Below are 54,450 nucleotides of genomic sequence, written 5' to 3'. Positions count from 1 at the left end.
CCATCTTGAAGCGTGGATCGGCAATGCGGGCCTGTTGCTTGCCGTCGTTGGTCAGCAGCAGCAGGCCCTCGCTGTCGGCATCCAGTCGCCCGGCCACGTATACGCCGGGCAGGTCGATGTAGTCCTTCAGGCCCTGCCATTTGCCCTCGGCCGTGAACTGGCTGAGCACGCCGTAGGGTTTGTTGAAGCGGATCAGGCGGGCGGTCATCGATGACGGGGTGGGAGCGGTGAGGGTGGATCGGGGCGCGCAGGGCTGCCGAGCATAGCTGCAGCGAGGGAGGAAAGAACCAGTGCGGCGCTGAGTGAACAGGATGGCGTCTGACACCTGCTTCATCCTCCGGCCTGGCCGGGGGGCGGAGCTTGACAGGTAAAATAGGCCTCCAGCGCTACGCTAGCTTGCGCTGGCAGCTATTTAATCCATAGCTGATTCATCTGGGCAAGTGTTGCCTGACCCTCTCATCCAGGCCTCAAGGAGACACCGCCATGACCACCATTGAACTCGACATTGCCCAGACCATCGGCATCGCTGCCGTGCTGCTGGTGGTGGGCGATTTCATCAAAAACCGCGTCGGCTTGCTCTCGCGTTACTTCATTCCCGGGCCCATCATCGGCGGGCTGGTGTTTTCGCTGATTGCGCTGGTGGGCCACCAGACGGGCCTGTTCACCTTTCAGTTCTACGACAACATGCGCGCCTTTTTGCTGCTGGTGTTTTTCACCACCATCGGCTTTTCGGCCAGCTTCGAGCTGCTCAAGAAAGGCGGTGTCGGCGTAGCGCTGTTTCTGGCCGCCGCCGTGGGCCTGGTGGTGCTGCAGAACCTGCTGGGCGCCGGGCTGGCTGCTGCGCTGGGCGTGCATCCGCTCATCGGCGTGGCGGCGGGGTCCATATCGCTCACGGGCGGGCACGGCACCTCGGCCGCGTTTGGCCCGCTGCTGGAGCAGGCGGGCGCCGCAGGTGCGTTGCCCGCCGCCATTGCGGCGGCCACCTATGGCCTGGTGGCAGGTTGTGTGATTGGCGGCCCGCTGGGCACCCTGCTGATGCGGCGCAATGGCCTGCACACCTCGGGGTTGGCTGCGGGCACGCCAGCCGCTGCCACCGCCACGGCGGCTGGCGCTGTCGACGCCGCCAATGCCTCCACCGCCCGCCTTGCAGCCCCGGCCCCCATGGGCAACAGCGACACTGTGATGTACGCCAGCATCCTGATTGCCGTGTCCATCGGGGCAGGCACGTTGCTGGTCAACTGGCTCAAGGGCCTGGGCATTACGCTGCCTTCGTACCTGGGCCCGATGCTGGTGGCGGCGGTGGTGCGCAACATCATCGACTGGCGCGACAGTGCGCTGCCCCTGCGCCAGTTCGAGGTAGTGGGCAATGTGTCGCTGGCGTTCTTCCTGGCCATGGCGCTCATGTCCATGAAGCTGTGGGAGCTGGCCGAGGTGGCCGGGCCGCTGCTGGTCATCCTGCTTGCCCAGACCGTGCTGATGTTTGCGTATGGCTACTTTGTCACCTTCCGCGTGATGGGGCGCGACTATGACGCCGCAGTCATCGCCGCCGGCCACTGCGGCTTTGGCATGGGCGCCACGCCCAACGCCATGGCCAACATGCAGGCGTTCACCGCCGTCAATGGGCCATCGGTGAAGGCGTTTTTTGTGATCCCGCTCGTGGGTTCGCTCTTCATCGATTTTTTCAACGCCGTGATCATCACGGGCTTCATGAATTATTTGAAGTGACCCCCTGAGCCGCTTCGCGTCTTCCCCCGTAGGGGGACGCCTCCAGCGGCCCGGCGAAGCCGGTTCCGCGGTGGCGCTGGTAGGGGCGCGCCCCCTTCAAGCGCTGTTGGCCCGCAGCGACGGTGGATGCCGAAACTACACAGCCACAAACAGCGCAGGGTCCACCATGGTTCTGTTCAGCATCACGCCCCAGTGCAGGTGCGGCCCGGTCACGCGGCCGGTGGCGCCCACCTTGCAGAATGCGTCGCCCGCCTGCAGCACGTCGCCCACGCGCACATCCATGCTGCTCAGGTGGCAGTACATCGTCAGCAGGCCCTGGCCGTGGTCCAGCCACACCGTGCCGCCATTGAAGAAGTAGTCGCCCACGTCAATCACCCGGCCTGGCAACGGAGCCACGATGGGCGTGCCCGTGGCGGCGGCAATGTCCATACCGCTGTGCGGATTGCGCGGCTGGCCGTTGAACACGCGCCGCAGCCCGAACGAGCTGGACCGCCGCCCCTGCACCGGCACCCGCATGCGCAGCGATGGCAGGGCCACACCGGCGGGCTGCTCGGTGAAGGTCGCCATCACCTTCGCCTGGTGGTCGCGCTCGCGCTCGTAGCGGGCCTGGTCCTCGGGTGAGAGGTCTACCGTGCGCGGCGATACCTTGAGGTGCTGCTCCTTGTATTGCTTGGGGGCTACGGCGTAGTGCACCAGGCGCGGGCTGCCGCCGCCTTCGGCCAGCACCGTGATAAACGCATCGCCGGGTGCTGCCGCCAGCGGTATGCCCACGATGGCTGTCCACTCAATGGCATCGCCCACCACCCGCAGCGGCACATCCGCATCGCCCTGGCGCACCTGCGCCACCGGCCGTGTGGCCGCCGGGCCCAGCGACAGCCGAGCCACACCCCCGGGCACCTGCAGCGCCTGGGGCCACACCGTGGGCGCGGGTGGCAATGGCTTGGCGTGCAGCAGCCCCACCAGGGCGGGCTGGGCGAGAAGGCCCGCCGTGCCGATCAAGGCGCTGCGGCGGTTGATGGGGGTGGCTGGGCGGATGAGGGAAGGGCGGGCAGGTTCAGACACGGCAGGGCAACGGTAAGAAAAAAGCGCGGGGGATGGCAAGCGTGCTGCAGCCGCGCGTGCACGGCGAGCACCCCGCAATTGTGCCGCCCAGCGTTGGCGGCGTCCGCCTACATCGCCACCCCCAGGCCGCCACCTACCATCGCGCCATGCCACCTGCCGCCCCCCGCCGCTTCACCATGTTCACTGTCTTGCTCACGGCCCTGGCCACTGGGGCCCTTGTCTTGTTGGCGCTCAACTTCACGGCGGGCGAAAAAAAGGTGCAGCAACAGCTGCCGCGCCTGTACAACACCGCCCACCCGCAGTTCGAACGTGCCCTGGGCAGTCTGCTGGGCCCGGGCATCGTGGGCGGCAATGCGGTGACCGAGCTGCTCAACGGCGACCAGATCTTTCCGCCCATGCTGGCCGCGATCAAATCCGCGCAGAAAAGCGTCACCTTCGAAACCTACATCTACTGGTCGGGCGACATCGGCAAGCAGTTTGCCGACGCCCTGAGCGAGCGCGCCCGCGCGGGTGTGCCCGTGCATGTGCTGCTCGACTGGGTAGGCAGCGCCAAGATGGAAGAGAGCTACCTGGCCGAGATGAAAGCGGCCGGGGTACAGATCGAAAAATTCCACAAACCCCACTGGTACAACCTGGCCCGCCTGAACAACCGCACCCACCGCAAGCTGCTGGTGGTGGACGGACAGGTGGGCTTTACCGGTGGCGTGGGCATTGCGCCTGAGTGGACGGGCCACGCGCAAGACCCCAACCATTGGCGCGACTCACACTACTTGGTGCGTGGCCCCGTGGTGGCGCAGATGCAGGCCACGTTTTTGGACAACTGGCTCAAGGTCACCGGCAAGGTGCTGCATGGCGAGGCGTACTTTCCGGCCATCGCACAAGACCCTCCCGTGGGCATGCAAAAGGCGCAGATGTTCTCCAGCTCGCCATCGAGTGGCAGCGAGAGCATGCAGCTCATGTACCACCTGGCCATCACCGCGGCCGAGCGCAGCATCGACCTGTCGGTGGCGTACTTCGTGCCCGATGAGCTGACCCACAAATTGCTGATGGACGCCTTGGCGCGCGGCGTGCGCCTGCGCCTGGTGACCCCCGGTGAACACACCGACACCGAAACGGTGAAGGCTGCATCCCGCGCCACCTGGGGCCCGCTGCTGCAGGCCGGTGCCGAGATTTATGAATACACGCCCACCATGTACCACTGCAAGGTCATGATCGTGGACCAGCTGCTGGTGTCGGTGGGCTCCACCAATTTTGACAACCGCTCGTTCCGCCTCAACGATGAGGCCAACCTGAACGTGTACGACGCGGCGTTTGCGCAGCGCCAGACCCAGGTTTTTGAAGACGATATCGAGCGGTCACGCCGCGTGACCTACCAGGCTTGGTTGGACCGGCCGCTGCGCGAGAAGGCTCACGAGAAATTGACGGCCTTGCTGCGGTCGCAGTTGTGATGGGGTTTGAATGAAATCAGGTGCTAGCGCTTTTGGGTAAAGCGCCAGACGCTATCAATAGTGTAGTTTTCTGCGTCTGATGCGGGGGCGAAGACGCCGCCTGGATTTTTCAACCCAAGCAGGCATTTGCCCCTAGTCCACTGAAACCGAGAAATCGGCTGTGCGCCGGGGTGGCAGCGGGTGCAGCGCAAGGCTCGGGCTGCGGCCAAGGCTGGCCGCCTTGGCAAAGCCCGCAACGCAGCGATGCGCCTGCTACCACCCTGGCCCGAAGGGTGAGGGCCTGGCAGGGCCGCCCTCGTCGTTGCTGTGCTCGCCGGGTGTGCAACCCGCCTGCGCCCGCCGCCTAGAGTGCGGCCCTGCCAGACCCTCACGCACAGCCGATTTCTCGGTTTCAGTGGACTAGTGTCCCAAGTTTCTAACTCGGGACATTCGCCCATCAGTGCGTCACAAACTCGTACGTCACCGCTTCGCTGTCCACCATGTCGAGGATGTCGTCCAGCACATCTTCATCTTCGGTGCTGGCCCACAGGTCTTCAGGGTCTGCCGCAAACAGGGGTTCGATGGCAATGTCCATGAACTTGCCGTCGGGCAGCTTGATGACAGGCGTGCCCTCCGAGGTGTCGACCAGCTCCCAGTCGTCGGGCACGGTCATTTCGAGTTGGATGGTGACGTTGAGTTTTTTCATGGCGATTCCTTGTTGGTAACCGGGCAGGGTAACCTGATTTGTTCTGCTGTGCGGGCTCCGGCGCCGACCGAGCGCGGATATGTGCCTGCTCATCGTGTGTCTTGGTTCCACCACAGCCGCTCCCTTAGAATTTTTGGCATATCAAGAGGGGAAGTCCGTTGGATCTCGCACAAACAGTCACAGACGCGGCACAGCAGTGCGCGCGCACGGCACAAGCCATCGTTGACAACGTTGAAAAAGTTCTGGAGGGCAAGCATCAGCAGGTCGAATTGGCGCTCGCAGCCGTCGTGGCTGGAGGGCACCTGCTGATTGAGGATGTGCCCGGCCTGGGCAAGACCATGCTTGCGCGCGCGCTGGCGGTGTCGGTGGGGCTGTCGTTCAAGCGCATCCAGTTCACCGCCGACCTGATGCCTTCAGACATCGTGGGCGGGCCGGTCTACAACCCCAAGGACGGCAGCTTCACGCTGCGCCCCGGCCCCGTCTTTGCCAACATCGTGCTGGCTGACGAGATCAATCGTGCCAACCCGCGCGCCCAGTCGGCCCTGCTCGAATGCATGGAGGAGGGGCAGATCACGCTGGACGGGCAAACCCTGCCGCTGCCAGCGCCGTTCGCCGTGCTGGCCACGCAAAACCCCATCGACATGGCGGGCACTTACCCGCTGCCAGAGGCGCAGCTCGACCGCTTCCTCATCCGCCTTTCGCTGGGCTACCCCGACGCGGATACCGAAGCGGGCCTGATCCAGAGCCAGCAGTTCTCGCACCCCATCAGCCGATTGCAGCCGGTGTGCCGGGCCGGCGAGTTCGAGCGGCTGGTGGCAGGGGCGCACGAGGTGTCCATCACCCCTGAGGTGGCGCAGTTCATTGCTGCCATCGTGCGGGCCACGCGCAAGCACCCCGACATCCGCTTCGGCGCCAGCCCGCGCGGCACGCTGGGCCTGGCGCGGATGGCGCGCGCGCTCAGCTGCATCCGCGGGCGCTCTTATGTGGACCCGGCCGTGGTGCGCGAAGTGGCCACGCCGGTGCTGGCACACCGCATCATTGTGCAGGGGCAGGGCGCCCAGGCCAAGGACCCCCACGACATCATCCAGGCCATCCTGATGTCGCAGCGCACGCCCCAGTAGCGCCCATGGAGCGACTGCTGACCCGATCACGCGTACTGCTCGCGTTCTGCTGCACGCTGCTGCTGGCGGCGCTCAACCGCCGAGACCCCATGGTCTACGGCATGTTCCTGTTCCTCGCCACCGTGACCGTGATGGGCTTCGTGCTGCCCTGGCTTTCGCTGCGCGGCATGGCCGTGCGGCTGCGGGCCGATTGTCTGGGTGGGGAAGTGATCGAAGGCGCTGGGTGCGACATTGGCATCGTGGTGGAGCGCAGCGTGCGCTGGCCCGCCTTCATGGTGGACGTGGAGACCGAATGGGAATGGGCCGGGCGTCACCTGACACTGTGCCAGACGATTCCCGTAGTTCGCGCAGGCAAGGCCGTTGAACTGGGCCGGCAAGTGCGGTTTGCATGCCGGGGTCACTACCGGCTGGTTGCCGTGCGTCTGGCCTGTGGCTTCCCGCTGGGCCTGGTGCAGGCCCGGCATGCCATGCAGCACACCGGTATCGCAGTGCATGTACTGCCCAAGCCGCAAGCGATGTATTGGCCGCTGCCCTGGAATGTATCGCCCGACCCCTCGGGCACGCTCGCCACCCGCCACACGGGCCAATCGTTCGAGCTGGGCCTGTTGCGCGAGTACCAGCAGGGCGATTCAGTAGGACGGGTGAACTGGCGCGCTTCAGCACGGGTGGGCGAGTTGGTGATCCAGCACTTCCAGCAACTGGGGGCCGTGGTCCTGCGGGTGGCTGTGCATGCGCCTGCGGCGCCAGCCTTGGGCAACCCCGCCAGCGCGGGGGAGCAGGCCATCCGCCTGGCGGCGGGGGTTTTCGATGCAGCCCAAGGACACGGTGCACAGGCATTTCTGTATTTGGCGGGCGATGGCGAGCCTGTGCAGGGCGCTGCCCTGGTGCGCACGGCCCTGGCTGCGGCGCAGCCAGCAAGTCCTGCCCAGTTGTGCGAAGCCTGCATGCGCGTGGCTGCGGTTGCAAGGGTGGGCGATCAGATCGCGCTGGTCGTGCCGGGCGACATGGTGCAGGCCGACCTGGCAGCAGCGCTGGCAGAGTTGAAGGGCGTTGCCTGCGCAGTGGTGGTGTGCATCGCCTTGGGACATGTTGTTGGTCCGGCGCAATTGGTAGCTGCCCAGGGCCTGCAGGCCGTGGCCCAGCGGGCCGGTGCAGTCAGCTGGATGGAGGCACCATGAGGTCTGGCAGCACACCCGGCAATGCGTCCACCCGGGCCTCCGCCAGCGCGCGGCCCGCACCCACCAGGGACCGCACCCGCCGGGCGGACAAAGAACCGTCGGCCCCGCTGCAGAGTCGGGGCGCCATCGTGTTCGCAGGGCTTAGCTATCTGTTCACAGCCTTTGCGTTCTCTTACGTGGAACGGAGCTATCGGGCCTTCGGTTTTGCCTGTCTGCTGTGGCTGGTGTGGGCGGCACTTGGCTTTGGCGCTGGGGTGTTTAACCAGCGCGGCCCCGAGGGTGCAGGCCGCAGGCAATGGCAGGTGCTGGGTCTGTTGGGCTTTGTGCTGGCTGTGTTCCCAGGCATCCTTCTCTTCTCCTTCCCGCGCTGGGTGTGCATGGTGCTGCTGGTCGTGATGGGCGCGCGGGCGGCCCAGCTGCGCACGCGGCGTGACCTGTACCTCACGATGACCGTGATCTTCACGGTATGTTTTCTGACCACCACGCACTACGCTGCTGACTGGAGCCTGTGGTTCTACCTGGGGCCGGCCTGGCTGTGCGGTGCGCTGACGCTTGCTTGGCTTCATGCCGAAGGCGTAGACCTGTCGCGCTGGACCAAGCTGTCGATGACGGCAGGTTTCGTGGCGGTGTCCTTTGCCATTGCTACCACACTGTTCCTGTTTGCACCCCGGCCGCCGGTGCTCGGTTTTGGCTTCTTGCCGGGTGGCGATACGCCGGGTTTGTTCGACCCGCCTTTCGGGAAGCAGAGCGACCCTGTTGCGGACCAACGCGCCCGGGGGCAGGGCGGTCAAGGTGGTGCGGGTGGCAAGGGCTCCGGCTGGGGGGCGCCTCCGCGCCAGGGGCAGTCGCGGCTACAGCCCGGTACGCCCCCATCGCAGTGGGATCGCATGCTGGATTCCATGCGGGACGCTGGCCGCGACCCGTTCGCTCCACAGTGGCAGCGCGGTGCTATCAACGGGGCGCTGGACGCAGCCCAGGCGCTGCGCAACTGGTGGAAAGGCAGCGGCGGGCCAGGTGGCGCGGTGGGGACTGGCGGGCAGGACGACACGTCCATGCAGCCGCCTCCACCGGGCAGCGGCGGGGCAAGCAGTCTGCTCGGTCTATTGCTATGGCTGGTTTTCGTGGTCCTGGCATGGCTGCTGTGGCGTCGGCGCCATCGATGGGGCGTGCGCCTGGCACTGGCTGTGGCGTGGGGCCTGTCGCGGTGGTTTCCTGCACGGTCCATGCAGCTGTCTGCCCGCGCCATGACTTGGTGCTTGCGCGCCTACCGGCACCCGCCGCTGCGCGGGCAGTCCGTGCGCGAGCACTGGTCTTCTGCGAAAGGGCTTGCGCCACTGGCCCACATCTGGCTGAGTCGGGCGCTGGAGAACTACTGCGCGATGCGCTTTGGCGGCCTGCCTGCGACGCAGGAACGGGCCCTGCGCCTGCGCGAGGACGTGCTGGGTGCCACCGAGGTCATGAGCGGCACCGTGCCCGAACTCAGCCGCTGAGGTCAGGCAGCCCTCCGGCGTCGCTGCGCGGCGGGGTTGAGTCCCTGCTGCTTGGCCGTCGTCTTCATTTGCCACGCTGACCGCAGCCGCGCGCGGTTCAATTCAAGGCTGACGGCAGTGTGCAGACTATGGATACGGGTGCGGCGTGCCTTGAACTGGTGGACCTCATCCGGCCGACTCGCTGGGCACGCTGCGTAGCGAGGGGCTGCTGTATCCTTTTGTTGCGCACCGCTCACGCAGATGTTTGCAGTTGCACAGCCCATCCCTCTTCCTTCGGAGTCTCGCCCAATGATCGCCAAAAAAATATTTGCCCTGGCCGCCGTGGCCGCCACCCTCGCCTTCAGCCAGGCCGCACAAGCCGGCCCCCGGCTCGACAAGATCATGGAGGCCAAGGTCATCCGCGTGGGCACGCCTGGCGACTACCGCCCGTTTGCCATCAAGACCGACGCGGGCTACAGCGGCCACGACATCGATGTGATCGAAACCATGGCCAAGGAGCTGGGCGTGAAGATCGAATACGTGCCCACCACCTGGCCCAACTTGGTGAAGGACCTGCAGGGCGACAAGTTTGATGTGGCGGTGGGCGGCATCACCCGCAACGTCAACCGCATGCGCATCTTTGACATGCTGCCCGGCTACGCTCCCTTTGGCAAAGTGGCCCTGGTGCGCGCGGCCGACAAGGCCAAATACACCAGCGTGGATGCCATGAACCAGCCCGCTGTGCGCGTCATCAAGAACCCCGGCGGCACCAACGAAACCTATGTGCTGGCCAACCTCAAGGCCGCTCAGGTCAGCACGCACGACAGGAACGCCGAGATCCCCGCGCTGATCGCCGAAGGCAAGGGCGACGTGATGATCACCGAAACCTACGAAGCCCTGCACTACGCCAAGGCCGACCCGCGCCTGCACGCCGCGTTTGTGGATGCGCCGCTCACGCCCAAGAACTACCTGGGCTTCATGTTGCCCACCGACGACGCTGACTATGTGCGTGTGATGGGCTTTGTGTGGGGCCTGGTGGACAGTCGGGGCACCATCAAGCAGGCGGCTGACAAGTGGTTGAAGTGATGCGGTTGAAGTGACCAGGGCCGAGGGCTGTGGGCGTTACTCGCCCGGAATCTCCGGCTCCACCAGCAGTGCCAGCAGCTGCAGCGACTCCTGCCAGCCTAGGTAGCACATCTCGGTGGGGATCACCGCCGGGATGCCCGCCTGCACGATGGACACCTCGGTCCCCGCGATCACCTTTTTCAGCTGGATCGTGGTGCGCATCTCGCCCGGCAGGTTGGGGTCGTCAAACCGGTCGGTGTGCACGATGCGCTCGCCCGGCACCAGCTCCACATACTCGCCGCCAAACGCATGCGTGCCGCCACTGCTGAAGTTGGTGAACTGCATGCGGTAACTGCCGCCCACGTGTGCGTCCATGCTCAGCACCCGGCCGGTAAACCCGTGGGGCGGCAGCCATTTGCACATGGCGTCTGGGTCCAGAAAGGCGCGGTAGATGCGCTCTGCCGGGGCGCGCAGCACGCGGTGCAGGGTGACGGTACCGGTGTTGGTGTTGGTCGTCATGCTCGGGTCTCCTTGGGGTGTAGATCTGTGGTGGATGAAAGCGTGAACCGCCAAACCATATCGGTTATTCAACGTGTTCACACCCCTACGACGAACGGACCTGCGCGTTTTCGACACGCCGCTGTTGCAACGGCAAACTTTTTGGCAAAGCCTCAGCCTTTCAGGCCACAACCGTCCGCACCCCAAAGCTCTCGCTGCCCTGCGCCCAGGCCAGCAGCCGGTCAATGTTGGGGTGCTTGCCGGGGAAGGTGCGCGCATCGGCTACATGTTCGGCATACCACTCCAGCCCCAGGGCGGCGGCCGCAGGCGTGATGCGGCCGCCGTACAAGGCAGCCAACGCGGCATACACCACCAGCGACCCGGTCTGTCCGGGCTTGTTCTCGATGGTGGCCAGCACTTGCCCATCCGGGCCCAGCAGGTGCAGGGCGGCGAGGTGGCTGGCGGAGGGGAGTTGCTTGAGACGGTCTGCGAAGTTCATGGGCAAGGACAAAGGGTGGATACCACGGGCGGATTCCCCGGCCCGCAGCGGGTGGATGGGTCGTGTGGGCCTGCATTGTCGTGCCGCCCCGGTGGGCCGCACAAACCATCCCGTGTTCTGCGCAGCGCGCCTGCATCTTTTTGTGGAGGGTTGACCAACTCATAGCCATTTGGTTATTATTGGTTATCCATAACCAATGAGTTATATTTTGTGAAATCCCCTGAAGACCTGACCTTCGCGGCGTTGGCAGACCCCACGCGCCGTTCCATCTTTCAGCAGCTATCCCGGGAAGGGCAGCAGACCGTGAATGTGCTGACGGGGCATTCCCACATTTCCCAACCGGCGGTGTCCAAGCACCTGGCCGTGCTCAAGCGTGCGGGGCTGGTGGAAGACCGCCGTGCCGGGCGCGAAACCTACTACCAGGTGCGGCGCGAAGGATTGGCGCCCCTGGTGGACTGGATGAGCGTCTATGCCGGCTTCTGGAACCAGCGCCTGGATGACCTGGAGAACCTGCTGGGACGCATGGACCAATGACTGCGCAACTCCACACCACCGAAAACACCATGCAGAACCGCCATCACCTTTCCTGCCCTGCACCTGCCGTTGCGTTTACCTTGCAGGCGGTGCGCCATGGCTGACGCAACCCGATCCCACGCCACCGCCCCCACGGCGCCAGGCACGCAGTCCCTGGTGTTCGAGCGGCAGATACCCCACCCGCGCGAGAAGGTCTGGCGGGCGCTCACGCAGTCCTGGCTGATGGAGGAATGGCTCATGGAGAACGACTTCGTGGCCGAAGTGGGGCATCGCTTCACGGTGCGCGCGCAGCCGCTGCCCGGCTGGTCGGGCGTGACGCATTGCGAGGTGACGCTGGTGGAGGCGCCCAGCCAGCTTGCCTACCGCTGGGGCAACGGGACCGAGTCGGCCAACGGGCTCATCACCCACATCACCTGGACCTTGCAGGAGCACGGCGGCCGCACGCTGCTGCGCATGGAGCAGGCGGGCTTCCGGCCCAACGACGGCATCAGCTTCGAGCGCATGGGCGGCCTGTGGCCGCGCATTCTGGAGCGCCTGGAGCAGGTGGTGCACGGCCACTAAAGCCCACCCAACATCCCCATCCCCTCACCCACAGTTTCTCAACCTATGAACTCAAGCATGAACATGACCACGCCCACTCCCCAAAACACCCGCACCCCCGGTGTGCGCATCGCCATCGTCTTTCACAGCGGCTACGGCCACACGGCGCGGCAGGCTCAGGCAGTGAAAGAAGGCGTGGCTCAGGTCGAGGGCACCGAGCCCCTTCTGATGACGGTGGAGGAAGCGCCTTCACGATGGAATGACCTGGCATCCGCCGACGCCATCATCTTCGGCGCGCCCACCTATGTCGCCAGCGCCTCGGCGCAGTTCAAGGCCTTCCAGGAGGCCACGTCCAACGTGGTGATGGCCAAGGGCCTGGGCTGGAAGGACAAGATCGCTGCAGGCTTCACCAACTCTGGCTCGCGCTCGGGGGACAAGCTTTCCACCCTGATGCAGATGGCCCTGTTTGCCGCGCAGCACGGCATGCACTGGGTGAACCTGGCGCTGCCCCCTGGCAACTGCTCGTCCACCGGTTCGGAAGAAGACCTAAACCGCCTGGGCTTCTGGCTGGGTGCCGCCGCGCAGTCGAACACCGACCAGGGCGCCAACCTGGTGCCGCCGGAGGCAGACCTGGCCACGGCGCGGCACCTGGGGGAACGCGTGGCCCACACCACGCTGCAATTTGTGCGGGGGCGTGTGCACTGAAGCTGGCGGTGTGTGGCCTTCTGTGCTGGCCGCGAAAGGGCACTGCCGGACGCCGCCCGCGAAGCCCAGGGCCCATGAATTTGAATGAAATTGGGTGCCAGCGCTTGATGGGTAAGCGCTGGCAGCTATCAAAAGTAAAGTGCGCCCGATTCGAAGAGGAAGGAAGTTCGTCCACCGCAGGGAGCGACCATCGGGTTCACGCCTGCCACACCCCAAACCCCGCCGACCGCAGGTCGATGCCAATCTCGATTTCGCGGTCCACTGCATCCTCGTAGCTCATGGGGTTGAAGCCTTCGTACAGATCGGGCAGCAGGCGCAGGCCGTATTGCGTCACAAACCGGTTGGCCTGGATGCCCGCCTTGTGCTTGTCAAAGCGCACATCCGGGTCCAGCCCGGTCATGCCCACATACACGCAGGGCTTGCCCTCGATGTAGCCCGGGTTGCACCGGCGAAAGCGCGGCTCCAGCAGCACGTCTTTGGAGAGTTCGACCACGTAGACGTGGTGGTGGAGCTTGCGGCGGCGCATGGGTGGATGGGATAGACGCGGGTAGTAGGGCTGCGGTGAAGCGCTCTGCGCGGTGCTACTTTTTACTCGTCATCGTCCGCCTGGCCGTCATCGCTCAGGCGGCGGTCCAGCTTGCTGCGCAGCGACTCGGTTTCTTGCAGAAACTGCTCTACCGGCACGGCCGGGGCCACGCGCAGGCTGGGCGGAAACAGGCTGCTCATGTAGAGCGTTTGCGACAAGCGCATGTTGTTGAGCCACTGCGCACCCAGCCACGACGGCACGCCCAGGGCCACCACCGCAGCCACCATCCACGCCAGGCCCACGCGGCGGCGCGGCAGCACGGTCGCCAGGTGCGCATACAGCGCACCAGCCAGCACCAGCACGATCAACACACTGGCGAACTGCGAAAAAACCTCCAGCGAGAAAACGAATGCTGTCAGGTGGGCCACCAGATGCACCACATCCACCCCCAGGGCCGCAGCGCAGGCTATGCGCACGTGGCGCCAGAACTGCAGGTGGCCCGCAAACACCTTGTTGGCCGCTGCCCACACGCCCGACCAGGCGCCCAGCACCACCAGCAGCGTGAGCAACACGCCCGGCACAGCCTTCAGGTATTGCGAAGTGTCGCGTGCATCCAGCCACGACTCCCCCAGCCCCACCAGCAGCACCAGCGCCACCAGCGCCGCCGTGGTCCCCACCGTGCGCCACGGAAACTGCGGCAGCGGCTGCTCGTCGGCAATCGGCGCATCGGCCAGGCGCAGCGTGATGTGGGTGTGGCCCAGGTCAATGGGCGCGCCGTCGGGCCAGTCAAAGTGCTCGCCCGGGCCGTGCTGCTTGCGCTGCAGGCGTGCGCCATTGCGCGTCTCCAGCACCTCGATCTGCACGGTGCGTGGCTCGTTCACCGCGCGGTCGATGCGCAGGTGCCGGGGCGCCACAAACGGGTCGTCCAGCACCAGGTCGCAGTCCAGCGCCCGGCCCACCGTCACGGGCCAGCGCGTGATAGGCGCGCGCGCCAGCAACGCGCCGTGGCGGTCAAAGGCTTCGATAAGCCCCAGGGTGGTCGGCATCGTGCTCATGGTGCGGCCTCCCAGCGGAAGGCCTTGAGGTAGTGGCTGGCCAGCTTCATGCCGTTGTCAAAGGCGATGCCCTGCACGTCCAGGCGGCCCAGCACGCCTTGCGTAGGCTGGTTGATGGACGCGGCCAGAACAGTCATGTTGTACAGACCGGGCAGCTTGCGGTAGGCCGACAGGCAGACCACCGCGCGCAGCGGCAGGCTGCCGGGGTCCACAAAGCGCTCGGTGCACTCTGCGGCTGTCTGGTGGCGGTTGCCGCGCCGTTGCAGCTGTTCGTTGGCAAAGCTCTGGGAAAACATCCGGGCGAACCGTGCAGCGCCCAGGGTGGGGGCGTTGTAGGCCTCATAGCTCAGGCGCACTGCGCCGGTGTTGAATTCACCCGCCACCACATCGCTGTCGGCCCGGCATTGCGTGCGCTCCAGGTTCAGGCCCGGAAACGCCGGGTCGCGCCCCGATCCCCAGCACCGCGCCAGCGCGTCGTCGGGTACGGGCACGCGGTAGTTGCCGTGGCGCTGTTCGCGAAACGGCGCTTTCAGGAACCGGTCTGTCAGAAGCTGCTGGTGCTCCATCAGTTGTCGCGTCATCTCGGCATGCGCGGCCTGGGTGATGGGCTGGGCGTTGGCCGCACGCTGCACCAGCGCCTGCGCAAACTCGGCCGGGATCAGAAAGCTGACCTGCTCGCCGTCGAGCCGCTTGGCCACGTTCACGCCCAGCACGCGGCCTGCGTCGTCCACCGCCGGGCCGCCGCTCATGCCTGGGTTGAGCGTGCCGCCAAAAAAGATGCGTGGGTAAAAGCTGCGCTTGACCAGCCCGTTGTAGGTGCCCTCGGTCACGGCAAAGCCGATATCGAGCGGGTTGCCCAGCGAGTAGATGCGCTCGCCCTGTGCCAGCGCCTCGTCGGCGGGCCGAAAGCCCAGCACCGGCGCAGCGGCCGTGCGGCCCTTGGCGCGCAGCACGGCCAGGTCGCGCTGCACGTCAAACGCCAGCAGCTCCACCTCGCCCTCCTGCCCCTCCATCGTCACGTACACGCCCCGGTAGCGCTCGGGCTCCAGCGCCAGCTGGCTGGCCACGTGGAAGTTGGTGACGATAAGGCCATCGGCCGACACAAAAAAACCCGAGCCAATCGACGCCTGCGTGTTGGCATTGCGCAGCAGCGTGCGGATCTGCACCAGCTTGTCGCGCGACAGCTCATAAATGCGCCGGGCATCGCGCGACAGCAGGGCGGCATCCGCCCCGGTGGGGGCAGAGGCTGCAGCGGCCCCCGGTGGCGGTGTGGTGCCGTCTGCCGGGTCACTGCCCGCTGGGCGAGTTGCCGGGGTAGCGGCGGGTGGAGGGGCATTCTGTGCGTGGGCGACCAGGGCGCAGAGCAGCAGAACCAGGGACGAGGTGGCCAGCCGCAGGGGCCGGATCAGGGGGAAGGGCATCGCGGTATTCTATGAATGCCCTGCACCTCCCCAGGTTCTGCCTGGGCAACCCATCCAATATCTACGCACCCACGCACCCATGCCAGAAACCCACACCTATCCCATCGGCACGCCCGGCCAGCCCTGGGGCGCCGCAGAGCGCGACCAGTGGCGCGCGCGCCAGGTGCGCCAGCGCAGCTACGCCGACGACGTGCTCAATGCCGTGGAGGCACTGCGGGGCCGGTTTGATGTGGAGCTGTATGGCGACGTGGTGTATGCCAACGACCAGCACCCGGCCGAGCGCTTTCCGCTGCGCGCCATCCGCAGCCGCAACTGGCAACCCGGCCTGCCCAGCGTGCTCGTCACCGGCGGGGTGCACGGCTACGAAACCAGCGGCGTGCACGGCGCGCTGCGTTTTGTAGATACCCAGGCCGAACGCTTTGCGGGCCGCTCCAACCTGCTGGTGGTGCCCTGCGTCAGCCCCTGGGCCTACGAACGGTTTCAGCGCTGGAACTTTGACGCCATCGACCCCAACCGCTCGTTCAAAGAAGGCTCCTTCGCGCAGGAATCCCTCGCCCTCATGCGGCTGGTGGCGCAGCACCAAGGCCAATATGGCCAGTTCACTGCCCACATCGATCTGCACGAAACCACCGACACCGACGAATCCGAATACCGCCCCGCCGTGGCCGCGCGCGACGGCAAGGTGTTCGAGCCCGGCAGCATCCCCGACGGCTTTTACCTGGTGGACGACACCGAGAACCCGCAGCCCGCCTTCCAGCGAGCCATCATCGAGGCTGTGGGCCGCGTCACGCACATCGCGCCTGCGGACGACAAGAACGAAATCATCGGCTCGCCCGTGGTGGCCCCGGGCGTGATCCGCTACGAATTCAAGGCCTGGGGCCTGTGCGCCAGCGTGACCGGGGCGCGCTACACCACGACCACCGAGGTCTACCCCGACAGCCCCCGCGCCACGCCCGGGCAGTGCATCGCGGCGCAGGTGGCGGCGGTGTGCGCGGCGGTGGAGTTTGTGTGTGGGGCGCAGTAAACCTGTGTCGCTTTTTTTGAGTCAAATTGGCCTCTACCGCTTGAAGGATAAGCACTGATAGCTATAAATATTGAAGCAATAAGGCGCTAAGGCACCAAAGCCCAAGCCCACCGACCACCCGCATTGAAAGGAACTGCCGATGGACCTGCCCCAGATGCTGGACACCTTCGCCCGTATGCCCGCCCCCGAGCAGCAGGCCTGGTGGCGCATGGCCGCCGGGCAGCTGGCCGTGGTGGTGGCGCTGCTGTGGCTGGAGAGCCGCTACTTCAAGCCCAGCCGCCGCGTGGGCAGTTGGTTGGCGGTGCGCCTGGTGTCGGTGCTGGCCGCGCTGCTGGCGGTGGCGGCCGTGCTGCTGCCCGCGCGCGCCGTGGGCGGGCCCGCTGCGCTGGGCGTGTTTGTGCTGTCGCTCTACACCCTGGGGCCGGTGGTGTGGTTTGGCGGCCATGTGCTGGCCGGGCGCTGGGTGCGGCCCGCACTCTCGCGCGCCGAAAGCCTGGTGCTGGGCCTCACCGGCTTGGCCATTGCCGCCGTGCCCATCTACGCCAGCCTGCTCGCGCAAAGCGCCCTGCAAACCGCCGCACGCGACGTGGCCCAGCGCCGCGAGCTGCCCGCCAGCAACCCCCCGCTGGCCCACACCGTGCAGCCCGTACAGCGCTACCAGCTGCCCGGCGTGGGGCTCATCTACACCCAGTCACTGCAGGGCACCCCCGACAACCGCCTGCTGCGCGTGGAGCAACGCCACGGTGGCGGCCAATGGCCCGCCCACCCCCACCCCGTGGCCCACCCCAGCTACTGCACCCACGGCAACGACGTGCACCTGATGTGGTCCGCCCAGGAACCCCCTCCCTACCTGCGCCTGCACTGGGCCCAAAGCAACGGCGCACCCACCAAGGCCGAGTTCACGCCCCAACTGGCGTTTGACCCGGCCACCCCCGTGCCCGACTTCCCCCTCACCCTGCGCCCCGACGGCGCCGACCCCGCCGCCCCCATGGCGCGCGAAAGGGCGTACCTGGTGCTGGTGAAAGAGGGGCAGGCGGCGCAGCCGCAACAAGCTCCGACGTAGCAACCGCCGCAGACCTACACCCAGATGCTGGGCAGCCCCCCCGAAGCAGGCGAGGTGCGCACGACCGATTGCGTGATGGCGGGTTTCCAGATCACCCCCACGGTTGCCAAACAAGGCTGGCAGGTGCAGGCCATGGGGCTGGTGTTTCAGCTCTCCACGGGCGGGCAGCCGTTGCGGGCGTTGGTGGAGCGGAAATAGAGGCGAAATGGGCCGTTTCCGCCTGATGGTATTGCCTTTTCTGCTATCAAATTGAAAGCAAAAAAGGGTTTGATGCATGAGTGCGAGTGCTTCTTACGGATTGCTTCCCAACGCGCCCAGCAACCGCGCACTCACCTCGGCCGCATCCAGCGTGGCGAATGCCATGTTGTGCTGTTCCGTCAGCGGCCCATGGCCCGGCTCCATGCGGCCCGCAGCGTCGTAGCCCATGGCCTTGAACTTCCACACCCCGCCAACCAGCTTGAGCGAGCCCACATGCGCGCCATCGGCGGTGTGGACTGCCACTGCGGCGGCGTTGATGGGCAGCAACAGCAAGGGGCCTGCCAGCGGGCCGGGCGGTATGTGGGCGAAGGTGCGGGTGAAAGTGAGCGGCAGGGGTGAGGAGGGGAGCATGGCGGTGTCTCTATCGCAAATGGCGTGGCGCTTGCGGCGCGGTAGCTCGATCTTTGCCCGGTGTGTCGCGTGTTGTGGGTGCTTTGCCGACCGATCGCAGGTTTCGCTCTGCACCCCGTGGGAGACTATGGGCGGTTTGCATGGATCATGCAATTGGTCTCTAGCACTTATCTGTCTCTGGCGGCCAGGTGCAGCCGGTGGCTACTAGCCGGTGCCGGGCCCTAGGCTCGGCCACCATCAATCCTTGAGGCTCACCCCCAGGTTGTCCAGCTTTTTTGCATACGAGTCCCTGCGTTTTACGGCCTTTGCAGCCGTTTCCGTGGCGGCTTGGACTGCCTTGGGGCCCTTGTTCGCCGCAGCTTGGATCAATCCGAGCTTGTGAGCGGCATCTGCCTGCGCCCGCTGGAAAGTGGCGATGAGTTCAGCATGGGCAACGGATGAGTTCACAGGGACTTTCCTATCAATCAGCGTCATCACCCTTGAAGGGTGACATTGGTGCGAAGCAAGGCGGTTCTCAATTCGCGAGTCGCAGGTTTTGAAATATCCACCTTTTGAACAGCCACGTCGAACGGTGAGCCCGGCCTGATGCTGGTTGGCAGTATCTTTTTTGCTGGATTCTTGGCGGGGTACGTGCCCTGACCCGGACACATGCGAACGGAGAACCCGAATTCTTCGAGTGCACCTTTTGCATACAACTCTGCCAGTTGTTGAAACGTCACGAAGGTTGAACGTTTAACGTCTTTGAGTCCTGGCTGGCAGATGTCGCGAACGATCTCAAATTTACCGAGTGAATCTCGCTGTGTATCGGTAAACGGATGCAGTAAGAAGGTCTGACGAACGCCATTCTTTTTGGACACCAGGGTGTGCTCGACGGCGATATCGGTTAGCAGCATGTTGTTTTCCTCGCTTTTCAAGCTGCAGCTCGCACAGCAGCATCATTCGCCATTCCGCCCAAAGTCGCAGACTGTGTTTTCACACCAAGCTACTGGGTAGCTGATGTCCTACCCCTTGAGATGCGAAGTGTTCGACGCAGAAAATTCTCATCTGAAGGCGGGGACTTTGACTAAACGGCAGCAAATGACGGATCCATATTGCACTGTGACAGGCCGTTTCGCATCGAAAGCTGTCATCAGTCCAAAAGAAAACGGCCAGCAAATATGGAAATTTGCTGGCCTTCTTTCCAATCAGGAGGTAATCACTTCCCCCACGAATCCTTCAACCCCACCGCCAAGTTAAACACCGGCTTCCCTTCCTTGTGGTCAATACGATCCGCCACAAAGTACCCGTGCCGCTCAAACTGAAACTTGTCATCTGGCTTGGCATTGGCCAGTGACGGCTCCACGATGGCTGTCACCACCTTCAGGCTGTTCGGGTTCAGGCTTTCGATGAAGTCTTTGCCGCCCGCGTCGGGGTGGGCGTCCAGGAACAGGCGGTCGTACATGCGCACTTCGGCATTTACGCCGTCGGCCACGCCCACCCAGGTGATGGCGGCTTTCACCTTCACGCTGTCGGCGCCGGGGGTGCCGCTCTTGGTGTCGGGCACCACGGTGGCCAGCACTTCGGTGATGACTCCGTCAGCATCCTTGGTGCAGCCGGTGCATTCGATGACGTAGCCGCCCTTCAGGCGCACCTTGTTGCCGGGGAAGAGTCGCTTGTAGCCTTTGGGGGGCACTTCTTCAAAGTCTTCGCGCTCGATCCAGACTTCTTTGCCGATGGTGAAGTGGCGCACGGGGCTTTCCACGCCTTCGGGTGGGTGGGGCAGGGCGGGCAGGCTGCAGGGCTCCAGGTGGCCTGCGCCCATCACGTCGTCCCAGTTGGTCAGCACCAGCTTGACGGGGTTGAGCACGGCCATGCCACGGTGGGCCTTCAGCTCCAGGTCTTCGCGCAGGCAGCCTTCCAGGGTGCTGTAGTCGATCCAGCTGTCGGACTTGGTCACGCCGATGCGTTCGGCAAAGGTCTGGATGGATGCGGGCGTGTAGCCGCGGCGGCGAAGGCCGACGATGGTGGGCATGCGAGGGTCGTCCCAGCCACTCACTTTATGGTCGTACACCAGCTGGGCGAGCTTGCGTTTGCTGGTGATGACGTAGGTGAGGTTCAGGCGCGCAAATTCGTACTGACGGGGGGGCGGGCTGGCCAGCAGGCCACCTTCGGTCAAGCGCTCCAGCAGCCAGTCGTAGAAGGGGCGCTGGTCTTCAAATTCCAGCGTGCACAGGCTATGGGTGATCTGCTCCAGCGCGTCCTCGATGGGGTGCGCGTAGGTGTACATGGGGTAGATGCACCAGGTGTCGCCTGTGTTGTGGTGGGTGGCGCGGCGGATGCGGTAGATGGCCGGGTCGCGCATGTTGATGTTGGGGCTGGCCATGTCGATCTTGGCGCGCAGCACCATGGAGCCATCTTCGTGCTGGCCGTCGCGCATTTCGCGGAACTTGGCCAGGTTTTCGGCCGGGGTGCGGCTGCGGAAGGGGCTGTCCACGCCGGGCTTGCTGAAGTCGCCCCGGTTGATGCGGATCTGCTCCACCGTCTGTTCGTCCACGTAGGCGTGGCCGGCTTCGATCAGGTACTCGGCGGCGCGGTACATGAAGTCGAAGTAGTCGCTGGCCTGGTAGGGGGCTGCGTCGGGTGCGCCGTTCCAGTCAAAGCCCAGCCATTTCACCGCGTCGATGATGCTGTTGACGTATTCGGTGTCTTCTTTTTCGGGGTTGGTGTCGTCAAAGCGCAGGTGGCAGATGCCGCCGTAGTCGCGCGCCAAGCCAAAGTTGATGCAGATGCTCTTGGCATGGCCCACGTGCAGGTAGCCGTTGGGCTCGGGCGGGAAGCGGGTGCGGATCTTGGCGGGGTCGGGCTCGCCCTGGGCGTGGTGGGCGGCGTCGCCGGGGGTGCCCGCCCAGCGGCGGGTTGTGTAGGTGCCTTTTTCCAGGTCATGCTCGATGATCTGGCGCAAAAAGTTGCTGGGCTTGACGGTTTCAGGGGCCGCAGAAGTGGCAGTGGCGGCGGTATTGGCGGGGGAGGGGGTGCTCATACAGCCATTTTAGGCGCCGGTTTCGTGATGGTTTACGCATAGAAACAGGCGCGTATACGTCCAGACACAACGTAAAGACGATTTTGTGCCATCCTTTTGCCTACTTGGTGCGTTATGTACCGGTGAGGTGAGTCCATTTGGCTGGCTGCCCTCGCTCAAACAGGAGATTTCCATGACGAAAACCCGTTCTATCTATGCCATGGCCGCTTCGGCTGGCGTGGCGCTGGCATTGCTGGCCGGCACGGGCGCAGCCCAGGCCCGCGACGTAAATTGGTCGGTTGGCATTGGCGTGCCTGGCGTGGTGGTGGGGGCCAGCAATGGCTACTACGCCCCCGCCCCGGTGTATGTGGCGCCGCCCCCGCCCGTTTACTACGCACCCCCTCGGCCCGTGTACTACGCGCCTCCCCCTGCGTATTACGCACCGCCCCCGGTCGTGTACTACGGTGATCGCGGCTACCGCCACCATCGGCACCACCGCCACCACGGATATGGCCATGGGTATGGCCACGGCCGCTGGGATCGTTGATCCCTAGTCTGATCCGCTGGCAGCCTGACCGGGTTGCCGCGTTGTGTAACCAACCTCTTGGGCGCCAGTCGCTCACAGGCAGCGTCTTTGCACAGGCTGCCTTTTACAGCGGCCCTTCGGGGCCGTTTTTCTTTGGGCGCGTGCGCTACGGGTTGGGCATAGGGCGCCGCATAATCGCGCACTCTGGCCTGCCAGCGTGGCAGGCGCAACGCCCCCGGAGTGCCGCATGTCTGTGAAGAAAAAAACCGTTTTTGTCCTGAATGGCCCCAACCTGAACCTGCTGGGCACGCGCGAGCCCGCTGTGTATGGCGCGGCCACGCTGGCCGATGTCGAAAAGCTGTGCGCCGACGCGTGCGAGCGCCATGGTTTTGCGCTGCGCTTTCACCAAAGCAACCACGAAGGCGCGCTGGTGGACTGGATTCACGAGGCAGGCCGCCTGCACGCAGCGGGCGAGCTGGCAGGCGTGGTCATCAACGCCGGGGCCTACACCCACACCAGCATTGCGTTGCACGATGCCACCAAGGGCACGGGCATCACGCTGATTGAGCTGCATATCAGCAATGTACATGCGCGCGAGGCGTTCCGCCACCATTCGTACATGGCGGCAGCCGCCAAGGCGGTGATGTGCGGCTTTGGCGTGCTGGGCTATGGACTGGCGATTGACGGCCTGGCCCAGTTGCTGGCCCAGCAGCCTGCGGCCTGACGCCGCACAGGCAAGGGGGTAGATAGATAAATGAATCCCCCATTGCCCCTGCAGGTGTCTGAGGACGAGGTGGAGATCACCGCCATGCGCGCCCAGGGCGCGGGTGGGCAGAACGTCAACAAGGTATCGAGCGCCGTCCACCTGCGCTTTGACGTGGCAGCATCGTCGCTGCCCGAGGACGTCAAAGAGCGCCTGCTGGCCCTGCGCGACACGCGCATCACGCAAGAGGGTGTGGTGGTCATCAAGGCCCAGCAGTACCGCAGCCAGGAGCAAAACCGCACCGATGCGCTCGCGCGGCTGAACGCGCTGATCAACACTGTGGCCGTGCCGCCCCGGGTGCGCCGCGCCACCAAACCCACCTACGGGTCGAAACAGCGGCGTCTGGAGGGCAAGACCCAGCGCAGCGAGACCAAGGCACTGCGGGGCAGGGTGCGCGACGGGTCTTGAACCGGGGCTCCCTGTGTGGTGGGTATCTCCACGGCCATCGTCGATGGCGCATTGGCATCATCTGTAGAACAATCTGTCCGGCCAGCAGGGCTTGGTACCAGGTGCTATCAGTCCTACATTCATTGCATTCACGGATGGAATTGCCATGACTGCCTTTGCCCAAGCCCCCCTCACTGCTCCCGCTGTGGTTCCCGCCTTGTTCGTATCGCACGGCGCGCCGCTGTTTGCGATCGATGCTGGCACCACCGGCCCCGCGCTCACGCAGTGGGGTGAAAACCTCAAGGCGCAGTACCCTGGCCTGCGGGGCGTGGTCATCATGTCGCCGCACTGGATGGCGCGTTCTGCCCAGGTCATGACCGGCCCGCAGCCCGCCACGTGGCACGACTTTGGCGGTTTCCCGCCCGCGCTGTACCAGTTGCAATACCCCGCATCCGGCTCGCCTGCGCTGGCGCAAGAGGTGCTGGGCCTGCTGCAGGCCGCTGGTGTGGCCGCACAGGGCGATGCCGCGCGCCCGTTCGACCATGGTGCCTGGGTCCCGCTGATGCATTTGTTCCCGCAGGCCGACGTGCCCGTGGTGCAGGTGGCTCTGCCCGTGGGCGCAGGCCCGGCCGATGTGTATGCACTGGGTGCCGCGCTACGCGGCCTGCGCAGCCAGAGCGTGCTGGTGGTGGGGTCCGGCAGCATGACGCACAACCTGGCCGAATTCTTTGGCGGCGAGCGTGCGCCCGCGCCCTATGTGCTGGAGTTCAGCCGCTGGATCGAGGATGCGCTGGCCCGTGGCGACATGGCCGCGCTGCTCAACTACCGTACCCAGGCCCCCCATGCCTGCCGCGCCCACCCGACCGAAGACCATTTCTTGCCCATCTTCTTCGCGCTGGGCGCGGCGGGCGACGATCTGCACGCAAACTACTTGAGCCGCGAGGTGATGTACAGCATGCTGTCGATGGATGCTTTTGCCCTGGAGCCTGTCGCAGGACGGGCGGGTTAAGTAAGTTTTTTAGCTAAAAACGCCGCTGGCGCTTGTCTATGCTCAATCTACCGCTCACATTTTTGCAGCGCCCCGCTGCTTCCACCACCCCCCGCCCCTGGCTGCTGGTGCTGATGCACGGCGTGGGCAGCAACGAGCAGGACCTGTTCAGCCTGGCGCCGCAGATCCCCGAGCGGTTTCATGTGCTGAGCCTGCGCGCGCCGTTTCGCATGGGGCCGGGCGCGCACGCGTGGTTTGATTTTTCCATCGAGCCCGGTGGCGAGCGCACCATCAACGAAGAGCAAGAGGCGCAAAGCCGAGCCCTGGTGGCCCAGGCGGTCGAGTCTGCCGCCGAGCAACTGGGCATTCCGCCCGAGCGCGTGGTGGTGGGCGGCTTCAGCCAGGGCGGCATCATGGCGCTGTCGCTGCTGCTGACCCGGCCCGCGCTGATGCAGGCCGCGCTGGTGTGGCACAGCCGGCTGCTGCAGCAGGTGGTGCCTTTGAGTGCACCTGCCGACGCGCTGCGGGGCAAACGGCTGTGGCTGAGCCACGGTACGCACGACAACGTGATCCCGCTGGCCCATGCGCAGGCCATTGCGCACCACATGGCGCCGCTGCCGGTGACGGTGACGTACCACGAGTTCCCCAGCGCGCACGAGATCCGACCTTCTGAGCTGGCGGCCACGGTGGCGTGGCTGGAGTCATTGTCGACAACGCCAACGGCGTTTTAGTCGCGGGCTTCCGGGGCGCGGTCTACATCGCGTTACCGGCGCCTCATCCAGCAGGTTTCCAATCAAACAGATCCCCAGGGGGGATTGATAGGGAACGCCCTGCGCCGCAGCCGCTCGGACAAGGGTTGTTCCCGTCTTGAAGGAGATCCGATGCCTGAAAACGAAACCGCCGAGTTCCGCCCCGTGCCACCGCGCGCATCCTCCACACCGTGGATCATTGCCGCCGTGCTGGCCTGTGCGGTCGGCGCCGGAGCCGCCTGGTGGTTCTGGCTGCGCCCGGTGGAGGCCCCGGGTGCGCCGCCCCCCGTGGCCAGCGCACCCGAAGCGCCCGTGGCCCCACCGCCCATGCCCGAGGCATCGGGTCCCCAGAACCCTGTGGATGCGCTGGCCCCGGCAGATACCGCCTTGCCCGTATTGGCTGAATCCGACAAGCGAGTGGCGGAGCTGCTGGCCGAATTGCTGGGTAGCGACAAGGTCGCGTCGTTCTTGTTGACCGAAGGTTTTGTCCGCCGCGTGGTGGCCACGGTAGACAACCTGGGCCGCGCCCAGGCCCCGTCGCGCATGTGGCCGGTACAGCCCATGCCGCAGCGCTTTGTGGTGGATGGCGAGGGCGATGCACCCACCACGATTGCCACCACCAATGCCGCCCGCTACAGCGCCTTTTTGACTTTTGCCGAAGCCGTGCCCTTGGAGCCCGCCGTGGCCTTGTATGCGCGGCTGTACCCGCTGTTCCAGCAGGCGTATGAAGAGCTGGGCTACCCCAAGCGCTACTTCAACGACCGCCTGGTGGCCGTGCTGGACCACTTGCTGCTGGCACCCGAACCCAAAAGCCCGCTGCGCGTGAAGCTCACGCCCGTCAACACCGATGTGCCCAACCTGCGCCCGTGGGTGCGCTATGAGTTTGTGGACCCGGCACTCGAATCGCTCACCAGCGGGCAGAAGATTCTGGTGCGCATGGGGCCTGCGAACCAGGCGCGCGCGAAAGCGCTGGTCCGTGATCTGCGCAAGCGCGTGGCAACCAGCGAGTTGCAGCTCCCCCAGCGGTGAAGGATGTGAGGGGCTGCTGCGCGTCGGCTACAGCGGCAGTGCCATGGTGCGCTTGACCTCCTTGAGCGAGAAGCTCGTGGAAATCTCACGCACGCCTGGCAGGCTGCGCACATGGGTGCGCACATAGTCGGCAAACGATGCGAGGTCGGCCGCCACCACCTCCAGCTGGTAGTCGTAGCGGCCCGAAAGGTTGTGGCACGACAACACCTGGGGCATCGCCATGACCTCGCGCTCCAGGGCCGATGTGGTGTCAGCCGTGTGGTCGTGCAGCGCCAGCTGCACAAAGCCCAGTACGCCCCAGCCCACACGCTGGCGGTGCAGATGGGCGTGGTAGCCCGCAATCACGCCCGCATCCTCCAGCGCGCGCACGCGCCTCCAGCACGGGGAGGTGGACAGCGAAACCGCTTCGGCCAGATCGCCCACGGTGGCGCGACCATCGCGTTGCAGGGCATTGAGGATCGTGCGGTCCACGGGGTCGAGTGGATGAGGGTGCATGGCAGTGTGTCCTGCTAATTGGGTAATTTGAGGCAAATTTTGCCTTCTTTGATCGTATGAAGGGTAAATAAGGCGAGAACTTACCCGTTGATGGGTTGAAGAATCTCCCTATTCCAAGGAGACCACCATGACCCGCACATCCGCCACCGGCTTCAGCACCCGCGCCATCCACCACGGTTACAACCCGGCCGACCACCAAGGCGCACTGGTGCCGCCCATCCACACCTCGGCCACTTTTGCCTTCCCCGATGTGGCCTATGGCGCGCGCTGCTTTGCAGGCGAGGAGCCCGGCTACTTCTACACCCGCATCGCCAACCCCACGCTGGCGCTGCTGGAGGGGCGCCTGGCCAGCCTGGAGCAGGGCGCAGGCGCCGTGGTGTTCGGCTCGGGCATGGGGGCCATAACGGCCACGCTGTGGTCCATGCTGGAGCCGGGCGATGAAATCCTGGCCGACCTTACGCTGTATGGCTGCACCTTCTCGTTTTTGCACCACGGGCTGGGCCGCTTTGGCGTGAGCGTGCGCCATGTGGACATGACCGACCCGGCCCACGTGGCCGCCGCGCTGAGCCAGAAGACCCGCGTGGTCTACCTGGAAACCCCGGCCAACCCCAACATGCGGCTGGTGGACATTGCCGCCGTTTCGGCCCTGGTCCACGCCCAGGGCGCCAAGGTGGTGGTGGACAACACCTACTGCACGCCTTACCTGCAGCAGCCCCTGCTGCTGGGTGCCGATGTGAGCGTGCATTCCATGACGAAGTACCTCGGCGGCCATGGTGACCTGACCGCAGGCGCGGCCGTGTTTGCCGATGCCGAACTGGCCCAGCGCGTGCGCTTGTATGGTCTCAAAGACATGACGGGTGCTGTGATGTCGGCGCAGGACGCGCATCTTGTGATGCGCGGCCTCAAGACGCTGGCGCTGCGCATGGACCGCCACTGCCAGAGCGCTCAGAAAGTGGCCGAGTTCATCGCCGCCCACCCGGCTGCGGCGGCCGTGCACTACCCCGGCTTGCCCAGCTTTGCCCAGCACGCGCTGGCAAAGCAGCAGATGCGCCAGATGGGCGGGATGATCGCTTTTGAGCTGCGTGGTGGCCTGCAGGCGGGCGTGCGCTTCATGGACGCGTTGCAGCTCGTCACCCGCGCCGTGAGCCTTGGCGATGCCGAGACGCTGGCTCAGCACCCGGCCAGCATGACGCATTCCACCTACACGCCCGAGCAGCGTGCCGCCCACGGCATTGCCGAAGGGCTGGTGCGCCTGTCGGTCGGCCTGGAGGACCTGGAGGACCTGCTGGCCGATATTGGCCAGGCACTGGACCTGGTGCAGGCGCTGGATTTCAAGGCCGAGCCCACTACGGGGAAGACTGCGGCAGCGGCAGCGCCGTCTTGTAACGCACCTGCTTGAGCGCGAAGCTGGAGCGGATCTTCTCCAGCCCTGGAATGGGGGAAAGCTGTTCGACGATGAAGCGCTCCAGCGCCGCAATGTCGGGCAGTGCCACGCGGATGAGGTAGTCCGAGTCGCCGCTCATCAGGTAGCACTCCATCACCTCATCGTGCTCGGCAATGCGTTGTTCAAAGTCGGCCAGCGCTTCCTTGCTCTGGCTTTTCAGGCTGATGCTGATGAACACGTTCAGTCCCAGCCCCAGTGCGGCGGCGTTGGCCAGCGCTACATAACGGGCGATGACACCCTCGGTCTCCAGTGCCTTCACGCGTGCCAGGCAGGGAGACGGCGAGAGATGCACACGCCGGGCCAGCTCCACGTTGGAGAGCGAGCCATCGGCCTGCAGTTCGGCCAGTATGCGCAGATCGGTGGTGTCAAGCTTCATATGCTGCAATATTGGTTGTTGGTGGAATATTGTGCTGCTATGGATGGCTAATTTTCGCGATTCGGCATCACATTTTTTGCAAATCCTTCTAGAGTGTGCTCCTATGAACGCCCCCTTGCCTTCCCATCTGCTCCATACCCAGGATGCCCTGGCCGACACTGACCCCCAGGAGACCGCCGAATGGCGCGACGCCTTTCTGGCCCTGGTCGCCACCGAAGGTCCCGAGCGGGCGCGGCACATGCTGCAGGAGCTGGTGCGGGTGGCGCGCGCACAGCGGATTGGCTGGCAGCCCGACCTGAACACGCCGTACGTGAACACCGTGGCGGTACAGGACCAGCCCGTGTTCCCCGGCGACTTGGCCATCGAGGAGCGCGTGGCCTCCATCGTGCGCTGGAACGCGCTGGCCATGGTGGTGCGCGCGAACCAGGCGTATGGCGAACTGGGTGGCCACATCGCCAGTTATGCGAGCGCGGCCGACTTGTTCGAGAGCGGCTTTAACCATTTCTTCCGTGCACGTGAGGGTGTGGGTGAAGGCCAGCACCGGGGCGACCTAGTGTTCTTCCAGCCCCACAGCGCGCCGGGCGTGTATGCCCGCGCATTCCTCGAAGGGCGCTTGTCCGAAAAAGATCTGATGCACTACCGCCAAGAGCTGACCGCTCCGGCTGCGGGCGCACAAGGCCTTTCGAGTTACCCGCATCCGTGGCTGATGCCGGACTTCTGGCAGTTCCCCACCGGCTCCATGGGCATCGGCCCCATCAGCAGCATCTACCACGCGCGCTTCATGCGCTACCTCACGCACCGCAATCTGCTCGACTGCGGCCAACGCAAGGTGTGGGGCGTGTTTGGCGACGGCGAGATGGACGAGCCCGAATCCATGAGCGCCCTGACCCTGGCCGCGCGCGAGGGCCTGGACAACCTGGTCTGGGTGGTCAACTGCAACCTGCAGCGCCTGGACGGCCCGGTGCGCGGCAACGGCCGCATCATCGACGAGCTGGAGCGCCTGTTTGCGGGCGCCGGCTGGAACGTGGTCAAGCTCGTGTGGGGCAGCGACTGGGACGGCCTGTTCGCCCGCGACCTCACCGGAGCGCTGGTGCGCACCCTTGAAGGCACGGTCGATGGCCAGATGCAGACCTTCGCCGCCAAGGACGGCCGCTTCAACCGCGACAACTTCTTCGGCCAGAACCCTGAGCTGGCGGCACTGGCCCAGGGCATGACGGACGAGCAGATTGATCGCTTGAAGCGCGGTGGGCACGACCTGGTAAAGATCCACGCTGCCTACGCTGCTGCCAGCGCGCACAAAGGCCAGCCCACGGTGATCCTGGCCCACACCAAAAAGGGCTACGGCATGGGCACGGCCGGCCAGGGCAAGATGACCACGCACAGCCAGAAGAAGCTGGACGAGACCGACCTGATCGAGTTCCGCAACCGTTTCAACCTGCCGCTGTCCGACGAACAGGCCACGAGCCTCGCCTTCTTCAAGCCTGCGGAGGACAGCCCCGAGATGCGCTACCTGCGCAGCCACCGCGACGCGCTGGGCGGCTACCTGCCGCGCCGAGAGACCACCTGCGCCGCGCTGCCCGTGCCTGCCATCGAAAGCTACGCCCAGTTCGCGCTACAGGCCGATGGCAAGGAGATGAGCACCACCATGGCCTTCGTGCGCATGCTGGGCACCTTGCTCAAGGACGCCACGCTGGGCCCGCGCATCGTACCCATCGTGGCCGACGAGGCGCGCACCTTTGGCATGGCCAATCTTTTCAAGCAGGTCGGCATCTACAGCAGCGTGGGCCAACGCTACGCGCCCGAGGACATCGGCTCGGTGCTGAGCTACCGCGAGGCGCTGGACGGCCAGATTCTGGAAGAAGGCATCAGCGAAGCCGGCGCCATCGCCAGTTGGACGGCCGCGGCCACCAGCTACAGCGTGCACGGCCTGGCCATGCTGCCGTTTTACATCTACTACTCGATGTTCGGCTTCCAGCGCGTGGGCGATGCCATCTGGGCCGCGGCCGACCAGCGTGCGCGCGGCTTTTTGCTGGGCGCCACCTCGGGCCGTACCACGCTGGGCGGAGAGGGCCTGCAGCACCAGGATGGATCGAGCCACTTGGTGGCAGCCACCATCCCCAACTGCAAGGCCTACGACCCAGCCTACGCAGGCGAGATGGCCGTGATCATCGATGCTGGCATGCGCGAGATGGTGACCGAGCAGCGTGACGTTTTCTACTACGTGACACTGATGAACGAGAACTACGCCCAGCCCGACCTGCCCGCCGGTGCGGCAGAAGGTGTGTTGCGTGGTTGCTATGTTTTTAAGAGCTACTCGCGCTTGATAGATAAGCGCGATAGCACGATTTCATCCAAATCCGTCACCCTGATGGGCTCTGGCGCCATCCTGACCGAGGTGGTCAAGGCCGCCGAACTGCTGGCCGCAGAAGGCGTGGATGTGACCGTGCTCAGCGTGACCAGCTGGAGCGAGCTGGCGCGCGATGGTGTGGCGTGCGAGCAGCGTTGGCTGGCGGGCGAATCCGCGCCTGCATCCGCATGGCTGACGCAGCAGCTGGCCCCAACACGCGGGCCCGTGATTGCAGCCACCGACTACGTGCGCGCCGTGCCCGAGACGGTGCGGGCGCTTGTACCCGAGGGCCGCAAGTATGTGACCCTGGGCACGGACGGATTTGGACGCAGCGACACGCGCGCTGCACTGCGCCATTTTTTTGGCGTAGACGCTTCCAGCGTGGCCCAAGCTGCACGACGCGCGATGGCCGCTGGCTGACGAACACGGGCGCCATGTGGGCGCCTGCTGTCGTTCCGTGATTCCGCAATTCCGCCGCCGGGGTGGGGTGGGTGAATGCCGTTGCCCAATTCGGCGCAGGCTTCCTACAATGGCCCAGCAACCGCGAGAGGGCGCCATGACACACGTCACCTGGGACCACAACCCGCCGACCACCTGGACAGCGATGGCGGACGGGCAAGCACTTTGCTCCATCAAGCGCAAGGACATTGGCGGCTGGACGGCGGTCTGGATGGATGAGCGCCTGTGGCCAGCGCCACCCCATCTGCCCAAGGCCATGCCCCAGCCCACACGGTTTTTCAGCAGTCTGGAAGAAGCCAAACTGGCGGTCGAGCAGGCGCTGTCGGCGTGAACCGTTGTCGGGCCTGAATCCGTCAGGCATCCAGCAGCTTGCTGGATTCCATCAGGTGTTGAAGGGCTTTGTTTTTTATAGCGGCCAACGCAATACCAACGGGCGCCAGGGCCGACACTGATTCGTGAAACTGCTTTTTTGCAGCACCCACCCGCCATGCCGACTGCAAGGCGCCAAAGGGCCTTGCACCTTGGCCCCTTCGGTGCGCCAGGGGCCGCAGCCCCTTGGTCAGGGCAGTTTGACGGCCGCCACGGCGTTGGACGTGGAGAGGTACAGCGTAGCGCCATTCACGGCGATGCCCGTGGGTTCGTCGATCAGGCCCGGCAGTGGGCCGGCCGCGAACCCCTTGTTCCAACGCTGGCCCACCAGCGTGCTCACCTGGCCATCGGCTCCGATCTTGCGCACCACGCGGTTGCGCGGATCGGTCACGTAGATGTTGCCGCTGGCATCGGCGGCCAGCCAGGCGTGCGAGTCCGAAATGGGCGCGCCCGTGTCGACCGTCAACTGCGCCGAGGCCGCCGGGCCGTCCACGAGCCCCGGCTGCAGGTCTGGGCGCCCCGCGATCGTGCTCACCACCCCGGCGGGTGTGATCTTGCGGACGGTGGGGCCCACACCCGTCGCGTTGTGGTAGCGGCCGTCCACCACATACAGGTTGCCGGCGGGGTCCATGGTCATCTGGCCCATGGCGGAGAACTGCGCTGAGGCGGCCGGGCCGTCGGCGTGCCCGCGCGCGTTGGGGTTTCCCGCAAACACGCTGACAGCGCCGGCCGGGGTGATCTTGAAGATTACGCTCCGCAGGGACACCGCATACACGGTACCGCCGCTGTCGACGACCATGCCGGTCAGCCCCTCGAGCAGGAAGCCCGGTATCGCGTCGAATGCGGCGGTGAGGTCGGCATGCACCGTGACGTTGCCGGCAGGGCTGGTCTTCAGGATGCGCTTGAAGTCATACGAATAGATGTTGCCGGCACCGTCGATGGACAGCGGCGCCGATCCGCAGTAGGCCACGTCGTTGATCGGCCCGGTGACTTGCGCGCACGGGTTCTTGGCCCGGCCGAGCGTGGCCACCGTGCCATCAGGCGTGACGGTGCGCAGTGCGGCGTTGTTGCGGTCACGCACGTACAGCGTGCCAGCCTTGTCCACCGCCAGCGCGCCGGGGCTGTCAAAGCGCGCGGCGCTGCCGCGGCCGTCGGCATGTCCCGGCAACGGGGCGGTACCTACCTGCAGGTCGGGCGCACCATTGCGCGGCATGCGGTAGATGACCGCGTACGTTTGAAAGGTGTCGGAGGGACCGCTTTCCGTGATGAGAAAGCGGCCTTCGGCGTCCACCGCCAAGCGTTTGCCCGCGCAGAAGGCAGGCGGCAGGCCGTCGGCGCCGTAGTTGCAGTCTGCCGCGCGTCGCACGGTGGTCACGGAGCCATCGGCCGCAATCTCGCGTACGGGGGTGCCCTCATGCCGGTCCAGAACGAAAACTCGGTTGGAGCGGTCTATCGCGATGGCCTGCAGCGCACCAAATTTGGCCGCGCTAGCCGCTCCATCCACGTGACCCGCGTTATTGAGGGCCACAGTGCCCGACAGCACCGTCGCCTGGCCGTTGGGCGCGTACTTGCGCACTACGTGGTCGTTGGGGTCTGCAGCGTACAGGGCTCCTGTGGAATCGGTCGCTAGGTTGACGGGGTACAGGCGGCTAGGGTTGTTGCGCCCGAAGCCCGGGGTGGCGTTCTGGCTGGCCCTGAAGATGACCGTTGTGACTGCCCCTGCGGGTGTGATTTTGCGAATGGGATTGCCTGTCGGCGTCTGGGAGAAGTCTTGCAAGGTTGGCGCCCATTCGGACACATACACATTGCCCTCCCGGTCCACAGCAATGCTGGTCGGGCTGCACAGCGTGGCCGCCGTGCCCGTGCCATCGGCATTGCCGCACACGCCCACCTGGCCGGCCAGCGTGGTGACGTTGCCTGCGGCATCGATCTTGCGCACCAGATGATTACCGGCGTCTGCCACATAGGCGTTGCCAGCCGCATCCACTGCCACGGCCAAGGGGACATTGAAGCGGGCGGCGGTGCCCGCGGCATCCAGGTAGCGTGGGCCTTCGCTGCTGGCGTCGCTGCGGGTGGGGCCACCGCCCGCCCAGGTGCTGAGCTGCCCGGTAGGCGCGAGCCGGCGAATGGTGTGGTTGCCCGGGTCGGCAATCAGTACGTCGCCGGTGGGTGTCAGTGCCATGCCGCCGCTCTCGGTGCTGAGCTTGGCAGCCGTGCCCAGGCCTTCCTGCGTGCCCGGCCCCTCGGTGGTGCCGGCCAGCAGCGCCAAGGGCGTGGCGGGCGGCGGTGGAGGCGGCGGGGGCGGCGCGTCACCGCCCGAACCTCCACCGCAGGACACCAGCGCGGACACGGCCAGTGAGGCCCAGAGTGTGCGGGACAGCCGATGGCGGCTGGATATGGGTGAACTTGGCATGGGCGTGTACCTCAGTAAAAGTGATGAACGGATGGGCGCGTCCGCCAGCTGGCATGCTGCAGCAGTGACGTAAAAGGAATGAGGGGGGTGCCGTGGCCGCAGCACGCCCAGCGTGGGCGCCACGCACCACGGTCAACCGGGTGCTGACTACGGCAACTGCACCTGTACCACGGCGTTCGGCACCGAGAGGTACATCATGCTGCCGCGCACGGCGATACCTGTCGGGCGGTTGATGATGCCCGGCAGGTCGCCCGCAGCAAAACCGTATTTCCATGCCTGGCCCACCGAAGTACTGACCTGGCCATCGGTGCCGATTTTGCGGACCACGCTGGTGAAGGGATCGGTGACATAGACGTTGCCTCGGTTGTCCACGGCGAGGCTGGCCGTCTGCGCGGGCCAGCCTGCGTACTGCTGAACGGTGAAGCGGGCGGCAGCGGCAGGACCATCCGCGTAGCCAGGGGCCGCGGCGGGGCTGCCCGCCAGCGTGGTGACCGCGCCGGACGGCGTGATCTTGCGAACGGTCGGCCCCACCTTGTTGGTGTCGTAAAACAGGCCGTCGATCACATACAGGTTGCCCGCCGCATCGGTGGTCATCTGACCCAGCGCCGAGAACTGCGCCGCCGCGCCTTGTCCGTCCACATGGCCCACCGTGCCCACGCTGCCGGCAAACAGGGTGACTTCGCCCTTGGTATCGATCTTGAAGATGGCGCCCTTCAGGCTGGCGACGTACACGTTGCCGGCGGTGTCGGCGGCAATGCCGGATGCGACACCGAGGAAAGCCGTTGGCACCTTGTCCAGCCATGGCGCCAGGTCGGCCAGAAGCACGGCTTGGCAGTTGGCGGTTTTAAGGACGCGCGCACCGTCAATGGTGTAGAGGTTGCCCGCGCCATCGGTGGCCAAGGGGGCCGTGGAGTTGGACAGCACGTCCTCGCCCAGGCCGGTGATCGCAGCGCAATGGCCGCCTGGCTTGCCCAGGGTGCGCACGAGGCCGTCGGCCTGCACGGTGCGGATGGTGCGGTTGCCCGCGTCGCGCACGTAGAGCGTGCCGGCAGGGTTCAACGCAATCGAGCCAGGTGTGGCGAACCGCGCGCTGCTGCCCTGTCCATCGTCCGCACCTGCGGCAGCGGGGATGCCGGCCACCACGGTGGAGGTGCCTTGGGGCGTGTAGCTGCGCAGTTGGGCATAGCTGAAAGTATTGAAGCCCGCAGCGGAGCGGGTCATGCCGGTTTCGGCGACGAGGAACCGTCCGTCGGGAGTGACTGTCATCTGGTCCGCCGTGCACAAGGTGCCTGGCGCGGCCCCACTCGCGTCGCCTTCGAAGTTGCAGGCATTGGCGCGAACGAGGGTGGTCACGCTGCCGTCGCTGCCGATCTGGCGGATGGCCGGGGTTCCGTACCAGTCCAGTAAGAACAGGCGATTCGCTGTGTCGAATGCAATCGCCTTGAGGTAGCTGAACTTTGCCACGGATGCGGCACCATCCGTATTGCCCTCGTTGTTGGCGGCTACGACGCCGGACACCACGGTGGGCTGGCCATCGGCCGCATATCGGCGGATCACATGGTCATTGGGATCTGCCGCGTGGAGTACCCCGGCTGAGTCGGTGGCCAGAAGCACCGGACGGTAGATCTCGACGGCAGGGCCGGAGATGAAGACCAGCGTCGGGTTCTGGCTGGCCTTGCTGGTCAGCGTGGTCACTTCACCCGTTGGTGCGATCTTGCGGATCGGGTTGGCAATTGAACTGTGTGTCGTGGACTCCCTGACTTCCGCCACATACACGTTACCAGCCTTGTCTACGGCAATGCTGGCAGGCCTGCACAGCGTTGCCGCGCTGCCTGTGCCATCCTGGTTGCCGCAGACGCCGGGCTTGCCCGCGAGGGTGGTCACTGCACCGGCCGCGCTGATCTTGCGCACCAGGTGGTTGTCGGTGTCCGCCACGTAAGTGTTTCCGGCCGCGTCGACCGCAACGCCCATGGGGCGGTAGAACCGTGCGGCCGTGCCGGAGCCGTCGGCATGGTTGGACGGGACGTTGAACACCCCGGCATCGCCGCCACCCGCCAAGGTCGTGACCTGCGTCCTGTCGGTGCTGAGTTTGCGGACCTGGTTGTTGCCACTGTCCACGATGATGACCTCGCCCGTGCTGTTCACGGCCATCCCGCCGATGTAGGCACTGAGGCGCGCGGTGGACGGCGCTGCGCCATCCAGGTTACCCGCACCGTCGGTGTTGCCAGCCAGCAGCGACAGGGCCGTCGCGGGGGCAGGAGGGGGCGGCGCGGGTGGTGGGGGGGTAACGGGGTCGGAAGAGCCGCCACCGCCGCATGCGCTGAGCAGCGGGACTACCAACGCAGCAAGAATGCCCACGCGTTGGAACGGAATCCTTGAGACAACACCTGACATGAAGCGCTTTCTGATGAAGAGATTGGGAGCACCACCTTTGCGCCATCTTTGAGAGTGTTGGGCCGCGCGGTGGTCGTGTCTCTCCGAGGCTACCGCAAAGATACGAAACGAATGCATATTGTTTCGATTCGCAACAGATGCAGACGATGGGCATGCCAGAGTCACGGCGACGGTTGCCCTGATCTGCATTGCAAACGCTTGGCGTTGAGGCCGCCTCGCCTTGGTGGCTTCAATATTTTTCAGGACGAGCTGGGCCCCTCGGCAACGAAGAATGCATCCAGCACCGGCATCAGCGCCGGAAACTCCTGTGCAAAACGCTCGCGGTTGACAAAGTACGCCTCGCAGGCCACCGCAAAAAACTCGGACTGTGATGTGGCCCCGTAGGCGTCCAGCCAGGGGCGTTCTGCTCCAAAGCGCTCGGCCAGGATCACACGCTCGCGGAACTGCTCGTACGCTGGCTCCCAGGCGGCCCACCAGGCCTCGTAGGCGGCGCGTCCGGCGCGTGTCCCCATGAAGCCTGCGGGCAAGGGCGGGCAGCCGTTGGGTTCGCCGCTCTTCATGTCGAGCTTGTGCACGAACTCGTGCACCACCACGTTGTGGCCGCGTGCCGTGTTCTCGGTGGCATTGGCCACGTGCTCCCAGCTGAGCATGATGGGGCCGCGCTCCATGGCCTCGCCCAGCAGCACCTGGGTGTGTTCATGCACCACGCCGGCCTCGTCCACCGTCTGGCGGCGTGCCACGGCTTCGCCAGGGTGCAGCACGATGCCCACAAAATCGTCGTACCAGTCGAGCGCCTTTGCCGGGTCGCCCCAATGCAGCAGGGGCAGGCAGGCCTGCGCTGCAATGTCGATGGCCATGGCGTCGGTCACCACCAGGCCGTGGGCGCCGTGGAACTCCTTGTGGTGCAGAAAGAGGGCGCTCAAGGCGCGCAGCTTGGACTGGTCGTGCAGCGAGAGCGCCGCCAGAAACGGGTAACGCTGCAGGGTCTGGAGCCACAGCGTGGCCGAGATGTCGGGCACGGGGGCCACCGTGGCGCGGACGCGGCTCCAGAGCCGATGGAAAAGAGGGGGCATGGCGATCAGGCAGCGGGTGGTGAAACCCCGCGCAGTTCAGGATCGCGAGTACTTGGGGGTCAGGGACCGCCGTTCCAAGCCCGTTTGCGACAAACGCAGTGTTTCCGCGCGGGGCGGTCGTGCAGCGGCATCCCAGTCGCTGAGCACCACCCGCTGCAGGCCGGGCTCCAGCACATGGTCGGCGGGGCGGTGGGTGTGGCCGTGAATGAGTGTGTGCGCCTGGGCCGCCTGGAGCCAGGTGATGGCGGCCGGGCCGTCTACATCGGCATAGATCGCGCCCGACTGTTTGCGCGCCTCACTCTCCTGGCGGATGCCACGCGCCTGCGCGCGACGTGTGGCCAGGGGCTGCGCCAGAAACTGCCGCTGCCACTCGGCGCTACGCGCCTGCACGCGAAAGCGCTGGTACTCGACATCGTCCAGGCACAGCAGGTCGCCGTGGCTGAGCACGAAGCGCTGGCCGCCAAACACCAGCACCGTGGGGTCTGCCAGGCCAGTGATGCCACACTGCGCCAGGAACCCCGGGCCCGCCAGAAAGTCGCGGTTGCCGTGCATGAAGTAGACGGGCAGGCGCTGCGCGGCGGCCCGCAGGGCGGCGCAGCCTTCGGCCTCGAAACTACCAGGTTCGCCCATGGCGTCATCGCCCACCCACACCTCGAACAGGTCGCCCAGGATGAAGAGGGCATCGGCCGTGGTGGTGGCCAGGTAGTGCTCGAAAGCGGCCACTGTGGCGGGCTCGCTGGCCTGCAGGTGCAGGTCCGAAATGAAATCGACCGTGCGCCAGTGCGATGGAGCGACAAGCTCCTCGAACCGGGGCACGGTCGTGGTCACGGACTTGGAAGTCAGATCAGAGAGCGACTGCCTTCTCGATGATCACGTCTTCCTTCGGCACGTCGTCATGAAAACCCTTGCGGCCCGTCTTCACGGCCTTGATCTTGTCCACCACGTCGGTGCCCGACACGACCTTGCCGAACACGGCATAGCCCCAGCCCTGGGCCGAAGGTGCGGTGTGGTTCAGGAAGCCGTTGTCGGCCACGTTGATGAAGAACTGGGCGGTGGCCGAGTGCGGGTCGCTGGTGCGGGCCATGGCCACGGTGTAGTTGGCGTTCTTGAGGCCGTTGTTGGCTTCGTTTTCGATGGGCGCGTCAGTGCCCTTCTGGGTCATGCCGGGCTCAAAGCCGCCGCCTTGCACCATGAAGCCAGGGATCACGCGGTGGAAGATGGTGTTGTTGTAATGGCCCTTGTTCACATAGGCCAGAAAGTTCTCGACCGACTTGGGGGCCTTGGCGGCATCGAGTTCGAGGGTGATGACACCGTAGCCGGTGATGTGCAGTTCGACCTGGGGGTTGCTCATGGCAATGCTTCCTTCAAAAAAATGGCGGGGTCACTTCACCAGGGTGGCGGAGTTGATGGTGACGGGAGTGGTGGGCACGTTCTGGTGCGGGCCCTTGTTGCCGGTGGCCACGGCCTTGATCTTGTCCACCACGGCCGTGCCTTCGATCACCTTGCCGAACACGGCATAGCCATGGCCGTCGGGGCTCGGGGCGTTGAGCATGGCGTTGTCCTTCACGTTGATGAAGAACTGCGATGTGGCCGAGTTGGGGTTGCCCGTGCGCGCCATTGCGATGGTGTAGGTGTCGTTCTTGAGGCCGTTGTTGGCTTCAAGGGGAATAGGGGCCTTGGTGGGCTTGGGAATCAGGTCGGCGGTGTAGCCACCGCCCTGGATCATGAAACCATCGATCACGCGGTGGAACACGGTGCCGTCATAGGTCTTGTCCTTGACGTAGCCCAGGAAGTTTTCCACCGTCTTGGGCGCCTTGGCCGGGTCGAGTTGCACCACGATGTCGCCCATCGAGGTAGACAGCTTGACCTTGGGGGCGTCTTGCGCCTGTACGGATGCTACTGAAAAAATAGCTGTCAGCGCAATACCTGCAAGCGCCAGGGTCGAATTTCTTCTGGAAATCATCCAATCACTCCTTCGAAAAATATCTGCCATTGTTGGCCCCGCCGCGCCCAGTACTGGCGTTTGACGGGACCCGTGCGGGCGCCTTCGGCGACTTCGCCGAACGTTACCACCATGGTGTCGGCGGAGTCTGTCCAGCGCAGGTAAGACTTGTCCTTGAGATGGAGTTCCCGGCCTTTCAGGGCGCGGGTCTCCGCCTGGAGCACCTGGGTCCATTCGTTGAGCGGTTTTTTGCGGTAACTCTGGAAGTCTGGCGCGTAAAAGCCCAGCAACCGGTTCATGTCGCCCTGGGTCTTGGCGTTGCGCCAGGCATTGAGCACCGCGTCGAAAGACTTGCGGTCCGCCTGCACGGCGTGGGGCGCTACCCACTGCAGCTGGCGCGCAATGACCACGGGGGTGGAACGGGGCTCCACCGTGCGCAGAATGCGTTCCAGGTCGGGATTGGCCAGCACCAGGCAGCCATCGGTGGCCAGGGGCGCGCGGGCAAACTGGTCGGGTGGCGTGCCATGCAGCCAGATGCCGCTTCCGGTCTTGCCCCGGCTCTGGTCCAGGGGGTTCGGGTAGTTGATGGGCAGCGCGCCTGCGCCGTAGAAGTCCTTGAGCGTGGCGGGGTCCAGGCGGCTGGTGATGAAGTACACACCAAGCGGTGTGCGCTGGTCGCCCTCCAGGCTTTTCTCGATACCCAGCTTGCCGACCGAGGCGTAGTAGTCGGCCACCAACTGCAGGCCCTTGGGCGTGTTCTCGAAAAGGTACAGGCGCGAGCGCGAAGCGTCCACTGCAATGGCATGGCGCGAGCGGGGCGAGAGTTCCAGGAACTGGGCGGGAATGCTGTGCGCGGGTGGGCGGCTGCGCTGGGCGTCCACGCGCTGGCGCGATTCGTTGCGCAGCTCTTCCAGGGTGGTGGCTACCTGCAGGCTGCGTGCTGTGTCGGGCTCTGGCACATCGCCCATGCGGCGGATGGGCCGCGTGCGCGACATCAGCAGGTCGCCCACGGCCAGTTGCGCCAGCTGGAAGTTGGGATAGTCACGCGCCAGGGTTTCGGCCTGGGCCAGTGCCTCGCGGCTGCGGCCTTCTGCGATGAGCTTGTACACGGCCAGCAGGCGTGTTTCTGCCTGTCCGTCGCGCAGGTTGGGCGCCTTGGTGTCGGCTGGCTCTGTCGAAGGCTGGGTGGCGGCGCGGCGTACTTTTCCGCTCTGGGCGTGCGCCGGTGCTGCCTGCAGCAGTGCGGCGAGGAACAGGGTGCCTGCCGCAGCCCGGCGGCTTGGTGCGGACAACTCCACAAACATGCGCGGTTTCAGGTTCAGGCCTTCAGGGGCTCGGCAGCAGGCACAGCCCGCGCACGCTGCGCAGGCCCAGGGTCGGGGTTCACAGTCAACCGCCTGTGGATTCGCGGACGATGGTCCAGCGGCCGTTGTGGTTCACCAGGTCCAGCGTCTTGCGGCTCGTGACGTTGAGTGCATCAGCGGTATAGGCCTGCCGAAAACGGGCGGTGGCCTTGTCGCCATTGACCGCAACGGTAACGTCGGACAGCTGCACGCTGATCTTGGACTTGCCCACGATGCGCGCCTCGCGCTCCTTTTCCCACGCTGAGCGCGTCTGGCGGCCGGGTGGATCGAACGATTTGTCGTAGGCGCCCAGATAGGCCTGCATGTCTTTGGACGACCAGGCGGCCGCCCATGCCTGCACGGCCGAGGTCACGGCCTGAACGGCTGCGGCATCGCTTGCTGCTGCCGGGGCGGCTGCGGGTGCTGGGGCTTGGGCTATAGCAGGAGCAGGAGCAGGAGCTGCAGTGGGCGCAGATGCGGGGATGGGTGTTGGGGTGGTTGCCGGGGTCGTTGCAGGGGCGGGTGCCACTGCTGCGGGTGGCGCTGGCCGCTGCGTGGCCACCACGGCAGGGGCCGTTGCCGGGGCTGCGGCGGCGGGGCGGCCCGGCTTGCCGACGGCTTCTGGCGCGAACAGCTCCCGGATCAGTGCCAGCTTGGGCTTGACGGAATTGGCGTTGGTGGCATCGAGCTGCAGCGCCTTGTTATAGGCCTGGCTGGCCAGCTTGGCGTAGATGTCGCCCAGATTTTCGTGGGCAGTGGCGTAGCTGGGGTTGGTGCGGATTGCCATCTCCAGCGCCGTGCGTGCCTTGTCCAGCTGGTTCTGGTTGGCGTAGAGCACTGCCAGATTGTTGTAGGGCTCGGGCAGCTCTGGGTATTCTTCGGTCAGCTTGGTGAAGGTGGTGATGGCGTCGGCAGGCTTGCCCGAATCTGCCTGAGCCACGCCACGCAGGAAGCGCAGCTGCGGGTCGCGTGGGTTGGTGGCCAGGCGCTGATCGGCCTTGGCGAGCGCGTCGGCCGACTTGCCTGCTTTGATCAGCTGGGTGATTTCTGTGTAGTCGTCGGCCTGGGCCGCGCCAGTGCCCAGCAGCGCGGTCAGTGCCAGCAGGCGCAGGAGGCGTGGAAGTGTGCGGCGGACTTGCTTCATGGGGACTTCAAAGGTGTGGGGCAGCGTCTGTCCCGGGCGGGGGCTTATACTGCGGCGGATTGTAGCTGAGGGGGTTGTCATGACGGAACGCTGTTGCCGCGGGTGATTTCGCTGTAGGCCCCTCGCTGGGCCAACCCTTCGCCAGGGGCCTTTGCCCCCAGCTGCCGGGTGGATTTTCATTCACCCACCACCCCATCCCCCGTTACTGAAATCCCATGAGTTTGCGCATCTACAACACGCTGTCGCGTGCATTGGAAGACTTTTCCCCGCTCGAACCTGGCCATGTGCGCATGTATGTGTGCGGCATGACCATCTATGACCTGTGCCACATCGGCCACGCCCGCATGATGATGGCCTTTGACGTGGTGCAGCGCTGGCTCAAAAGCAGTGGCTACCGCGTTACCTACGTGCGCAACATCACCGATATCGACGACAAGATCATCAAGCGCGCGCTGGAGCGCGGCATCACCATCCGTCAGCTCACCGACGAGATGATTGCCGCCATGCACCAGGACATCGGCCTGCTGGGCATCGAGCCGCCTTCGGCCGAGCCCCGCGCCACCGAATATGTGCCCCAGATGCTGTCGCTGATCGGCCAGCTGGAAGGCAAAGGCTTGGCCTACCGCGCGAGCAACGGCGATGTGAACTACTCGGTGCGCAAGTTCGACGGCTACGGCAAGCTCTCGGGCAAGTCGCTCGATGAACTGCGTGCGGGTGAACGCGTGGCCGTGCTCGATGGCAAGGAAGACCCGCTCGACTTTGTGCTGTGGAAGTCTGCCAAGGCCGAGGAACCACCCGAGGCCAAGTGGGAAAGCGCTTTTGGCGCCGGCCGCCCCGGCTGGCACATCGAATGCTCGGCCATGAGCTGCGCCACGCTGGGCGAAACCTTTGACATCCATGGCGGCGGGGCCGATTTGCAATTCCCCCACCACGAAAACGAAATCGCCCAGAGCGAAGGCGCCACGGGCAAGCCGCTCGCGAAGTTCTGGGTGCACAACGGTTTTGTGCGCGTGGACAACGAGAAGATGTCCAAGAGTCTGGGCAACTTCTTCACCATCCGCGACGTGCTCCAGCAGTACGACGCCGAGACGGTGCGGTTCTTCATCGTGCGGGCTCACTACCGCAGCGCGCTGAACTACAGCGATGCCCATCTGGACGACGCGCGCCAAGCGCTCAAGCGCCTGTACACGGCGCTAAGCCTGGTGGCGCCCGCCGATGTGGCAGCCATCAACTGGGCCGATCCCTACGCCGCGCGTTTCAAGGCGGCCATGGACGAGGACTTTGGCACGCCCGAGGCCGTGGCCGTGCTGTTTGATCTGGCCGGTGAAGTCAACAAGACGCGATCGGCCGCGCTGGCGGGGCTGCTCAAGGCGCTGGGGGGATGCCTGGGCATTCTGCAAGGTGACCCCAAAGCCTTTCTGCAAGCGGGTGCCAGTGGCGTGGACGAGGCCGACATCCAGGCGCAGATCGCCGCCCGCGCTGCCGCCAAGGCTGCCAAGAACTTCGCTGAGGCCGACCGCATCCGCCAGGCGCTGCTTGCCCAGGGCATCGTGCTCAAGGATTCCGCCGCAGGCACGACCTGGGAAGCTGCGCAGTGAAGCTGGTTTTTATGTCAAATATGCCTCTGGCGCAGGTGAGGTAAGCGGTGGCAGCTCTTAAGAAGATAGCGAGCGATGCCGCAACGCCGCCGCTGGTGCTGGCCACGCCCGACTATTGGGCCGAGGCCTGCAAGCACCTGGTGAAGAAGGACCGGGTGATGAAGCGCCTGATCCCGCAGTTGGGCGATGCCGCGCTGCGTACGCGGGGTGATGCGTTCGTCACGCTGGCGCGCAGCATCGTGGGCCAGCAGGTGTCCGTCGCGGCGGCGCAGGCCGTGTGGGAGCGCTTCGTCGCGCTGCTGCCGCGCGGCATGAAGCCCGCCAGCGTGCTCAAGCTCAAGATCGACGATATGCGGGCCGCAGGCCTGTCGGCGCGCAAGGTGGATTACCTGGTGGACCTGGCCATCCACTTTGAACAAGGCAAGCTGCACGTGAAGGACTGGGCGGCGATGGACGACGAAGCCATCATTGCCGAGCTGGTGGCCATCCGGGGCATTGGTCGCTGGACGGCCGAGATGTTCCTGATCTTCTACCTGATGCGCCCCAACGTATTGCCCTTGGATGACCCAGGGTTGATCGCAGGGATCAGTCACAACTATTTCTCGGGCGATCCCGTCAGCCGCAGCGATGCGCGCGAGGTGGCCGAGGCCTGGAAGCCATGGTGCAGCGTGGCAACTTGGTATATTTGGCGATCGCTCGACCCCCTGCCGGTGGCTTACTGAAAACGGCTGACCCAGCCTGACGCGCTTTACAAAACTCGTTAACCGTCGGTTACAGTGCGTGCCATTCGTATTCGTGGCAGCCGCAACCGGCGCGATCCCCTAGGAGAAAAACGTTGGCGAAAAAGACCTTTCTGGATTTCGAGCAGCCCATCGCCGAACTCGAATCCAAAATTGAAGAACTGCGCTACGTGCAGACCGAGAGTGCCGTCGATATCTCGGAAGAAATCGACCAGCTGAGCAAGAAGAGCCAGCAACTCACCAAAGACATCTACAGCGAACTGTCGCCCTGGCAGATCACCAAGATTGCCCGGCACCCCGAGCGCCCCTACACGCTCGACTACGTGCGCGACATCTTCACCGACTTCGTGGAACTGCACGGCGATCGCCATTACGCGGACGACCTGTCCATCGTGGGCGGCCTCGCGCGCTTCAACGGCCATGCCTGCATGGTGCTGGGCCACCAGAAGGGGCGCGACACCAAGGAGCGCGCCATGCGCAACTTTGGCATGAGCAAGCCCGAGGGCTATCGCAAGGCCCTGCGCCTCATGAAAACGGCCGAGAAGTTCAAGCTGCCCGTGTTCACCTTTGTGGACACGCCCGGCGCCTACCCCGGCATCGACGCCGAAGAACGCGGCCAGTCTGAAGCCATCGGCCGCAACATTTTCGAGATGGCGCAGCTCGAAGTGCCCATCATTACCACCATCATTGGTGAAGGCGGCTCTGGCGGCGCACTGGCCATCAGCGTGGGTGACCAGGTCGTCATGCTGCAATACGCCATCTACTCCGTGATCAGCCCTGAGGGCTGCGCTTCCATCCTCTGGAAGACCAGCGACAAGGCACAGGAGGCTGCCGATGCCCTGGGCATCACCGCCCACCGCTTGAAGGCCCTGGGCCTGGTGGACAAGATCGTGAGCGAGCCCGTGGGCGGCGCCCACCGCGACCACAAGCAGATGGCGGCCTTCTTGAAGCGTGCCCTGGGCGATGCCTTCCGCCAGGTGGCCGACCTCAAGACCAAAGACCTGCTGGACCGCCGCTACGAGCGTCTGCAGAGCTATGGCCGCTTCAGCGACACCAAGGCCGATAGCCGCTGAGCGGTTGACTGCCCACCGCGCATTGCGCCCACGGCCCTTCGGGGCCGTTGTTGTTTTTGTGGTCAGAACCTAGCGCTCTGCGCGCTAACCACCACTGGCGCACAGGCTGATACCGGATGTAACATGGCTCAATCCTCCCGTCCGTGCGGGTGGATCAAGAAGGGGTGCCCCATGTCGCTTCTGAAGACGCTCAAAGGCCAGATTCTGGTGTTGTCCGCCCTGTGTATGGTGGCCGCCCTGCTGGTACTGACCCTGGTCAACTACTTCTCGGCACGCGGGCAGGCGCAGGTGTCGCTGGCGGAAGAGGGGCTGGCCACGGCCAAAAGCCACGCCGAGACCATTGAGGAATGGGCGCGGGGCAAGTCGGCGATCATTGCGGCGTCCGTCACCGCATTTGAAGAGCCCGAGCCCGCCAAGCCGCTGGCCATGCTGCGGGACGCTGGCAAGTTCAGTACCGCCTATTTTGGCTATGCCGACAAAAAATACGTGTTCTCTGAAACACGCAATTTGCCGGCAGATTACGACCCCACTGCGCGGCCCTGGTACAAGCAGGCGGCGCAGGCGGGAACGTCGGTCGTCACGCCGCCCTACATTTCAGCGTCGGACCAGAAGCTCGTGGTGACGTTTGCCACCCCGGTGGGCGCAGGCGCAGCCCTCAAGGGGGTGGCGGCGGGCGATGTGTATATGGAGTCGGTGGTGGCAAATGTGGCCTCCATCCGGCCCACGCCCCAGAGCTTTGGGTTCCTGGTGTCAGCCGACGGCAAGATCATTGCCCACCGCGATCAGGCGCTCACCCTCAAGCCCATTGCGGAGCTGTCCAAAGACCTTGCGGTGGACAAATTGGTCGCAGCCGCCAAGGACAGTACCAGCCTGTTGCAAGCCGACATTGGAGGGCGCAACCGCCTGCTGAGTGTGGTTCCCATCGCTGGCACCTCGTGGATGCTGGTGGTGGCCCTGGATGAGAGCGAAGCGATGGCGCCCATCCGCGCCATGCTGGCCACATCCCTGGTCTCCAGCGTGTTGGTGTTGCTGGTGGCCGTCGGGTTGCTGGGCGTGATCCTGACCCGGCGCCTGCGCCAGTTGACCCTGGTGCGCGACGCCATGCACGAGATCGGCACAGGCGACGGTGATCTGTCGCGCCGCATCGACGCGCAGGGCGAGGACGAACTGGCGCAAATTGCCGCCAGCTTCAACAGCTTTGCGGGCAAGCTCTCGGGTGTGCTGGCGCAGATTCGTGATGCCAGCAGCTCGGTGCGCGTGGCGGCCGAAGAGATCGCCACGGGCAACCAGGACCTGAGCGGGCGCACCGAACTCACGGCCTCCAGCCTGGAGGAAACCTCCGCATCGATGCAGCAGCTGACCGAAACCGTGCGCCATAACGCAGACTCTGCCCGGCAGGCCAACCAGCTGGTGGCCCAGGCATCCAGCGTGGCGCAGCACGGTGGCCAGGTGGTGGGCAATGTGGTGACCACCATGGAGCAGATCAATGCCGCGTCGCGCAAGATCAACGACATCATTGGAGTCATTGACGGCATCGCCTTCCAGACCAACATCCTCGCATTGAATGCGGCGGTAGAGGCAGCGCGCGCTGGCGAGCAGGGCCGGGGCTTTGCGGTGGTGGCCAGCGAAGTGCGCAGCCTGGCTGGGCGCAGTGCGGAGGCGGCCAAGGAAATCAAGCAGCTCATCAGCGCGTCGGTGGAACAGGTGGAAAACGGCTCGCGCCTGGTGCATGACGCGGGCACCACGATGAAAGACATCGTGACCTCGGTGCAGCGCGTCACGGACATCATGGCCGAGATCACGGCCTCGACCAACGAGCAAAGCACCAGCATCAACGAGGTCGGGCAGGCGGTATCGCACTTGGACCAGATGACCCAGCAGAACGCCGCGCTGGTGGAGCAAAGCGCCGCCGCTGCCCAGAGCCTCAAGGACCAGTCAGTGCGGCTGTCGGAGGTGGTGGGCACGTTCCGCCTGTCCGCCGATGCCTCACGCGCCGGGCCGCGTTTGTCCGCGCCAGCCGGTTGATGGGATGAAGGGGGCAGGCGAGGGAAAGGTGCCCGCGATAATCGGCGCCCATGCATTCCCGCTCTGTCCATCGCTTTTGTGTGCTTGATGCGCCACCACCGCTCCGTGGCGCGGGCCGGGTGCCGCAGTGACCCAGTCTTTCGACGCTGCCATGCAGGCCTTTGCCCCCACACTGCCACTGGCTGTGGGTCTGAGTGGCGGGGCTGATTCCACGGCGCTGCTGCTGGCTTGTGCGCGCCGGTGGCCTGGGCAGGTGCAGGCCATCCATGTGCACCACGGCCTGCAGGAGGCGGCCGATGGGTTTGAGCGGCATTGCACCGCCTTGTGCCAGGGCCTTGGCGTGCCGCTGTGGGTGGAACGGTTGGATGCCCGCCATGCCCCGGGCCAGAGCCCCGAAGATGCCGCCCGACAGGCAAGATACAAGGCTTTTGAGGCTGTAGCGCTTGCCAGTCAATCGCAAATAGCTATCAAATCAATAGCAATTGCGCAACATGCGGATGACCAGGTTGAGACGCTGCTGCTGGCGTTGTCACGTGGCGCAGGCGTTGCCGGGCTGGCCGCCATGCCTGCCCGGTGGGAACGCGCTGGCGTGGTCTGGCACCGCCCGTTGCTGCCGGTGGCCGCCGGAGACATTCGCAGCTGGCTGCGAGCGCAGGAACAGGGCTGGGTGGAAGACCCCACCAACACCGACGAGCGCTACACCCGCAACCGCATCCGCGCGCAGCTACTGCCTGCGCTGGAGGCCGCCTTTCCGGCGTTTCGCGACACGTTCGCCCGCTCGGCCTCCAACGCCGCGCAGGCCGCTGAGCTGCTCGAAGAACTGGCGCAGCAGGACCTGGCGCGCGTCGGTGCACCGCCGCAGATCGCTGCACTGCAGGGCTTGAGCCGCTCGCGCCAGGCCAACGTGCTGCGCCACTGGTTGCGCCAGTTCCACCACACCACACCCGCGGCGGCGCAACTGGGCGAGCTGTTGGACCAGATTGCGGCCTGCACCACGCGCGGCCACCGCATCCACATCAAGGTGGGGCGTGGCTTTGTGGTGCGGACCGGGCCCGCCCTTGACTGGTGCGACCCCCAAGTTGGGGAGCTCTAGTTGCCCGAACATCGCAAGGCACCCTGCGAGGAAGGCAAAAAAATGGAACAAGCCGTCGTACCCGGCATCGTGGTCAACCGCGACGAGGCCAAGATCTCCGTGCTGGGCGTGCCTGGCCAGCGCGGCCTTGCCCGCGAGATCCTGGGCGCGGTGGGTGATGCCAACATCGAAGTCGGCGTGATCATCCAGAACGTGAACAAGGACGGAAAAACCGACTTCAGCTTCACCGTGCACTGCACTGACTATGCCCGCACCATGGACCTGCTCCAGGAGAAGGTGGTACCCACACTGGGGGTGCAGGAACTGGTGGGGGACACCACCATCTGCGCGGTGAGCATCGCCGGTATCGGCATGCACAGCCCTGTGGGGATGGCCAGCAAGATGTTTAGTGCCCTGAGAGAAGAGGGCATCAACATCCAGATGATCTCCACGTCCGCAATCAAGACCTCGGTGGTGATCGACGAAAGGTACGCCGAGTTGGCCGTGCAAAGCCTGTGCAGAGCATTCGAGTGTGACCAGCAAGCCGTACCAGACTGCCTGAATCGGCTCAGAAATGGGGCATAATAGCGGGATTGGAAACGTGACCGAGTGGCCGAAGGTGCTCCCCTGCTAAGGGAGTATGGGGTGTAGAGCCTCATCGAGGGTTCGAATCCCTCCGTTTCCGCCAAGATAAAGCCCAAGTGATTCATTCACTTGGGCTTTTTTCTTGTGAAGCATTCGTCTTGGCGCCTTGTCTGCCGCGCCTGGCGAATCCGCCTGACTCACGCTGCGCTCATTCGTCGATGGACGCGCTCCAGCGGCTGCCCCAATCGCCCCCCTTGTTGCTCACCTTGTCGATCTCGCGCCGATCCCGTTTGGTAGGGCGGCCTTCGTGCAACGTGGCGGCGGGTTCTGGTGCTAGGCGGCGCAACTCCGCAGCCTTTTCGCGGGTGGCGATGCTATCGGGCGTTTCCTGGTACAGCTGTTGGGCGACAGGTGCTGGGCCGCGCGCTCCGCTCAGGCCCATCACCAGCACCGTACGGGCAACCGGCCCCTGGCGCAGCGCGACGGTATCGCCGCAGCGCAGGTCCCGCGCGGGTTTGGCCAGTTGGCCATTGACGGTGACGCGGCCTTTGCCGATTTCTTCGGTGGCCAGGCTGCGGGTTTTGTAAAAGCGCGCGCACCAGAGCCACTTGTCCAGCCGCATTGTCTCCAGGGTGTTCATGCCGGGGATTGTGCCGCGTGTACGGGGTTGCCCATGTCAGCCGATGGCGCGGCCAGTGGCAGGCGCACCACGGCGTCCAGCCCTGTCAGTCTGCTGCCCACCATGCGGTTGGTTAAGGCGATGCTGCCACCGAGGGCTTGCACGATCTCGTGGCAGATCGCCAGGCCCAGGCCGCTGCCCGCGCGCACGTCGCCGGCCGAAAAGGGCTGAAAGAGGCGTGTCGCCAGTTCGTCGTCGATGCCGGGGCCGTGGTCGCTGATGGTCAGCGCCACATGGTGGCTGTCGGTGCGCAGATCCACCGTGAGTTCACTGCCCTGTGGGGCGTGGCGCACGGCGTTGTGCAACAGGTTGCGGCTCAGCTCGCGCAGCATCCACTCATGAGCCTGCACCCGTGCGGGCTCGGTGTGTATGCCGAAATCCAGGTCGCGCTGGGCGATCAGGGGCGAGATTTCTAGCGCCACGGTACGCAGCATTTCGTCCAGCCGTGTGGTCGGTGGGGTGCTTTGCTGGCGCAGTTGCTCCACCTTGGCGAGAGCCAGCATCTGGTTCGCCAGCTGGGTCGCGCGGTCCACGGTGTCGCTGATTTCATGCAGGGCCTGCTGGGGCTCCACATCGCCGCGCAGTGCAGACTGCACCTGGGTCTTGAGCACCGCCAAGGGCGTGCGCAACTGGTGCGAGGCATCGCGCACAAAGCGCTTCTGGTGCCGCAGCAGGTGGCGCAGGCGCTGCATGACCTCGTTGGTGGCATCGATCAGCGGCTGCAGTTCGCGCGGGGTGGAGGGGGCTGCGATGGGGCTCAGGTCGCCCTCCCTGCGCCCTTGTAGCTGCAGGCTCAGCTGCCGCACAGGGTGGATGGCCCGCTGCACCACCAGCACCACGGTCAACGCGATCACGGCGACGAGCAGGGCCTGGCGCAGCAGGGTGTTGCGCAGAATCTGCAAGGCCAGGGTTTCGCGCACCTCCAGGGTTTCGGCCACCTGGATCACGGCCATGGTGCGGCCTTCCGAGCTGGCCACGGGCTGCAGCAGCACGGCCACGCGCACATCGCGCTCCCGAAAGCGGTCGTCGTAGAAATCCACCAATGCCGCATACGGCGGGCGGGCCGGTATCTGGCCGCGCCATACCGGCAGTTCGGCAAATCCAGAAACCAGGTCGCCTTGCAGGGTGGACACACGGTAGAACATCTGGCTCTGGTTGTCCGCCTCAAAGGCTTCCAGCGCGGAGTAGGGCACCGTGGCGCGCAACTCTGCCGCTTCGTCGTAGCCCCGCACATCGAGTTGCTCGCTGATGCTTTTGGCCGATGCCAGCAGGGTGCGGTCATAGGCCGTATTGAGCGAGGCCAGGGTCTGCTGGTAGAGGCTGTAGGTGTTGAACCCGATGAACAGTACCACTGGCAGCAGAATACCCAGCAGCAGGCGCCTGCGCAACGAAGGGTGGCGGCCCGAGTCCGTTGCAGCGCTCATGTGTCGGCCCGCAGCAGGTAGCCCAGCCCGCGCAGGGTCATCAGCGTGAGGCCTGTGCCTGCCAGCTTCTTGCGCAGGCGGTACACCACGACCTCAATGGCCTCGTACTGCACATCCAGCTGGCCGGGGAACACCAGTTCGTACAGCCGCTCCTTCGTTACAGCATGGCCGGGCTGGGCGAGCAGAGCGTGCATCAGCGCCAGTTCGCGCGGTGTCAGCTCCATCACTTCGCCATTCAGGTAGAGCGCGCCGCTGTCCTTGTCGTAACGAATGGCGCCGATCTGCACGGTGCTGGGCGCCAGCGGCGCCACGGTGGGATCTGCGCTGCGCCGCACCAGGGCGCGCAGGCGCGCCTCCAGCTCGTCCAGGTCAAAGGGTTTGGGCAGGTAGTCATCGGCACCCGCGTTCAGGCCCATCACGCGGTCGCCCACAGTGCCGCGTGCAGTGAGGATGAGCACGGGGGTGCGCAGCCCGCGCGAGCGCGCCTGCTGCAGCACCTGCAGGCCGTCGAGCCCGGGCAGGGTCAGGTCCAGGATCACCGCGTCGGGCTGCCGTGCGGCCCACTGGCTGAGCGCCGCGCGGCCGTCGCCCACGGCGGTGACTTCCATGCCACGGCGTGTCAGGGCGCGGTGCAGCGTGGCTTGCATGGTGGGGTCGTCTTCAACAAGAAGCAATTGCATGCGCGGCACCATAGCACCGTCTCATCGGGCCGGTCGCATGAGTGTTTTCCCTGAGTTCATGGACAGCCGTTTGACAGGCAGGGCGCGCATCATCGAGCGGTTCGCAAACCTTACAAGGAGACACCATGCGTCGCGATACCTTCCTCAAATCACTGGCTGCCATGGCCGCCGCAGGCGTGTTGCCTGTGTCGGCCCAGAGCGCTCCGGCCCTCAAGATGATGATTCCCGCCAACCCCGGCGGTGGCTGGGATTCCACCGGCCGTGCCCTGGGCAAGGCCATGCAGGATGCGGGCGCAGCGGCGTCGGTCTCCTATGACAACAAGGGTGGCGCCGCCGGTGCGATCGGTCTGGCCCAGTTCGTCAATGCCAGCAAGGGCGATCCCAACGCGATGATGGTGATGGGCGCCGTGATGCTGGGCGGCATCATCACCGGCAAGCCTCCGGTCGGCCTGGACAAGGTCACGCCCCTGGCGCGCCTGACCAGCGAATACAACGTGTTCGTGCTGCCCGCGAACTCGCCTTTCAAGACCATGAAGGATGTGGTGGACCAACTCAAGAAGGACCCCGGCAGCGTGAAGTGGGGCGGTGGTTCGCGCGGCTCTACCGAGCACATTGCGGCAGCCATGATTGCGCGCGAAGTGGGCGTGGACCCCGCCAAGATCAACTACGTGGCGTTCCGTGGGGGTGGTGAGGCCACCGCCGCCATCCTGGGCGGCAACGTCACCGTGGGCGGCAGCGGCTACAGCGAGTTTGCCGAGTACATCTCTGCGGGCAAGATGCGCGCCGTGGGCGTCACCTCGGGCTCGCGTCTGAAGGGCGTGAACGTGGCCACGCTCAAGGAGCAGGGCATCAACGTGGAAATCGGCAACTGGCGCGGCGTGTATGGCGCGCCCGGCATCACGGCCGAGCAGCGCAAGGCACTGATCGACGCCCTGTCCAAGACCTTCAAGCACAAGGCCTGGCAGGATTCCATGGAGAAGAACGGCTGGACCCCTGCATGGATGGCCGGTGACGAGTTTGCCAACTTTGTGGACGCCGAGTTCGCCAGCATGCGCGCCACGATGGCCAAGTCTGGAATGATCTGATCTGATCTGAGACAAGCAAGCAGGTCAAGGCGCTGGCTGCGCGCCCCTGACAGGGGTGTGCGGCCATGCCGCCGGCCGCTCGGTGCGAAAGAAAAACATGACACAACAACATTCATCGCGCTCCAAGCCTTTGCAGACCCTGATCGGTGCGGGGCTGGTGGTGCTGGCGCTGTGCCTGGCCTGGGGGGCCAGTTCGGTCAGCTCTGAGGCTGGCTATGGCGGTGTAGGCCCCAATTTCTTTCCCTGGGTGGTCAGCATTGCCATCCTGATTTGTGGTGTGCTTTGCGTGGTGCACGCGCTGACGGGCGGGTTTCGCGACCTGGAAGAAGGTTCCGGCGACACGCACGCCCACTGGAAGGGCTTCATCTGGGTGTCGGCCGGGCTGTTGCTCAATGCCTTGCTCATCACCACGCTGGGCTTCATCCTGAGTTGCGCACTGTGCTTTGTGCTGTCGGTGCGGGGCTTCAGGAGTTCGGAAGGCGAGTTGGACCTGCGCCTGCAGGCCTGGATCAAAGACTCCGCCATCGGCGTGGCCGTGTCTGCGCCTGTGTTCTGGATGTTTACGCAATTGCTGGCCATCAACCTGCCCGGCCTGACCAATACGGGGTGGCTGTAAAGCCTGCATGTTATGGATACCTTAAACCTTTTGATGCAGGGTTTTGCGACCGCTGCAACACCCATCAACCTGATGTGGGCCTTTGTGGGCTGCATCATCGGCACCGCCGTGGGCGTGTTGCCTGGCATTGGCCCGGCCGTGGCGGTGGCCATGCTGCTGCCCATCACCGTCAAGGTCGAGGCCACAGCCTCCATGATCTTCTTTGCGGGCATCTACTACGGCGCCATGTACGGCGGCTCCACCACGTCCATTTTGCTCAATACGCCCGGTGAGGCCGGGTCCATGGTCACGGCCATGGAGGGCAACAAGATGGCCAAAAGCGGCCGCGCTGGTGCGGCGCTGGCGACCGCTGCCATTGGCTCGTTTGTGGCGGGCACCATTGCCACCATCCTGGTCACGTTCTTTGCGCCCCTGGTCGCGGAATACGCTGTGCGCCTCGGTCCGCCCGAATACTTCATGCTGATGGTGCTGGCCTTCACCACCGTGAGCGCGGTGCTGGGCAAGAGCACGCTGCGTGGCATGGTCGCGCTGTTCGTTGGCCTGGCCATGGGCCTCATTGGTATCGACCAGCTCACCGGGCAAGCCCGCTACACCGGCGGTGTGCCAGAGCTGATGGACGGCATCGAGGTCGTGCTGATCGCCGTGGGCCTGTTTGCCGTGGGCGAAGCCCTGTACAACGTGATGTACGAAGGCCGCACCGACGAAACGCAGAACCGCCTGACCAGCACGCACATGACCAAGGAGGAGTGGAGGCGCTCCTGGCCTGCGTGGATTCGCGCCACGTTCATCGGTTTTCCGTTTGGCACCGTGCCCGCTGGCGGTAGCGAGATCCCGACATTCCTGAGCTATGCCGCTGAAAAGAAGCTGAGCAAGAACCCCGAAGAGTTCGGCACCACCGGCGCCATCGAAGGTGTGGCCGGCCCCGAAGCCGCCAACAACGCGGCCATCACAGCCACGCTGATCCCGCTGCTCACGCTGGGCATTCCCACATCGAATACCACGGCCATCCTGCTTGGCGCGTTCCAGAACTACGGCATCCAGCCCGGCCCCCAGTTGTTTGACACCAACGGTGCGCTGGTGTGGGCGCTGATCGCGTCGATGTATATCGGCAACGTGATGCTGCTCATCCTGAACCTGCCTTTGGTGGGCCTGTGGGTCAAGCTGCTGAACATTCCCAAGTCGTACCTGTACGCGGGCATTCTGGTGTTCTCCACGCTCGGTGTGTATGGCATGCGCCAAAGCGCGTTCGACCTGGTGCTGCTGTATGCGATTGGCCTGCTGGGCGTGGTGATGCGCCGCTTTGACTTCCCGGCTGCGCCGGTGGTGGTGGGCATGATCCTGGGTCCCTTGGCGGAAGCCCAGATGCGCAATGCCGTGGCCATTGGCGAAGGCAAGTGGAGCATCTTC

Annotated in this window: 54 protein-coding genes, 1 tRNA gene and 1 pseudogene (2 of these 56 cut by a window edge); 31 read left to right on the top strand and 25 right to left on the bottom strand. The window is 65.2% G+C overall.

Going from position 1 to position 54,450, the window contains the following annotated elements:
* Nucleotides 1-334 carry the 5' portion of a pseudouridine synthase gene (locus ACQ4MJ_RS12860; RefSeq protein ID WP_431152421.1) on the bottom strand. 329 nt of this gene lie to the left of the window's left edge, so 334 of the gene's 663 nt are visible here — the first part of the coding sequence; it begins with the start codon at nt 332-334; its stop codon lies off the left edge, out of view.
* A 149-nt stretch (nt 335-483) separates the two neighbouring features.
* Between ACQ4MJ_RS12860 and gltS the strand changes: the two genes are divergently transcribed.
* Nucleotides 484-1,725 (top strand): sodium/glutamate symporter, encoded by a 1,242-nt coding sequence (gene gltS / locus ACQ4MJ_RS12855; protein ID WP_055398922.1) that lies wholly within the window; start codon nt 484-486, stop codon nt 1,723-1,725.
* A 135-nt stretch (nt 1,726-1,860) separates the two neighbouring features.
* Here the strand turns inward: gltS and ACQ4MJ_RS12850 are convergent, their stop codons facing one another.
* Nucleotides 1,861-2,787, bottom strand: coding sequence for a peptidoglycan DD-metalloendopeptidase family protein (locus ACQ4MJ_RS12850; RefSeq protein ID WP_431152422.1), 927 nt, complete (start codon nt 2,785-2,787; stop codon nt 1,861-1,863).
* Between the two features lie 176 nt (nt 2,788-2,963).
* Here ACQ4MJ_RS12850 and ACQ4MJ_RS12845 point away from each other — a divergent pair, with 176 nt between their 5' ends.
* A complete protein-coding gene (locus ACQ4MJ_RS12845) occupies nt 2,964-4,235 on the top strand; it encodes a phospholipase D-like domain-containing protein (RefSeq protein WP_431153072.1) in 1,272 nt (423 codons plus the stop codon).
* Nucleotides 4,236-4,671: 436 nt separating this feature from the next.
* On the opposite strand, the gene ACQ4MJ_RS12840 is transcribed toward ACQ4MJ_RS12845, so the two are convergent.
* Nucleotides 4,672-4,920 carry a hypothetical protein gene (locus ACQ4MJ_RS12840; protein WP_121419513.1) on the bottom strand — a complete coding sequence of 83 codons (249 nt, stop codon included), beginning with the start codon at nt 4,918-4,920 and terminating at the stop codon, nt 4,672-4,674.
* A gap of 158 nt (nt 4,921-5,078) precedes the next feature.
* On the opposite strand from ACQ4MJ_RS12840, the gene ACQ4MJ_RS12835 reads away from it, so the two are divergent.
* The 4 genes from ACQ4MJ_RS12835 (at nt 5,079) to ACQ4MJ_RS12820 (ending at nt 9,774) form a co-directional block, all read left to right on the top strand.
* Complete coding sequence (locus ACQ4MJ_RS12835; RefSeq protein ID WP_431152423.1) at nt 5,079-6,041, top strand: AAA family ATPase; 963 nt, start codon at nt 5,079-5,081, stop codon at nt 6,039-6,041.
* Nucleotides 6,042-6,046: 5 nt separating this feature from the next.
* Nucleotides 6,047-7,219 (top strand): DUF58 domain-containing protein, encoded by a 1,173-nt coding sequence (locus tag ACQ4MJ_RS12830; protein WP_431152424.1) that lies wholly within the window; start codon nt 6,047-6,049, stop codon nt 7,217-7,219.
* Complete coding sequence (locus ACQ4MJ_RS12825; RefSeq protein WP_431152425.1) at nt 7,216-8,709, top strand: DUF3488 domain-containing protein; 1,494 nt, start codon at nt 7,216-7,218, stop codon at nt 8,707-8,709. Before ACQ4MJ_RS12830 ends, ACQ4MJ_RS12825 begins: the two co-directional genes overlap by 4 nt.
* A 288-nt stretch (nt 8,710-8,997) precedes the next feature.
* A complete protein-coding gene (locus ACQ4MJ_RS12820) occupies nt 8,998-9,774 on the top strand; it encodes a transporter substrate-binding domain-containing protein (RefSeq protein ID WP_431152426.1) in 777 nt (258 codons plus the stop codon).
* A 36-nt stretch (nt 9,775-9,810) separates the two neighbouring features.
* On the opposite strand, the gene ACQ4MJ_RS12815 is transcribed toward ACQ4MJ_RS12820, so the two are convergent.
* Both ACQ4MJ_RS12815 and ACQ4MJ_RS12810 read right to left on the bottom strand, forming a co-directional pair.
* Nucleotides 9,811-10,272: an SRPBCC family protein gene (locus ACQ4MJ_RS12815; protein ID WP_431152427.1), complete on the bottom strand. Its 462-nt coding sequence runs from the start codon at nt 10,270-10,272 to the stop codon at nt 9,811-9,813.
* Between the two features lie 160 nt (nt 10,273-10,432).
* On the bottom strand, nt 10,433-10,750 hold the full coding sequence (locus tag ACQ4MJ_RS12810) for a DUF2322 family protein (protein ID WP_431152428.1): 318 nt from the start codon (nt 10,748-10,750) through the stop codon (nt 10,433-10,435).
* A 210-nt stretch (nt 10,751-10,960) separates the two neighbouring features.
* Here ACQ4MJ_RS12810 and ACQ4MJ_RS12805 point away from each other — a divergent pair, with 210 nt between their 5' ends.
* From ACQ4MJ_RS12805 to ACQ4MJ_RS12795, 3 genes are all read left to right on the top strand, one after another.
* Nucleotides 10,961-11,284 (top strand): ArsR/SmtB family transcription factor, encoded by a 324-nt coding sequence (locus ACQ4MJ_RS12805; RefSeq protein ID WP_431152429.1) that lies wholly within the window; start codon nt 10,961-10,963, stop codon nt 11,282-11,284.
* Between the two features lie 96 nt (nt 11,285-11,380).
* The gene (locus tag ACQ4MJ_RS12800) at nt 11,381-11,845 is read left to right on the top strand and encodes an SRPBCC family protein (protein WP_431152430.1); all 465 of its coding nucleotides are present in this window, start codon (nt 11,381-11,383) and stop codon (nt 11,843-11,845) included.
* Nucleotides 11,846-11,902: 57 nt separating this feature from the next.
* Complete coding sequence (locus ACQ4MJ_RS12795) at nt 11,903-12,529, top strand: flavodoxin family protein (RefSeq protein ID WP_431152431.1); 627 nt, start codon at nt 11,903-11,905, stop codon at nt 12,527-12,529.
* 196 nt (nt 12,530-12,725) lie between these two features.
* Here ACQ4MJ_RS12795 and ACQ4MJ_RS12790 read toward each other — a convergent pair whose 3' ends face one another.
* The 3 genes from ACQ4MJ_RS12790 to ACQ4MJ_RS12780 form a co-directional block, all read right to left on the bottom strand.
* Entirely contained in the window at nt 12,726-13,055 is a 330-nt protein-coding gene (locus ACQ4MJ_RS12790) for a hypothetical protein (protein ID WP_010460358.1), read from the bottom strand.
* Between the two features lie 62 nt (nt 13,056-13,117).
* The gene (locus ACQ4MJ_RS12785) at nt 13,118-14,110 is read right to left on the bottom strand and encodes an FHA domain-containing protein (RefSeq protein WP_431152432.1); all 993 of its coding nucleotides are present in this window, start codon (nt 14,108-14,110) and stop codon (nt 13,118-13,120) included.
* Nucleotides 14,107-15,531, bottom strand: a complete 1,425-nt coding sequence (locus ACQ4MJ_RS12780; RefSeq protein ID WP_228894408.1) for a S1 family peptidase — start codon at nt 15,529-15,531, stop codon at nt 14,107-14,109. The genes ACQ4MJ_RS12785 and ACQ4MJ_RS12780 overlap by 4 nt, the downstream gene beginning before the upstream one ends.
* Before the next feature lie 79 nt (nt 15,532-15,610).
* Between ACQ4MJ_RS12780 and ACQ4MJ_RS12775 the strand changes: the two genes are divergently transcribed.
* The 3 genes from ACQ4MJ_RS12775 to ACQ4MJ_RS12765 all read left to right on the top strand — a co-directional run bounded on the left by ACQ4MJ_RS12775 (nt 15,611) and on the right by ACQ4MJ_RS12765 (nt 17,816).
* Complete coding sequence (locus ACQ4MJ_RS12775) at nt 15,611-16,555, top strand: M14 family metallopeptidase (protein ID WP_431152433.1); 945 nt, start codon at nt 15,611-15,613, stop codon at nt 16,553-16,555.
* A gap of 139 nt (nt 16,556-16,694) precedes the next feature.
* Nucleotides 16,695-17,618: a hypothetical protein gene (locus ACQ4MJ_RS12770; protein ID WP_431152434.1), complete on the top strand. Its 924-nt coding sequence runs from the start codon at nt 16,695-16,697 to the stop codon at nt 17,616-17,618.
* 24 nt (nt 17,619-17,642) lie between these two features.
* Nucleotides 17,643-17,816 carry a hypothetical protein gene (locus ACQ4MJ_RS12765; protein WP_431152435.1) on the top strand — a complete coding sequence of 58 codons (174 nt, stop codon included), beginning with the start codon at nt 17,643-17,645 and terminating at the stop codon, nt 17,814-17,816.
* A 93-nt stretch (nt 17,817-17,909) separates the two neighbouring features.
* Here ACQ4MJ_RS12765 and ACQ4MJ_RS12760 read toward each other — a convergent pair whose 3' ends face one another.
* The 4 genes from ACQ4MJ_RS12760 to ACQ4MJ_RS12745 form a co-directional block, all read right to left on the bottom strand.
* Nucleotides 17,910-18,227, bottom strand: coding sequence for a hypothetical protein (locus ACQ4MJ_RS12760; protein ID WP_431152436.1), 318 nt, complete (start codon nt 18,225-18,227; stop codon nt 17,910-17,912).
* Nucleotides 18,228-18,464: 237 nt separating this feature from the next.
* A complete protein-coding gene (locus ACQ4MJ_RS12755; RefSeq protein ID WP_431152437.1) occupies nt 18,465-18,701 on the bottom strand; it encodes a hypothetical protein in 237 nt (78 codons plus the stop codon).
* Nucleotides 18,701-19,120: a hypothetical protein gene (locus tag ACQ4MJ_RS12750; protein WP_431152438.1), complete on the bottom strand. Its 420-nt coding sequence runs from the start codon at nt 19,118-19,120 to the stop codon at nt 18,701-18,703. Before ACQ4MJ_RS12750 ends, ACQ4MJ_RS12755 begins: the two co-directional genes overlap by 1 nt.
* A gap of 302 nt (nt 19,121-19,422) precedes the next feature.
* Nucleotides 19,423-21,246 (bottom strand): glutamine--tRNA ligase/YqeY domain fusion protein, encoded by a 1,824-nt coding sequence (locus ACQ4MJ_RS12745; RefSeq protein ID WP_431152439.1) that lies wholly within the window; start codon nt 21,244-21,246, stop codon nt 19,423-19,425.
* A 172-nt stretch (nt 21,247-21,418) separates the two neighbouring features.
* On the opposite strand from ACQ4MJ_RS12745, the gene ACQ4MJ_RS12740 reads away from it, so the two are divergent.
* From ACQ4MJ_RS12740 to ACQ4MJ_RS12715, 6 genes are all read left to right on the top strand, one after another.
* The gene (locus ACQ4MJ_RS12740) at nt 21,419-21,772 is read left to right on the top strand and encodes a hypothetical protein (RefSeq protein WP_055393575.1); all 354 of its coding nucleotides are present in this window, start codon (nt 21,419-21,421) and stop codon (nt 21,770-21,772) included.
* A gap of 226 nt (nt 21,773-21,998) precedes the next feature.
* Entirely contained in the window at nt 21,999-22,475 is a 477-nt protein-coding gene (gene aroQ / locus ACQ4MJ_RS12735) for a type II 3-dehydroquinate dehydratase (protein ID WP_010460374.1), read from the top strand.
* Between the two features lie 30 nt (nt 22,476-22,505).
* The gene (gene arfB, locus ACQ4MJ_RS12730; RefSeq protein WP_431152440.1) at nt 22,506-22,922 is read left to right on the top strand and encodes an alternative ribosome rescue aminoacyl-tRNA hydrolase ArfB; all 417 of its coding nucleotides are present in this window, start codon (nt 22,506-22,508) and stop codon (nt 22,920-22,922) included.
* Nucleotides 22,923-23,067: 145 nt separating this feature from the next.
* Complete coding sequence (locus ACQ4MJ_RS12725; protein WP_431152441.1) at nt 23,068-23,910, top strand: DODA-type extradiol aromatic ring-opening family dioxygenase; 843 nt, start codon at nt 23,068-23,070, stop codon at nt 23,908-23,910.
* Between the two features lie 38 nt (nt 23,911-23,948).
* Nucleotides 23,949-24,620: an alpha/beta hydrolase gene (locus tag ACQ4MJ_RS12720; protein WP_306552971.1), complete on the top strand. Its 672-nt coding sequence runs from the start codon at nt 23,949-23,951 to the stop codon at nt 24,618-24,620.
* Nucleotides 24,621-24,770: 150 nt separating this feature from the next.
* On the top strand, nt 24,771-25,667 hold the full coding sequence (locus tag ACQ4MJ_RS12715) for a DUF3014 domain-containing protein (RefSeq protein ID WP_431152442.1): 897 nt from the start codon (nt 24,771-24,773) through the stop codon (nt 25,665-25,667).
* A 27-nt stretch (nt 25,668-25,694) separates the two neighbouring features.
* On the opposite strand, the gene ACQ4MJ_RS12710 is transcribed toward ACQ4MJ_RS12715, so the two are convergent.
* Entirely contained in the window at nt 25,695-26,162 is a 468-nt protein-coding gene (locus tag ACQ4MJ_RS12710) for an Lrp/AsnC family transcriptional regulator (RefSeq protein ID WP_008903283.1), read from the bottom strand.
* A gap of 127 nt (nt 26,163-26,289) precedes the next feature.
* Between ACQ4MJ_RS12710 and ACQ4MJ_RS12705 the strand changes: the two genes are divergently transcribed.
* Complete coding sequence (locus tag ACQ4MJ_RS12705) at nt 26,290-27,561, top strand: methionine gamma-lyase (protein WP_431152443.1); 1,272 nt, start codon at nt 26,290-26,292, stop codon at nt 27,559-27,561.
* Here ACQ4MJ_RS12705 and ACQ4MJ_RS12700 read toward each other — a convergent pair.
* On the bottom strand, nt 27,509-27,982 hold the full coding sequence (locus ACQ4MJ_RS12700; protein ID WP_055393562.1) for an Lrp/AsnC family transcriptional regulator: 474 nt from the start codon (nt 27,980-27,982) through the stop codon (nt 27,509-27,511). The genes ACQ4MJ_RS12705 and ACQ4MJ_RS12700 overlap by 53 nt on opposite strands.
* Nucleotides 27,983-28,085: 103 nt before the next feature.
* On the opposite strand from ACQ4MJ_RS12700, the gene mdeB reads away from it, so the two are divergent.
* A complete protein-coding gene (gene mdeB / locus ACQ4MJ_RS12695) occupies nt 28,086-30,749 on the top strand; it encodes an alpha-ketoglutarate dehydrogenase (protein WP_431152444.1) in 2,664 nt (887 codons plus the stop codon).
* A gap of 136 nt (nt 30,750-30,885) precedes the next feature.
* A complete protein-coding gene (locus ACQ4MJ_RS12690) occupies nt 30,886-31,119 on the top strand; it encodes a hypothetical protein (protein WP_121419532.1) in 234 nt (77 codons plus the stop codon).
* 228 nt (nt 31,120-31,347) lie between these two features.
* On the opposite strand, the gene ACQ4MJ_RS12685 is transcribed toward ACQ4MJ_RS12690, so the two are convergent.
* The 8 genes from ACQ4MJ_RS12685 to ACQ4MJ_RS12650 form a co-directional block, all read right to left on the bottom strand.
* Nucleotides 31,348-33,570 carry a hypothetical protein gene (locus tag ACQ4MJ_RS12685; protein ID WP_431152445.1) on the bottom strand — a complete coding sequence of 741 codons (2,223 nt, stop codon included), beginning with the start codon at nt 33,568-33,570 and terminating at the stop codon, nt 31,348-31,350.
* A 147-nt stretch (nt 33,571-33,717) separates the two neighbouring features.
* On the bottom strand, nt 33,718-35,964 hold the full coding sequence (locus ACQ4MJ_RS12680) for a hypothetical protein (RefSeq protein ID WP_431152446.1): 2,247 nt from the start codon (nt 35,962-35,964) through the stop codon (nt 33,718-33,720).
* 239 nt (nt 35,965-36,203) lie between these two features.
* The gene (locus ACQ4MJ_RS12675) at nt 36,204-37,037 is read right to left on the bottom strand and encodes a zinc-dependent peptidase (RefSeq protein ID WP_431152447.1); all 834 of its coding nucleotides are present in this window, start codon (nt 37,035-37,037) and stop codon (nt 36,204-36,206) included.
* A gap of 36 nt (nt 37,038-37,073) precedes the next feature.
* Nucleotides 37,074-37,865, bottom strand: coding sequence for a UDP-2,3-diacylglucosamine diphosphatase (locus ACQ4MJ_RS12670; RefSeq protein ID WP_431152448.1), 792 nt, complete (start codon nt 37,863-37,865; stop codon nt 37,074-37,076).
* 16 nt (nt 37,866-37,881) lie between these two features.
* A complete protein-coding gene (locus ACQ4MJ_RS12665; RefSeq protein ID WP_121419538.1) occupies nt 37,882-38,388 on the bottom strand; it encodes a peptidylprolyl isomerase in 507 nt (168 codons plus the stop codon).
* Between the two features lie 30 nt (nt 38,389-38,418).
* On the bottom strand, nt 38,419-39,000 hold the full coding sequence (locus ACQ4MJ_RS12660; protein ID WP_431152449.1) for a peptidylprolyl isomerase: 582 nt from the start codon (nt 38,998-39,000) through the stop codon (nt 38,419-38,421).
* Entirely contained in the window at nt 38,997-40,283 is a 1,287-nt protein-coding gene (locus ACQ4MJ_RS12655; protein WP_055393541.1) for a L,D-transpeptidase family protein, read from the bottom strand. Before ACQ4MJ_RS12655 ends, ACQ4MJ_RS12660 begins: the two co-directional genes overlap by 4 nt.
* A gap of 85 nt (nt 40,284-40,368) precedes the next feature.
* The gene (locus ACQ4MJ_RS12650; protein ID WP_431152450.1) at nt 40,369-41,466 is read right to left on the bottom strand and encodes a L,D-transpeptidase Cds6 family protein; all 1,098 of its coding nucleotides are present in this window, start codon (nt 41,464-41,466) and stop codon (nt 40,369-40,371) included.
* 215 nt (nt 41,467-41,681) lie between these two features.
* Between ACQ4MJ_RS12650 and cysS the strand changes: the two genes are divergently transcribed.
* The 7 genes and pseudogenes from cysS (at nt 41,682) to ACQ4MJ_RS12615 (ending at nt 48,662) form a co-directional block, all read left to right on the top strand.
* Complete coding sequence (cysS, locus tag ACQ4MJ_RS12645) at nt 41,682-43,064, top strand: cysteine--tRNA ligase (RefSeq protein ID WP_431152451.1); 1,383 nt, start codon at nt 41,682-41,684, stop codon at nt 43,062-43,064.
* 47 nt (nt 43,065-43,111) lie between these two features.
* Nucleotides 43,112-43,786, top strand: coding sequence for a DNA-3-methyladenine glycosylase family protein (locus tag ACQ4MJ_RS12640; protein WP_199727020.1), 675 nt, complete (start codon nt 43,112-43,114; stop codon nt 43,784-43,786).
* A 113-nt stretch (nt 43,787-43,899) separates the two neighbouring features.
* Complete coding sequence (locus ACQ4MJ_RS12635; protein ID WP_055400675.1) at nt 43,900-44,877, top strand: acetyl-CoA carboxylase carboxyltransferase subunit alpha; 978 nt, start codon at nt 43,900-43,902, stop codon at nt 44,875-44,877.
* A 171-nt stretch (nt 44,878-45,048) separates the two neighbouring features.
* Nucleotides 45,049-46,902 (top strand): methyl-accepting chemotaxis protein, encoded by a 1,854-nt coding sequence (locus tag ACQ4MJ_RS12630; protein WP_431152452.1) that lies wholly within the window; start codon nt 45,049-45,051, stop codon nt 46,900-46,902.
* A 127-nt stretch (nt 46,903-47,029) separates the two neighbouring features.
* Nucleotides 47,030-47,995, top strand: coding sequence for a tRNA lysidine(34) synthetase TilS (tilS, locus tag ACQ4MJ_RS12625; RefSeq protein ID WP_431152453.1), 966 nt, complete (start codon nt 47,030-47,032; stop codon nt 47,993-47,995).
* Between the two features lie 27 nt (nt 47,996-48,022).
* Nucleotides 48,023-48,559, top strand: a pseudogene (locus tag ACQ4MJ_RS12620) (ACT domain-containing protein); the annotation flags it as partial.
* Nucleotides 48,560-48,569: 10 nt separating this feature from the next.
* Nucleotides 48,570-48,662 (top strand) — tRNA-Ser (locus ACQ4MJ_RS12615).
* 105 nt (nt 48,663-48,767) lie between these two features.
* Here ACQ4MJ_RS12615 and ACQ4MJ_RS12610 read toward each other — a convergent pair.
* The 3 genes from ACQ4MJ_RS12610 to ACQ4MJ_RS12600 are packed head-to-tail and all read right to left on the bottom strand — an operon-like array spanning nt 48,768 to nt 51,342.
* Nucleotides 48,768-49,199, bottom strand: coding sequence for an RNA-binding S4 domain-containing protein (locus ACQ4MJ_RS12610; RefSeq protein ID WP_055400419.1), 432 nt, complete (start codon nt 49,197-49,199; stop codon nt 48,768-48,770).
* The gene (locus ACQ4MJ_RS12605) at nt 49,196-50,662 is read right to left on the bottom strand and encodes a sensor histidine kinase (protein ID WP_431152454.1); all 1,467 of its coding nucleotides are present in this window, start codon (nt 50,660-50,662) and stop codon (nt 49,196-49,198) included. The genes ACQ4MJ_RS12610 and ACQ4MJ_RS12605 overlap by 4 nt, the downstream gene beginning before the upstream one ends.
* A complete protein-coding gene (locus tag ACQ4MJ_RS12600) occupies nt 50,659-51,342 on the bottom strand; it encodes a response regulator transcription factor (protein WP_055400466.1) in 684 nt (227 codons plus the stop codon). The genes ACQ4MJ_RS12605 and ACQ4MJ_RS12600 overlap by 4 nt, the downstream gene beginning before the upstream one ends.
* 125 nt (nt 51,343-51,467) lie before the next feature.
* Here ACQ4MJ_RS12600 and ACQ4MJ_RS12595 point away from each other — a divergent pair, with 125 nt between their 5' ends.
* The 3 genes from ACQ4MJ_RS12595 to ACQ4MJ_RS12585 form a co-directional block, all read left to right on the top strand.
* Nucleotides 51,468-52,427: a Bug family tripartite tricarboxylate transporter substrate binding protein gene (locus ACQ4MJ_RS12595; protein ID WP_431152455.1), complete on the top strand. Its 960-nt coding sequence runs from the start codon at nt 51,468-51,470 to the stop codon at nt 52,425-52,427.
* Between the two features lie 97 nt (nt 52,428-52,524).
* On the top strand, nt 52,525-53,043 hold the full coding sequence (locus ACQ4MJ_RS12590; RefSeq protein ID WP_055400468.1) for a tripartite tricarboxylate transporter TctB family protein: 519 nt from the start codon (nt 52,525-52,527) through the stop codon (nt 53,041-53,043).
* Between the two features lie 12 nt (nt 53,044-53,055).
* Nucleotides 53,056-54,450, top strand: partial view of a tripartite tricarboxylate transporter permease gene (locus ACQ4MJ_RS12585; RefSeq protein WP_431152456.1) — the 5' portion only. It continues 111 nt past the right edge of the window; only the first 1,395 of its 1,506 coding nucleotides appear in the window; the start codon lies at nt 53,056-53,058; its stop codon lies off the right edge, out of view.

Source organism: Acidovorax facilis, assembly GCF_050626955.1.
Classification (GTDB): Bacteria; Pseudomonadota; Gammaproteobacteria; order Burkholderiales; family Burkholderiaceae_C; genus Acidovorax; species Acidovorax facilis.
The sequence above is the reverse complement of the archived record's forward strand: the minus strand, read 5'-3'. Positions and strand labels throughout refer to the sequence as shown.

What these genes read in the sequence shown, in the direction of transcription:
- ACQ4MJ_RS12785 (WP_431152432.1), bottom strand. Translation starts at nt 14,110, where the DNA reads ATGAGCACGATGCCGACCACCCTGGGGCTTATCGAAGCCTTTGACCGC.
- ACQ4MJ_RS12820 (WP_431152426.1), top strand. Translation starts at nt 8,998, where the DNA reads ATGATCGCCAAAAAAATATTTGCCCTGGCCGCCGTGGCCGCCACCCTC.
- ACQ4MJ_RS12725 (WP_431152441.1), top strand. Translation starts at nt 23,068, where the DNA reads ATGACTGCCTTTGCCCAAGCCCCCCTCACTGCTCCCGCTGTGGTTCCC.
- ACQ4MJ_RS12665 (WP_121419538.1), bottom strand. Translation starts at nt 38,388, where the DNA reads ATGAGCAACCCCCAGGTCGAACTGCACATCACCGGCTACGGTGTCATC.
- ACQ4MJ_RS12605 (WP_431152454.1), bottom strand. Translation starts at nt 50,662, where the DNA reads ATGAGCGCTGCAACGGACTCGGGCCGCCACCCTTCGTTGCGCAGGCGC.
- ACQ4MJ_RS12760 (WP_431152436.1), bottom strand. Translation starts at nt 18,227, where the DNA reads ATGCTCCCCTCCTCACCCCTGCCGCTCACTTTCACCCGCACCTTCGCC.
- ACQ4MJ_RS12770 (WP_431152434.1), top strand. Translation starts at nt 16,695, where the DNA reads ATGGACCTGCCCCAGATGCTGGACACCTTCGCCCGTATGCCCGCCCCC.
- ACQ4MJ_RS12610 (WP_055400419.1), bottom strand. Translation starts at nt 49,199, where the DNA reads ATGAACACCCTGGAGACAATGCGGCTGGACAAGTGGCTCTGGTGCGCG.
- ACQ4MJ_RS12660 (WP_431152449.1), bottom strand. Translation starts at nt 39,000, where the DNA reads ATGATTTCCAGAAGAAATTCGACCCTGGCGCTTGCAGGTATTGCGCTG.
- ACQ4MJ_RS12705 (WP_431152443.1), top strand. Translation starts at nt 26,290, where the DNA reads ATGACCCGCACATCCGCCACCGGCTTCAGCACCCGCGCCATCCACCAC.
- ACQ4MJ_RS12790 (WP_010460358.1), bottom strand. Translation starts at nt 13,055, where the DNA reads ATGCGCCGCCGCAAGCTCCACCACCACGTCTACGTGGTCGAACTCTCC.
- ACQ4MJ_RS12600 (WP_055400466.1), bottom strand. Translation starts at nt 51,342, where the DNA reads ATGCAATTGCTTCTTGTTGAAGACGACCCCACCATGCAAGCCACGCTG.
- ACQ4MJ_RS12680 (WP_431152446.1), bottom strand. Translation starts at nt 35,964, where the DNA reads ATGTCAGGTGTTGTCTCAAGGATTCCGTTCCAACGCGTGGGCATTCTT.
- ACQ4MJ_RS12830 (WP_431152424.1), top strand. Translation starts at nt 6,047, where the DNA reads ATGGAGCGACTGCTGACCCGATCACGCGTACTGCTCGCGTTCTGCTGC.
- ACQ4MJ_RS12710 (WP_008903283.1), bottom strand. Translation starts at nt 26,162, where the DNA reads ATGCACCCTCATCCACTCGACCCCGTGGACCGCACGATCCTCAATGCC.
- ACQ4MJ_RS12690 (WP_121419532.1), top strand. Translation starts at nt 30,886, where the DNA reads ATGACACACGTCACCTGGGACCACAACCCGCCGACCACCTGGACAGCG.
- arfB (WP_431152440.1), top strand. Translation starts at nt 22,506, where the DNA reads ATGAATCCCCCATTGCCCCTGCAGGTGTCTGAGGACGAGGTGGAGATC.
- ACQ4MJ_RS12765 (WP_431152435.1), top strand. Translation starts at nt 17,643, where the DNA reads ATGCTGGGCAGCCCCCCCGAAGCAGGCGAGGTGCGCACGACCGATTGC.
- ACQ4MJ_RS12720 (WP_306552971.1), top strand. Translation starts at nt 23,949, where the DNA reads ATGCTCAATCTACCGCTCACATTTTTGCAGCGCCCCGCTGCTTCCACC.
- ACQ4MJ_RS12795 (WP_431152431.1), top strand. Translation starts at nt 11,903, where the DNA reads ATGAACATGACCACGCCCACTCCCCAAAACACCCGCACCCCCGGTGTG.
- cysS (WP_431152451.1), top strand. Translation starts at nt 41,682, where the DNA reads ATGAGTTTGCGCATCTACAACACGCTGTCGCGTGCATTGGAAGACTTT.
- ACQ4MJ_RS12815 (WP_431152427.1), bottom strand. Translation starts at nt 10,272, where the DNA reads ATGACGACCAACACCAACACCGGTACCGTCACCCTGCACCGCGTGCTG.
- ACQ4MJ_RS12810 (WP_431152428.1), bottom strand. Translation starts at nt 10,750, where the DNA reads ATGAACTTCGCAGACCGTCTCAAGCAACTCCCCTCCGCCAGCCACCTC.
- ACQ4MJ_RS12650 (WP_431152450.1), bottom strand. Translation starts at nt 41,466, where the DNA reads ATGAAGCAAGTCCGCCGCACACTTCCACGCCTCCTGCGCCTGCTGGCA.
- ACQ4MJ_RS12685 (WP_431152445.1), bottom strand. Translation starts at nt 33,570, where the DNA reads ATGCCAAGTTCACCCATATCCAGCCGCCATCGGCTGTCCCGCACACTC.
- ACQ4MJ_RS12740 (WP_055393575.1), top strand. Translation starts at nt 21,419, where the DNA reads ATGACGAAAACCCGTTCTATCTATGCCATGGCCGCTTCGGCTGGCGTG.
- ACQ4MJ_RS12715 (WP_431152442.1), top strand. Translation starts at nt 24,771, where the DNA reads ATGCCTGAAAACGAAACCGCCGAGTTCCGCCCCGTGCCACCGCGCGCA.
- gltS (WP_055398922.1), top strand. Translation starts at nt 484, where the DNA reads ATGACCACCATTGAACTCGACATTGCCCAGACCATCGGCATCGCTGCC.
- ACQ4MJ_RS12750 (WP_431152438.1), bottom strand. Translation starts at nt 19,120, where the DNA reads ATGCTGCTAACCGATATCGCCGTCGAGCACACCCTGGTGTCCAAAAAG.
- ACQ4MJ_RS12595 (WP_431152455.1), top strand. Translation starts at nt 51,468, where the DNA reads ATGCGTCGCGATACCTTCCTCAAATCACTGGCTGCCATGGCCGCCGCA.
- ACQ4MJ_RS12630 (WP_431152452.1), top strand. Translation starts at nt 45,049, where the DNA reads ATGTCGCTTCTGAAGACGCTCAAAGGCCAGATTCTGGTGTTGTCCGCC.
- aroQ (WP_010460374.1), top strand. Translation starts at nt 21,999, where the DNA reads ATGTCTGTGAAGAAAAAAACCGTTTTTGTCCTGAATGGCCCCAACCTG.
- ACQ4MJ_RS12840 (WP_121419513.1), bottom strand. Translation starts at nt 4,920, where the DNA reads ATGAAAAAACTCAACGTCACCATCCAACTCGAAATGACCGTGCCCGAC.
- ACQ4MJ_RS12755 (WP_431152437.1), bottom strand. Translation starts at nt 18,701, where the DNA reads ATGACGCTGATTGATAGGAAAGTCCCTGTGAACTCATCCGTTGCCCAT.
- ACQ4MJ_RS12845 (WP_431153072.1), top strand. Translation starts at nt 2,964, where the DNA reads ATGTTCACTGTCTTGCTCACGGCCCTGGCCACTGGGGCCCTTGTCTTG.
- ACQ4MJ_RS12700 (WP_055393562.1), bottom strand. Translation starts at nt 27,982, where the DNA reads ATGAAGCTTGACACCACCGATCTGCGCATACTGGCCGAACTGCAGGCC.
- ACQ4MJ_RS12775 (WP_431152433.1), top strand. Translation starts at nt 15,611, where the DNA reads ATGCCAGAAACCCACACCTATCCCATCGGCACGCCCGGCCAGCCCTGG.
- ACQ4MJ_RS12590 (WP_055400468.1), top strand. Translation starts at nt 52,525, where the DNA reads ATGACACAACAACATTCATCGCGCTCCAAGCCTTTGCAGACCCTGATC.
- ACQ4MJ_RS12745 (WP_431152439.1), bottom strand. Translation starts at nt 21,246, where the DNA reads ATGAGCACCCCCTCCCCCGCCAATACCGCCGCCACTGCCACTTCTGCG.
- ACQ4MJ_RS12655 (WP_055393541.1), bottom strand. Translation starts at nt 40,283, where the DNA reads ATGTTTGTGGAGTTGTCCGCACCAAGCCGCCGGGCTGCGGCAGGCACC.
- ACQ4MJ_RS12800 (WP_431152430.1), top strand. Translation starts at nt 11,381, where the DNA reads ATGGCTGACGCAACCCGATCCCACGCCACCGCCCCCACGGCGCCAGGC.
- ACQ4MJ_RS12825 (WP_431152425.1), top strand. Translation starts at nt 7,216, where the DNA reads ATGAGGTCTGGCAGCACACCCGGCAATGCGTCCACCCGGGCCTCCGCC.
- mdeB (WP_431152444.1), top strand. Translation starts at nt 28,086, where the DNA reads ATGAACGCCCCCTTGCCTTCCCATCTGCTCCATACCCAGGATGCCCTG.
- ACQ4MJ_RS12780 (WP_228894408.1), bottom strand. Translation starts at nt 15,531, where the DNA reads ATGCCCTTCCCCCTGATCCGGCCCCTGCGGCTGGCCACCTCGTCCCTG.
- ACQ4MJ_RS12675 (WP_431152447.1), bottom strand. Translation starts at nt 37,037, where the DNA reads ATGCCCCCTCTTTTCCATCGGCTCTGGAGCCGCGTCCGCGCCACGGTG.